Consider the following 54443-nt stretch of genomic DNA (forward strand, 5'->3'; position numbering starts at 1 on the left):
CTCAACTACCTGAGGGTGCCGGCGCTGGGTTCGGCGTTGACGCTGCTGCTGTTCCTGCCCGGCATCATCGAGCAGGGGGCGCCGACCGTGCTGGCGGCAACCGGCCAGACGCAGGACCCGTTCCTGGGGCGGTGGCTGCTGCTGACGGCGGCGATGTTCGGCGTCAGCGCCGTGGTCTACGCGGTGAGGCTGGCGACCACCCGGTCGCCGAACGGGTAGACGCGGGTCAGGCTCAGCCCGGCGTCGGCGGCAATCTCGGCCGCGCAGTCGATTCCGACCGACGCCCACGGAAACCACGGGCCGACCGTGCGCCGCGATTCGAGCCGCACCCAGCGCGTGCGGATGCCGTGTCCCAGCGATTCGAACTCCGCGATGCAGCGGCCGCCGCGGCGCAGCAGTTCGGCGGCCCGGCGCAGCACCCGCACCGGATCGCCGCCGAGCCCCACGTTGCCGTCGGCGAGCAGCACGGTCTGCCAGCGGCCGGTCGCGGGCAGCTCCCCGAAGACGTCGCGGTGCAGCACCGGCGCACCGTTGCGGCGCGCCAGCGCAATCGCGGTGGCGGACTGGTCCACACCGAGCGCGGGCACGCCGCGCCGGATCAGTGCACTCACCAATCGTCCTGGGCCGCAACCGAGGTCGATGGTCGGCCCGTCGCAGAGTTCGACGACCGCACGGTCGAAGCGGCCGTCGGCGTGTTCACCGCCGAGCCACCGGTGCACCGGAAGGTGATGCACGGCGCCGTCGTCCTGGCGGATCCAGCAGCGTTCCCCGTCGAGGGCACGGTCGTAGAGGTGGCCGAGCATCAGGTGTGCACCGCCTTCGTCGCGCGGGTGAACCGGCTGTGCGGCGCGCACAGCCGACGGACGGCGTCGATGTCGTCGACGGTGTCGACATCGGCGAGCACGGGCAGCATGGTGACGTCGATACCGTTGCCTCGCAGAGCTTCTCGTGTCAGGTCGCCGGTGTCGGCGCGCGACATCGGCACGTGCCGCAGGCAGTCCGCCAGCGCCGGCCGCGCGACACCGAGCACCCACCAGCCGCCGTCGGCGGCGAGGCCGAGCACGGCGTCGGCGTCCAGCAGCGCGCGGGCGCAGTCGGCGAGCAGGTCGGCGCGCACCTGCGGGGTGTCCATCCCGATCTGCAGCACCGGGGTGCCGGTGAAGCTGTCGGCGTGGGCGTTGGCCAGGCGGGCGGCGAAATCCTCACCGCGCTGGTCGACGACGGTGAACGCGGTGAGCCGCTCGCGCAGCTCGTCGCCTCGGCAGGCGCGGCTCAGGTCGCCGGTCAGGGCGACGACGCGGCGTTGCACCGGCGCGGCCGCCACCGCGTCGAGGGTGTCCAGTAGCGCGGCCGCGGCGATGTCGGCGGCGGCGGCGTCACCGACCGTCGCCGCCAGACGGGTCTTGGCCAGCCCGGGCACCGGGGCCTTGGCCACCACCAGTGCCGTCACCGCCAGCGTCATGAGATCACCCGCCAGAAGTCCAGCGCGGCGGTCAGGCTGCCCCGCACCGATCCGCTGACCTTGGACTTGCCGCCGGTGCGTGGCCCGTAGTCCACGTCGCACTCGACGACGCGCCACCCGGCGGCGGCGGCGCGGACCAGCAGTTCGAGCGGATAGCCGGAGCGGCGGTCGGTGACCGCGAGCGCAAGCAGGGCGTCGCGGCGGGCGACGCGCATCGGTGCGATGTCGTGCACCGGCAGGCCATGGCGCCGGCGCAGCCGCCAGCACACCGCCGCGGTGCCGAGCCGGGCGTGCCACGGCCACCGCACCCCGCGCGCCGGGCGGCGGCGCCCGATCGCCATGTCGGCGCCGCGGTCGAGTTCGGCGACGAGTCCGGGTAGGTCGGCGGGAGCGAGTGAACCGTCGGCGTCGAGCACCGCGACGACGTCCGTCGTCGTCGCCACCACCCCGGCATGGACGGCCGCGCCGTAACCCGGGCGCGTCTCGGTGACCACCTCGGCGCCGTGCCGCCGTGCCACTTCGGCCGTGCCGTCGGTGCTGTTGTTGTCGACCACCAGGGCCCGGTATCCCGGTGGCATGCCCGCGAGCACACCGGGCAGCGACTCGGCCTCGTTCAGGCACGGCAGCACCACGGTGACCGGACAGTCGGGCATGGTTCGAAGGCTAATCACCGCGGAGCCGGGACGGCCAGGTCAACGATGACGAATCCGTGACATCGGTGCAGGTGGCGGCCACTCCCAGCTAACGTGGAGGAGTGACGCGGGTTCTGATCGCCGACGACGACGCCGTCGTGCGCGATGTCGTGCGCCGCTACCTGGAGCGCGACGGGCTCGACGTCTCGATCGCCAACGACGGGACCGAGGCGCTGCGACTGCTCGGCTCGCAACGCATCGACGTCGCGGTGCTCGACGTGATGATGCCCGGCCCGGACGGGTTGACGTTGTGCCGCAGCCTGCGCCGGCGCGGCGGTTACGCGATCCCGGTGATCCTGTTGACGGCGCTCGGCGAGGAGGACGACCGCATCGCCGGGCTGGAGGCCGGCGCCGACGACTACCTGACCAAACCGTTCAGCCCGCGCGAACTCGCGCTGCGGGTGCGCTCGGTGCTGCGGCGGGCGCCGGCGCCGACCGGCAAGCGTGGGCTCGAGATCACCGTCGGTGACCTGACCTTGTCGGCGGCGGCGCGCACGGTGACGGTCAAGGGTGCGCCGGTGTCGCTGACCAACCGCGAGTTCGACCTGCTGCTGTTCTTCCTCACCCACACCGACACCGTGTTCACCCGCGAGGAACTGTTGAAGCAGGTGTGGCAGTGGGACTTCGGCGATCTGTCCACGGTCACGGTGCACGTCAAGCGGCTGCGCTCGAAACTCGGTGCGCACCATCGGGTGCAGACGGTGTGGGGGCGGGGCTATCTGTGGGCCGGGGAGGAACGCTCGCCGGAAGGGCAGAGCGCGTAGTGCCGACCGGCGTGTGGGAGATCGTCGGGCTGGCGCTGGCGTGCTCGGTTCCGGTGGTGCTCGCGGGGGCGCTGGTGATCCGGCTGGCGCGGTCCTGGTCGCTGGCGGTCAGCATGGTGGCGCTGGTGCTGATCCCGGTGCTGGCGACGTTCACCGGCGTGCTGGGCGCCAGCCGGTTCATGATCACCGAGACCTTCGAGCAGACCGCGATCGTGTTGGTGATCGTCTCGGTCGTGACCATTCCCGCCGCGGTGATGCTGGCCCGCTACCAGGCCCGGCGCACGGTGTGGGAGCAGGAGATCCGCGAATCGGAGCGCTCGGCCGAGCACTCCCGGCGCCAGCTGGTCGCGTTCGTCAGCCACGACCTGCGCACGCCGCTGGCCGGGATCCGGGCGGTGTCCGAGGCGATCGCCGACGGCGTGGTCCCGGACGCCGAAGTCCGGGTGCACGCGAAAACCATTGAGCAGGAATCGGTTCGACTCTCGGAGATGGTCGACGACCTGTTCGAGATGTCGAAGATCAACGCCGGCGCGGTGCAGCCGGTGTTCGACTCGGTGGCGCTCGACGAGGTGATCGACGACGTGCTGACGGCGCACCGGATCGCCGCCGAGCGCGCCGGGGTGACGCTGACCGCCGAGCTGCCCGCCGCGCCGGTGCGGGTGCTGGGCAGTGACCGTGCGCTGGTGCGGGTGCTGTCGAATCTGGTGGCCAACGCGATCGCCCACACGCCGGAGGGCGGCCGGGTGTCGCTGTCGCTGGGGTCCGACGAGAACGGTGCGTGGGCGCGGGTCGACGACACCGGGGTGGGCATCGACGAGGTGGATCTGCCGCGGGTGTTCGACGTGGCCTACCGCGGCTCCAACGACCGGGTGCCGCGCGCGGACTCGTCGCTGCCCAGTGGATCGGGGCTGGGGCTGGCGATCGCGGCCGGTCTGGTGCAGGCGCATCGCGGCACGCTGTCGGCGCGCAACCTGGGCACCGGCGCGCGGTTCGAGGTGCGGCTGCCGCTGGCGGCGGACTGACCGTCGTTAGGCACCCGCGCCCGCGCCGAAATAGCATTTCTGGCTGCTGACCAGCGCTTTTAACACCACCACTTCTCTCTCGACGGTTAGGCTCTTGTTTTTGAGTGATCACTCAATTAACGTCGTTAACCTCAATGGTCAAAGGAGGTTGTGATGGCAACGAGGAGTGCGGACAAAGCGGTGCGCAAGTTCCGGTTGGAGCGACAACTGGGCCGCGTCGTGATGAACCCGGCCGTCGCGGCGCTGGACCGCATCGGTGTGCGGTCGGCGTTGGTGGTCGACCTGGAAACCGTCGGCCGCAAGAGCGGCGAGCCACGACGGGTGCCGCTGATCGGCAGCGCCGACGAGTCGGGCGTGTGGGTGATCTGCCAGCACGGCCGGCGCGCGGGGTGGGCGCACAACATCGCCGCGAACCCTCACGTGCGGGTGCGGGTCGGTGACGAATGGCGCACCGGCACCGCGACGTTCGAGCCCGACGACGACGTGCGGGCGCGGGCGCGCAGCTTCGGTGGGCGCGGCAGGGTCGGTCAGACCGCAACCGCACTGACGATGCGCGCGATGGAGAGCGACCCGATCTCGGTGCGGATCACCTTCACCGACCGGTGATTTCGCTCAGTCGGGGAGGGTGTTGCTCAGGCGTTCGGTGGCCGCGACGTAGTCCTCGATGAACTCGCGCACCACCTCGCGGGCGGGTTTGACCTTGTTCATCAGCCCGACGCCCTGGCCGACGAAATAGGTCGCCAGCGCCTGCGCTCCCTCGTGCCCCTGCGCGGCGAGCACATCGATGCGCCGCACGATCGGCTCGGCCAGCATCGACTGCAGCGGCAACGGCAGCGGCTTGTGCCCGCCGGGGTTCGGCGCCCACGCGTTGGTCCAGTCCGAAACCAGCTGTCGCGCAGGCTTTCCGGTACGGCCCGCCGAGCGCACCGTGTCGCGTGACGACGCGGCCAGGAACTTCTGCTTGGTGTGCGGCGCGGTCTCGGCCTCCTCGGTGGTCAGCCACACCGACCCGGTCCACGCGCCGGCGGCGCCCATCGCCACCGCGGCGGCCATCTGCCGGCCCGTCACGATCCCGCCCGCGGCCAGCACCGGGATCGTGCTGCCGATCGCCTCCAGCGCCTCCAGCACCTCGGGCACCAGCACCAGCGTCGTGACCTCACCGCAGTGGCCGCCGGCCTCGGTGCCCTGCGCCACGATCAGATCGACGCCCGCCAGCACCTGTTTGACCGCATGCTCCTTGGCGCCGACCAGCGCGGCGACCGGCACACCGTTCTTCTTGCCCGCCTCGATCATGTAATCCGGCGGCACGCCAAGCGCATTCGCGATCAGCCGGATCGGATGGCTCATCGCCACCTCGAGCAACTCCTGACCGGTGTTGCCCGACAGCGCGGCGTTACCCAGCCGGGGTGAGTCGTCGAGCGTGATGTCGTGTGCAGCCAGCAGTTCGGTGACATAGTCGCGGTACTCGTCGGGGATGCGGCCCGCCAGATCCGCCGTCGAAAGCTTCTCGCCCTTGCCCTCGAACTTGGCGGGCACGATCAGGTCGACGCCGTACGGCTTGCCGCCCGCGTGCTCGTCGATCCACGACAGTTCCTGGTCGAGCTGTTCGGGCGTGTACGCCGTGCCGCCGAGCACCCCGAAACCCCCAGCGCTGGACACCGCGGCCACCACGTCGCGGCAGTGGCTGAACGCGAACAAGGGGAAGTCGATGCCGAACTGTTCACAAATCGCTGGTTTCACCGCACCAGTATCACCAAGTGAGACCGCTGGCCGACACGAACCCCCGGATCGCGTCGAGCACGTGCGCGCCGGCGAGCAACGCGAGGTCGTTGTGGCCCGCGCCGGACACCAGCACGTAGCGCTTGGGTTCGGCCGCCGCGTCGTACAGCCTGCGGCTCATCGGCTCGGGCACGATGTCGTCGCGGTCCCCCGCGATGACCAGAAGCGGCACCCGCAGCGAGCCGATCCGTTCGATCGAGGGATAGCGGTCGCGCAGCAACCACCGGACCGGCAGCCACGGGTAGTGCGTCGCGCCGACGTCGGGCAGCGACGTGAACGGCGACCGCAGCATCAGCGCCTGCGGCGCACGTTCGACGGCCAACCCGACAGCGACTGCCGCACCGAGGGATTCGCCGTAGTAGCCGATGCGCTCGACGCCCGGTTGCTCGGCCAGCCACGTCGCCGCGGCCCGCGCGTCGGCGGCCAGCCCGTCCTCCGACGGCGTGCCCGGGTTTCCGCCGTATCCGCGGTAGTCGAACAGCAACACCGACAGCCCCATCCGGTTCAGCGCCGCCGCGATCGGCACCCGCATCGACCGGTCACCGCCGTTGCCGGGGAACACCAGCACCGCCGCGTCGGCCCCCTCCACCGGGAAATACCATCCGGCCAACCGGATTTGGTCGTCGGTGGTGAAGTTCACGTCCTGACCGCCGGGCAGCGCGGTGGCCGCGGGCGGCAGCGGTCCCGGCGACGGGAAGTAGATCAACCGTCGCTGCAGCGACCACACCAGCGCCAAGCCCACGAGCGCGACGATCACGAGCACGCCCACCGCGCGGCGCATCAGGTGCGCAGCGGAGCGAAGGCGAACTCGCGCAACCCGTCGCGCGGGTCGACTGCCGCCCGGAACCCCAGCACCGCGGCGGCGCGCGCCGGGTCCGCGACGATGTGGCGGACGTCGCCGCTGCGGTACTGCCCGGTGACCACCGGCGCCGAGTCGCCGCGCGTCTCGCACAGTTCGGTCGCGACCTCCATGATCGAGATCGGCCGGCCCGAGCAGACGTTGAACGCGGCGAACCCGTCGGGCCCCGACTGCACCGCCGCGACGTTGGCCGCGGCGACGTCGTCGACGTGGACGAAGTCACGCATCTGTCCGCCGTCCTCGAAAACCCTTGGCACGTCCCCGGACTCGAGCTCCGAACGGAAGATCGCGGCGACTCCGGAGTACGGCGTGTCGCGCGGCATGTACGGGCCGTAGACGTTGTGGTAGCGCAGCGCGGTGACCGCGCCGCCCGTCGCCTCCGCCCACGCCAACGCGTAGTGCTCCTGCGCGGTCTTGCTCGCCGCGTACAGGCTGCGCGGGCGCAGCGGCGCGTCCTCGGAGACCAGCCGCCACGCCACCAGCGACCCACACAGCGGGCAGCGGTGCTCGAAGACGCCGGCGTCGAGGTCGGCGCGGGTGCGAGGCTGCGGGTCGACGGGCCCGTGTTCCGGGCAGTCGTAGCGGCCCTGACCGTAGACCACCATCGACGAGGCCAGCACCAGCCGTGTGACGCCCGCGGCGAACATCTCGGCCAGCAGCACCGTCGTCCCGAAGTCGTTGTGCGCGCCGTAGGACGGGGCGTCGGCGGCGTTCACGCCGGCCCCGACCACCGCCGCCTGGTGGCACACCACGTCGACGCCTTCGAGCAGCGGTGCCAGCGCCGACGCGTCGCGGATGTCGAGCACCCGGCAGTCGGCGGGTGGCGTCGCGCCGGGGCCGTGCGCGGCGGGCAGCATCGCGTCGACGCCGAGCACGTCGTGACCCGCGTCGCGCAGCGCGGCACCGACCCGGGCCCCGATGAAGCCCGCGGCACCGGTCAGCAGAACTCTCACGGCAGGTCGAAGGGCAGGGCGACGCCGACGTGGGCCAGGCAGTGCGTACAGGTGCGCTCGACGTCGACCCGGTCGATCGCCTCGTGCACGAGCTTCTTGAACGGCACCAGGTTGCGTTCGAACTCGGCGAACACGTCGACGGCCCGCACCGCGGTTCCGCTGTCGATGCCCGCGTCCAGATCGGTCACCAAAGCGATTGCGGCGTAGCACATCTCGAGTTCGCGGGCCAGCACCGCCTCCGGGTAGCCGGTCATGTTGACCAACGTGAAGCCCTGGTCGGCGAACCAGCGGCTCTCGGCGCGGGTGGAGAACCGCGGGCCCTGGATCACCACCATCGTGCCGCCGTCGACGACGCCGGGCAGATCGGCGGCCGCCGCCCGCAGCGTCGGGCAGTAGGGGTCGGCGAATCCGACGTGGATGCCGCCGGAGTCGAAGTAGGTGTCGGCGCGTGCGCGGGTGCGGTCGACGAGCTGATCGGGCACCACGATCGAGCCGGGTCCGAGTTCGGGGGTCAGGCTGCCGACCGCGCAGGGGCCGAAGATCCGGCGCACGCCCAGCGCGCGCAGCGCCCACATGTTGGCCCGGTACGGCACGGTGTGCGGCGAGAACTCGTGGTTGACGCCGTGCCGCGGCAGAAACGCGACCTCGTGCTCACCGACCGTGCCGACGGTGATCGGGGCGCTCGGCGGCCCATAGGGAGTCTCGGAGGTGACGCTGCGGGCGTCGGCACCGAAGAAGCTGTAGAACCCGCTGCCCCCGATGACGCCGATCAACTGCCGGACGGTCCGTCGTCGCCGCCGTCGAGGCGCTGAGATGCCCGGCGCACCCCGTCGCGGATCTCGAACGCGTCGGTGGCGAACCCGCCGATCGCGTAGGCGACGTCCTTGACCGCGGTGGTGATGATCGACGCCACTTCCCCGACGGTCGTCACGCCGGACTCGAAAATCTCCTGCACGGCGTCCTTGCGGATCTCCGCCTTGCTGAGTCGGTCCTCCATGCGATCAGTCTGCCACGGTCGGCTGCGGGCGCCCTGGGGAATTTTCGGCCGCATGCGAGACTGACGCTCGTGGCGACATTCGCGCAGTGGGTCGAGGGCGCGCGGCCCCGCACGCTACCCAACGCGATCGCACCGGTGATCGCCGGCACGGGCGCGGCGGCGTGGCTGCACGCGGCCAGCTGGTGGAAGGCGTTGCTGGCGTTGCTGGTCGCGATGGCGATGATCGTCGGGGTCAACTACGCCAACGACTACTCCGACGGCATCCGCGGCACCGACGACGTGCGCGCCGGGCCGCTGCGGCTGGTCGGCGCGAAGGTCGCCTCGCCGCGGGCGGTGCTGACCGCGGCGGTGGTGAGCCTGGCGGTCGCGGCGGTGGCGGGCCTGGTGCTGGCGGCGCTGAGCGCACCGTGGTTGATCGCGGTCGGCGCGGTGTGCATCGCCGGGGCGTGGCTCTACACCGGCGGCAAGAAGCCGTACGGCTACCTCGGGCTCGGCGAGATCGCGGTGTTCGTGTTCTTCGGGTTGGTCGCGGTGCTGGGCACGCAGTACACGCAGGCGCTGCGGATCGACTGGGTGGGCGCCGCGGTCGCGGTGGCGATGGGCTGCATGTCGTCGGCGGTGTTGGTCGCCAACAATTTGCGCGACATCCCGGCCGACAAGGAGTCGGGCAAGATCACGCTCGCCGTGCGCCTCGGCGATGCCCGGACCCGCGTGCTGTTCCAGGCGCTGCTGGCGGTGGCGTTCGCGCTGACTCTGGTGTTGATGCTCGCGACGCCGTGGGCGGCGGTCGGTCTGGTGGCGCTGCCGCTGGCGGTGCGGGCCGCGGCGCCGGTGCGCAAGCGGCTCGGCGGGCCCGCGCTCATCCCGGTGCTGCGCGACACGGGGTTGACGATGCTGGTGTGGGCGGTCGCCGTGGCGCTGTCCCTCGCGATTTGTGCGTGAAAACGATCGCTGAGCGAACGAAATCACTCACAAATCGCTGACTAGGTGAGGTCCGTCGGGGCGTCGGCGGCCTTCACCAGACGCACCTCGGGCCGCGCGGGCACCGCGTCGGCGAGGAACCACCGGAACGCCAGGTTGCCGCGCGGATAGTCCACCGTGGTGATCGAATTCGGGTGCGCGGTCAGCCCGCGCGAGATCACCGCCGTCACCGAACCGTCGGAGTTGGGCACCGCGCTGTAGCCGTTGATCGAGGTCCTGGCGTCGGTCACGCCGGCCATGAACTGGTTCCACACGACGAGGTTCCAGAACCGGCAGGCCGGGGGCCGATGCGTCACGATGAGCGCCTCGTCGTCCTCGAGCACGAAGCTGCCGTAGGAGTAGCACGCGTCGCGGGCCGACCAGCCGAAGTTCGCGTCCGGCACCTGGTACGGATCGGCGAATTGGTTTGCCACCTGCGAGATTTCGTGGCCCAGCGTGTGCGCGTCGTCGACACGGACCCCGACCGCCAGCGGCACGATCGCGAACATCGTGCGCAGCCACGCCGCACTGGCCCGCAACGCCGCGGCCGTCTCGGCGTCACCGTGGCGGATCGGGTCGGGTTCGTCGAGCGCCTCGATGTGCCAGGACACCGGGCGCCCGGTGTGCGGGTCGGCCTGGTAGTCGCGGGTCACCAGCACGACGCCGCCGTCGGTCGGCCCGTACTCGAACGAGAAGTTTCCCGCTGAGTCGATGTCGAGGTCGTCGTCGCGGATGATCGCCACGATGCGGTCCGACCACGCGCCGGGCGACGGCTCGTTGTAGGCGGTCACCGAGAAGTAGACGCTGTCGCCCTTGTTGCCGCTGATGCGGTAGCGCCGCTTCGGGTCGACCGGGCACATGAAGTAGTAGGCGTCGGTGTTGTCGCCGCCCCAGCGCCGGTCGCGGCGGACCGGGGTGTTGAGCTCGATCCACACCGGCCTGCTCGGTTCGGCGAACAGGTAGGTGTCGAACGCGACGCCGAGCGTGGTGGCGAGCATGCGGTAGCCGTCGGCGATGTGCCGGTCGTCGGTGACCGCACGGTCGCCCTCGAGGAACGTGCGGTCCAGACCGCCCAGGGTGTCGAGCAGCTCGCGCCACGCTTGCGTCGATTCCGTCATGCGCAGATTCCTCTCGTGATGAACTCGGCGGTGCGGTCGACCCAGTCGTCGCCGAGGCCGTCCGCCCGGGTGATGAGCGCCAGGAACGTCATACCGGCCACCGCCTCCACGACCTCGGCCGCGGTGACGCCGTCGCGCACCTCGCCGCGTGCGGTGGCCGCGGCCAGCCGCTCGGTCAGGCCTCGCGACAGCACGTCGGCGAACCGTTCGAGCAGCACGGCGTGCAGCGCCGGGTGGGCGGCCATCTCGGCCACCAGGCCGGGCAGCGCGGCGCGGGCGGCCGGCGTGGTGAGCACGCCCACGGTGCGGCGCACCATCTCGCCGATGTCGCCGGCCAGCGTCCCGGTGTCGGGCAGCGTGGTGGCGGCGCTGACCGGGAACGCGGCCTCGTGCACGACGTGCGCCTTGCTCGGCCAGCGCCGGTAGATCGCGGGTTTGCTCGTGCCCGCGCGCCGGGCGATCGCCTCGACGGTCAGGTCCGCGTAGCCGGTCTCGGCCAGCAGCTCGACCGTCGCGCGCAGCACCGCGGCATCGATGCGCCGGTCGCGGGGTCGCCCGATCTCTGTACTCATTACGAAACTGACAGTAACATAACTGCTGTGACACAAACCACACCCGTCGTTCTCGACGACCTCGCCGAACCGCGCTTCCCCGCCGCGATGGAACCGATCCGCGAGATGATGGCCGCGATGGCGCCGGACTGTCCGCTCGACGCCGCCGTCCTGCACGCCAAGGCCGCCGCCGAAACCGGGCTCGACGACTTCGGCGACGACGACTACCGCGAGCGTCTCGACGTGTATCTGGCTGCGCTGCAGGAGATTCCGATGCTGCACGCCGCGGGCGTCGTCAACTTCCACGCGCAGATCCTGCAGTGGCTGAAGAACCGGCTGCTACTGACCGACCTGCTGACCCGCCATCCCGAGATCCACGACATCGAACTGGCGCCGCCGGTGGTGATCGCCGGCCTGCCCCGCACCGGCACCACCCACCTGCACAATCTGCTGGCCGCGGGGCCGACCTTCCGCACCATCCCCTACTGGGAGAGCAACGAGCCGTTTCCGCTGCCGTCGGAGGCCGGCGTCGAACCCGACCCGCGCCGCACCCGGATGGACGCCGCGGTGGAGTTCATGAACGCGGTGATGCCGCACTTCGCGCTGATGCACGAGATGACGACCGACCACGTGCACGAGGAGATCCAGCTGCTGGCCAACGACTTCTCGTCGATGCTGTTCGAGACGATGGCCCACGTGCCGCGGTGGCGCGACTACTACCTGTCGCACGACCAGACCTCGCACTACCGGCATCTGGCCACCCAACTCAAGGCGCTGCAGTTCCTGCGCGGCGGCCGGCGCTGGCTGCTCAAGTCACCGCAGCACCTCGAGCAGCTGCCGGTGCTCGACAACGTTTTTCCCGGCGTCGTCGTGATCGCCACCCACCGCGATCCGGTGCCGGTGGTGCTGTCGATGCTGGCGATGCTCACCTACAGCGCCCGGATGCACTGCTCGCCGGTGCCCGTCGAGCAGATCGCGGCATGCTGGGTCGACCGGCTGGAGCTGATGCTCGCCGCGTTGATCCGCGACCGTGAGGTCATCCCGCCACAGCGGTCGCTCGACGTCCGGTTCGACGATTTCATGGCCGACGAAATCGGCACCGCCGCAGCTATTTACGAGCTGGCCGGCGAGACGCTGGAAAGCCAGGCCCGCGACGCGATCGCCGAGTACCTGGCCGGCCACCAGCGCGGCCGACTGGGCCGGGTGGCGACGTCGGCGGAGATGTTCGGCCTCGACCCGCACGACCTGCAGGCCCGCTTCGCGCCGTACGCCGAACGGTTCCTTGCCTGACGGGTCAGGCCGCCGCGTCGAGCGAGCCGATGATCTCGGTGCGCAGACGTCCCGTGTCGACGTGTTCGGTGATCAGTCCGACGGCGACGGGGTCGCCGCCGCGCAGGATGCCGAGCACGAGGTGTTCGCAGAGGATCGTGGAATCCTTGTGCGCCACCGCTTCTCGCAGCGCGAGTTCGAGCGCCTTCTTCGACGCCTTGGTGAACGGGATGTGCCCGTACCGGCGCCTGCGCCGACCGGACTTGTTCAGCGCGTTGTCCCACGCGTCCCGACCGAAAGCCTCGGCCATCTTCGCGCGGATGGCGTACAGGTCGATTCCGATGCGGCGCAGGGCTTCTGCGTCGTCGTCGAACTGGGCGTCCTCGGAGTCGTCGGCCGATTCGAGGCGGCCGCGGACGGCGTCCACGGTCAAACCGTGTGCGCCGAGCAGGGCGGCAAGGCCGCGGCCGGCGCTCTGCAGGACGCCGACCAGGAGGTGCTCCGGCCGGATCTCTTCGGCCCCGAGTTCGCGGGCCTCCTCTTGGGCCAGCACGACGGTGACGCGGGCGCTGCGGCCGAACCGTTCGAACATCGTCACTTCCTCCGGTTGTACTTCTTGTGCACGGCCTGTCTGCTGACGCCCAGCGCGGCCGCGATGTCCTGCCAACTCCAGCCCTGTTCGCGTGCGTTGGTGACGTGGATCGCCTCCAGTCGCTCCTGCAACCGCTGCAGCGCCCGTATCGCACGCAACCCTTCCGCCGGATCCGTGCTGGTGGCGCCACCGAGCAGCGCGTCGAGGTCGTCACCCACGGCGTCAACTTTAGTTGACAGCAGCCGGAGGTGACAAGCGTGTGCGCATACCCTGTCCCGGGTATCCGCATCCGTCAGCCGCAGACGAGAGGCATTCATGACCGCAGCACGGACACTCGACCAGTGCGATCTCGCGGAGGCGCAGCGCGTCGTCGCCGCGATCTCCGACGCGTTCTCGGCCAAGGTCGTCGGGCAGGAGAACCTGCGCGAGTCGCTGCTGATCGGGCTGCTGGCCGGCGGCCACATCCTCATCGAGAGCGTGCCGGGGCTGGCCAAGACCACCGCGGCGCGGGTCGTCGCCGAGTCGATCGACGGCGGGTTCCGCCGCATCCAGTGCACGCCGGACCTGCTGCCCAGCGACATCATCGGCACCCAGGTCTACGAGGCCGCCACCAACTCGTTCGTCACCCAGCTGGGCCCCGTGCACACCAACATCGTGCTGCTCGACGAGATCAACCGCTCGAGCGCCAAGACCCAGAGCGCGATGCTCGAGGCGATGGAGGAGCGTCAGACCACGATCGCGGGCACCGAGTATCCGATCCCCGAGCCGTTCCTGGTCATCGCGACGCAGAACCCGGTCGACCAGGAGGGCACCTATCCGCTGTCGGAGGCCCAGACCGACCGCTTCATGCTCAAGGACGTCGTGCACTACCCCTCCGCCGAACAGGAGGTGGAGGTGATGGCGCGGATGGACGCCGGGCTCTACGACAAGGACCACCGCAGCCGGCCGGTCGCGGGCCTCGACGACGTGCGCCGGTTGCAGGCGGTCGTCCGTCACGTTCACATGGACCGCGCGCTGATGCACTACGCGAGCCAGCTGGTGAGCGTCACCCGCGAACCCGAGCAGTACCTGCCGCGGCATCTGGCCCGGCTGATCGAATACGGCGCCAGCCCGCGGGCCACCATCGCGTTCTGCAACGCGGCGCGCGCGCTGGCGCTGCTGTCCGGGCGCGGCCACGTCATCCCCGGTGACGTCGCGCGGCTCGCGCACCGGGTGCTGCGGCACCGCCTCATCCTCGGCTTCGAGGCGGCCAGCGCGAACATCACCCCGGAAGCCGTCATCGACGCCGTTCTGCAAGCGGTCCGAGTTCCGTAGCGCGACCATGGGTAAGCACCTCACCACGGCGCGAACGTATTTCGGCACCGACACCCGCGGCATGCTGGAAGGCGGCCGGTACGCGCTGCTGCACAGCCGCAGCCTGGAGTTCGACGATCTGCGGCCGTACGTGCCCGGCGACGACGTCCGCGACATCGACTGGAAGGCGTCGGCGCGCTCGGGCCACGTGCTGATCAAACGCTACGTCTCCGAGAAACACCACAAGGTGCTGCTGGTGGCCGACGCGGGCCGCAAGATGGCCGCGGCGACGCCGACCGGTGAGCGCAAAAGCGATGTCGCCGTGAACATCCTGGGGGCGGTCGGGCTGATCACTTTGGGCCGCGCCGATCAGATCGGCATGGTGTTCGGCGACACCCGTGGCTGCCTCAACATCCGCCAGCGCCGCGGCGAGACCCACATCGAGAGCATGCTGCACCGCTACTACGGGCACGCCGCCGCGCGGTCCGGGCCCAGTGACATCGTCTGCCAGTTGGATTACGTGGCAACGCATTACCGCCATCCGATGCTGATCGTCGTGGTCTCCGACGAGCCCGACGTCGACGATCGCCTGGCCGAGGCGGTCGCCCGGCTGACAGCCCGCCACGATGTGCTGTGGGCGATGGTCACCGACATGCCCGCCGTGGGCATGGGCGACGACCGCGCCGGCTTCGACGTCTCCACCGGCCGGTACGTCCTCGACGGCGCGACGCTGGGCGCGCGGGTGGTGGCCGCCTATCGGCGCGCCGAGCAGGACCGGATCCGGCGGCTCGCCGACTTCATGACCGCCAACGCGGTGCCGCACACCAGGATCGACGGCAGCAGCGAGATCCGGGCCCGCCTCGTCGAACTCACCGGGGTGTTCGCCCGTGCCGGATGACCTGCTGCGGTTCGTCGGCGGCCCTTCGCCGTACTGGACCGGATGGCTGTGGTTGGGGCTGGCGCTGCTGCTGATGGTGATCGTTTGGTACGCAGTCGTTCTGGTGTGGACACTACCGGCGGACCGGCTGCGGCGCCTGCCCGCGGTGCGGGTGCTGCACGCACGCCTGCTGCGGCGCCGCTTCGCGTCGGCGGTGCGGAGCATCGTCGCCCGGCACCGCGACGGCGACCTCAGCACCGCGCAGGCAGGTGCGGCGATGAGCCGGACCCTGCGCAGCTTCCTGCACCAGGCGACCGGCGCGCGCACGCAGTACATGCATCTCGACGCGATCGGCGCCGGCGCCCTGGCGCCCGCCGCGCCGGTGCTGGCGGCGCTCGACGACGCCCAGTTCAACCAGGCGTCGCCGGTGCGCGTCGGTGAGGTCGGGGCCGACACCGAGGAGCTGATCCGGACATGGCCCTGACGTGGTGGCCGGTTGCGGTCGTCGGGTTCGTCTGTCTCGCAACAGCTGTGGCGATGGCGCTGCTGTTGCCGACCGAACAGACCGAACGCCGGCTGCGGCCGCTGGCCAACTCCGCCCGGCTGACGCGACTGCCGGAGTACGCGCGGATCGCCCGGGCCAGGACCGTGTCGATGCTCGTGACGATCGCGCTGCTGGTGCTGTTGTTCGCGGCAGCGACGGTCGCCAGCGCCCGTCCCAGCGGGGTGTGGTGGTCGATGCAGCCGCCCGACGTCGGCGATGACATCATGCTGTGCGTCGGCGCCCCGGTCACCGACCCGGCCACCGGCGAGTTCCTCACCTACTTCGCCGCCCAGGCGAGAACGTATGGCACGCAACGGATCGGGTTGACCTCCACCAACCGCCGGGTAATCCCGCTGACGCGGGACTACCAGTACGCCGTCGAACGGCTCGGCGACGCCGCACGCGTCGCGACCCTCCCCGACGACGAGACGTTGTCGCCGGCGCAGCGCTCGGCCAAGCGCGCGACCGTCGCGGCGTTCACGGCGCCGGTGACCTACGCGGACTACGCGCCGACCGCGGCCGACGCACTCGCGTTGTGCCTGACCGGGTTTCCGGCCGACGACGCGCCGGGCGACCGTCGCCGGTCCCTGATCTACCTGGGCCCCGGCGACCTTCGCGCACCGGATGACCCGCGACCGTCGCTGTTCACCGACGACCAGGTCACCGAGCTGGCCCGCGAGCGCGGCGTCCAGGTCAACGCGCTGGTGTCGTCGCCCGGCGCGATCAGGACCGTCGTCGAGGAGACCTACGGGCGGTATGCCCCGATCGGTGCCGACCTCGCCACGCAGTTGGACGGGATCCGCGCCCACCCGCCGGAGGCCGACCGGACGGCCACGGTGGCCGGGTACCGCGGCGACGTCCCGACCATCCCGCTGGCCGTGGGTGTCGCGGTGGCCGCGCTGCTGTGTCTGTCGTTGGTGGTGTTACGGCGATGACGTTCTCCCCCGTGATACCGCCCGCCGTGCTGATCGCGGTCGCCGTCCTCGCGGTCGTGCTGCGGCTCATCACCATGCGCCAGCTCGCCGGCCGCGCCGGTCAGCGCTGGACGACCGTGTGGCGGTGGTCCGGGCTGACGCTGGCAGTGGTGCTGATGCTGATCGCCGCCGCCCGTCCCGCGATCGGCGGCGACGGCCCCGACGCCACCGCCGCGGGCACCACCGGTGCCCCCGACGACGTGCCCAACGTCTTCCTGATCGTCGACCGGTCGGCGGACACCGCGGTTCCCGACTACGACGGCCGACCCCGCATCGCCGGGATCCGCGACGACGTCACCGCTCTCGTCGACCACTACCCCGGCGCCCGGTTCGCGTTGATCACGTTCGCCTCGCGGCCATCCCTGGAATGGCCACTGTCCGAGGACGCCTGGAGCCTGGGGTCGACCGTCGCCGGGGTGACGGCCCTCGCCGGCGAGGACGCCGTCGGCGTGAACGCGGCGGCCGCGTCGAACGTGCTGCGCTACCAACTCATCGCGGCCGGCCAGCGGACGCCGGGGGCACCGAACCTGGTGTTCTACTTCGGCCCCGGCGCGCCCGGATCGCAGGCGCCGCAGGGCGAGTTCGAGCCGACGGCCGGTTCGGTCGACGGCGGCGCGGTGTTCGGCTACGGCGCCGCACGCGACGACGCGGGGCTGCAACGCATCGCCGACCAGCTCGGTGTGCCGTACGTGCCCCGCGACCCTGCGCAGCCCGTCGCCGACGCCGCGCCGGAGGTCGCGGGGGTGGCCGCGGGCCCCGCGCCACTCGAGCGCCCCGACCACACAGACCTGTACTGGGTGTTCACGCTGGCGGCCGCGGTGCTGCTGCTCTTCGAGATCTTCCTCAACCTGCGCGAGTACCGGGCCGCCAGGACCGCCCGACGGGAGGTGACACTGTGAGGGCGCGGCCTCGCCGGCTGCGGCTGCGGCGACGTCTCATCCTCGCGTCGGCGTTGCCGGCCGTCGTCGCCGTCGTCCTCGCCGTCAAGCTGATATCCGTTGTGGTAGCGGGCAATTCAGCCGTCTCGAACTTCGCCGCCGGTGACACGGACGGGCTGAGCGGTGACGTGTCGACGCTGAGCCTGCTCAACATCGTCGAACCGGCGAAGGCCCCGTTCGCCGCGGGCACCCTGGCGGTGCTGCAGAACCGGCTCGCCGACGCCGACCGCCACTTCGCCGAGGCGCTGGATCGCACGCCGCCCGACCAGTCTTGCCCGCTGCTGGTCAACCTCGAGCTGGTGCGCGAGCGGCAGGGCGACGTCGACGCCTGGGAGAACCGGCCCGACGCCGCCCGCGAGACCTACCTGCGGGCGCTGGACCTGGTGGCGTCCGCACCGACCGGCTGCTTCGAGGGCAACGCCGACCCAGATGCCGAGCGCCGCGCGGTCCGCGCCGACGCGGCGCCCCGGCTGTCGGCGAAACTGGCCGGGCTCACTGCGCTGCCACCTCCGCCACCGCCGCCCGCTGCCGCGCCCGTACCGCCGCCTGCTGCCGCACCGCCTCCCCCGCCGGAACCGGACTCACCGCAGGACGCGCTGCTGCTCGACCCGGGCGCCGGCGACCCGCTCGACAAGTTGCAGCAGATGCTGCGCGACGCGGCCGCCGGTTAACCCGCCGCGGTACTGGTCCAGTACTCGGCGATGCGGCCGTCGGCGATCCGCAGGATGTCGTTGCCGGTGAACCTCTTCGGGCCGTCCTTGGCCGCCCCGGTGCCGATCCACCGCGCCGCGAGGAGGTCGCCGTCGACGAACGGTTCCACCTCGATGACGAACTTCAGGTCGGCCAGCATGCGTTGCGTCTCCCCCACGACCGCCTCCAGCTCCGACGGCCCGCGCACCTCCCGTCCCGGCCAGTGCCCCACGAAGTCGTCGGTCACCAATTCGGCGGCGACGGGCTCGCCCGCCCACAACTCGTTCAACCACCGGCCATAGAGGTTTTTCGGAGAGGTCATGACCGTTACTTACCCGGCGAAATGCACAGATGCAATCCGCTGTGCGAACGGGACGACGCCAAAAGGACACGTTGCGGTTGCTGATTTTGCGGACGCTCCCGGGGACCGTGCCACCACGCGCTCGTCAAGATCGGTTCACCGAAATTGCGCGGATGGCATCCGGATTAGCTGACTTTTTGGTGCACTATCCGCACAACGATGTGCGGTACGCACAGCATTTCGCGGTGCGGCCGGTGAACAATTACCGAAGGGCGGCCAGCAGTAAATCGAGGTCGTCCTCGTTGTTGTAGAGGTGAAATCCGACCCGAACGGCACCCGCCCGCACCGCGGCCCGGATGCCCGCCCGCGCCAGTCGGTCGGCGGCGCCGTCGACCGGCAGCGACACGATCGCCGATTCCTGCGCCGGCAGCTCCAGCGCGGCGCGCAACCGGTCGGCCAGGCCGACGGTGTGCCGCTCGACGGCCGCCCGGTCCAGCGATGCGAGCCACGGCAGCGTCAATCCCGCGCCCAGCACGCTGAACCAGCTTGGCGAGAGGTCGAACCGCCGCGCGTCGTCGGCCAACCGCAACGGCAACCCGTAGATCGACTGCCAGGGTTCGGTGCCCGCGTACCAGTTGGCGGCATGCGGCGTCATCAAGTCACTGATCCTCGGGCGCAACGACATCCACGCGGTGCCGCGCGGCGCCAGCAGCCACTTGTAGACGGCCGCCACGGTGACGTCGGCCCAACTCAGGTCGAGGTTCTTCCAGCCCAGCGCCTGCGTGACGTCGACGATCGTGAGGGTGTCGGCGCCGTCGAGGGATCGGCGCAGCGCCTCGACGTCGAGCACCGCGCCGGTGGCGGACTGGACGAGGCTCACCGCGACGACGTCGAAATCGGCCGCGGCGTCGATCAGTTCGTCGGCGGGCAGTTCGGTGACCGTGACACCGCGGCCGGCCTGCGCCGCGAAGGGGAAGGTGGTGCTGGTGAACTCACCGGGCAGCACGACGACGCGGCTGCCGTCGGGGATGGCGGCCGCGACCAGACCCAGCAGCCCCGACACCGTCGCTCCCATCGTCACCGAATCGGCGGGCACCCCGGCGAGCGCGGCGTAGCCGGTGCGGGCCGCGCGCGTCGACTCGTCGAACGACGGGACGTCCATGGTGCCGGCCTGCCACCGGGCGATGCAGTCGTGCAGTGCCTCGACGACGAACCGCGGAGGCAATCCGTACGTGGGGCTGTTGAGGAAGCCGGCCGCTCCGGCGAAGTGGGCGCCGAACGCTTCCCGCGCGGCGGCGTCCGTCACGGCGTCGGGGGTTCCTCGCCGCGCAGCCGCGCCTGCAGTTGTTCGCGGTCGCGGCGCCGACGTTCGTCGACCGCAGCAATGCTGGCCGTCGCCCGGCGGCGCAGCGGTGCGAGCAGCCAGATGCCCAACGGCAGCGCGAGCACGAACGCGAAGAGCAGCGCGACGATGAGCGGAAACTCGCGCAGTCCGATCAGATGTCCGACGCCGAGGATGACGCCCGTCAGCACCGCGACCAGCAGCAGCCGGGCTGCCACGTAGAGCGCCACATCGAGTACGAGCCGAGTTCCTGGCCGAGCATCAGACACGAACCGAGCGTACCGACGGCGCGTATATTCGAGGCAAGGAGGTTTTTTCGGTGGCGTATCTGCTCCTGATTCTCGTGCTGGCTGCGTTGATCTATCTCGGCTGGCGAATGACACGAGATTCTTCGAGCCGTCAGCGGACCCGCGTGATCGGGCCCGACGACGACCCTGAATTCCTGCGCCGGCTCGGCCAGGAAGACAATCCGCGGCCCTAGGCAGGGCGGCGCGCGCCGACGAACCCCGCGGCGACCACGGCGGAGAGCTCGAGCAGCGCGCTGCGGGTCTCCGGTTTGAGACTGTCGAGGCTGATCTCGGCGCCCTCTTCGAGGTGCGGATCGAACGGCACCTGCAGCACCGCTCTGCAACGCCGGTTGAAATGGTCGACGACCTTCTTCATGTCGACCTTGCCCGACCGCGGCCGCACCGCGTTGATCACCGCCACCGAGTTGCGCACCATCTCCTGGTGGCCGTGGGCGTCGAGCCAGTCCAGCGTCGCCGACGCGCTGCGGGCCCCGTCGACCGACCCGGAACTGACGACCACCAGCGCGTCGGCCTTGGACAGCACGGCCGCCATCGCCGAATGCATCAGGCCGGTGCCGCAATCGGTGAGCACCAGGCTGTAGAACCGTTCGAGGACGTCCAGGGTGCGGATGTAGTCGTCGGAGCTGAACGCCTCCGACACCGCGGGGTCGCTCTCGGAGGCCAGCACCTCGAGGCGGCTCGGCCCCTGTGAGGTGTAGGCGCGCACATCGCTGTAGGCCTGGATACCTTCGGCGTCGCGCAGCAGGTGGCGCACGGTCGCCGGGGTTTCCAGCGGCACCTTCTGGCTGAGCGTCCCGCGGTCGGGGTTGGCGTCGACGGCGATCACCCGGTCACCCCGGACCGAGGCGAGGGTGGCACCCAGCGTCGCGGTGATCGTGGTCTTGCCGACGCCGCCCTTCAGCGACAGCACCGCGATCCGGTAGCAACCCCGCAGCGGCCGTTGCACCTGCGCGGTGAGGGTGCGACGGCGAACGGTCTTCGGGCCCTCCCCGAGGTTGATCAGCTTGGCCGACCCGTAGTACAGCCAGCGGCGCCAGCCCTCCGACGGCGCGCGTTTGCGCTCGCCGAGCAACGCGACCGTGGACAGGTCCAGATACGGCGGCGGGTCCTCGTAGCCCGGGTCGCCGTAGACCTGCGGCCCGTAGACGGGCGGCGCGTAGACCGGCGGTTCGTACACGGGCGGTTCGACGGGTGCGACGTCGACCGGTGGCACCGGTATCCCGTTGGGCGGTGTCGGCGCCGTCCATTCTGGCGGCGGCTCGGCGGACGGATCGCTGAAACGACTCTGCGCGCGGAATCCACCTGGCGCATAAGCGTTTTCAGGAATCACCGACGGAGAAGCCACATCTTTCGAGAGGCGGTGCGCCGGTTGGTCGGACACGCTGGAGTTCTCCCGTGGCTTCGCTTGGCTGTCGGATAGAGCTTAGCGAAGCCGACCGGTGAAGGCCGGATGCGCGCCGACCGGTGAGTTGCCTCGACGGGGTCTACGTGCCTCCGCCACCGCCGCCGGAGTCGTTGCCGCCGGTATCCCCGCCGCCGTCACCACCGGTGTCCGCGCCACCGGGACCGCTGCCCGCGCCGGGGCCGTCACCTTCGCCGCCGGTGCTGCCGCCGGTCGCCCCACCGGTCGGGCTGAAGTTGTTCGGCGAACCCGATTGTGCGGTCTGCGTGCTGGGCGTGTCGTAGGTGCTCGGATCCATGATGTCGCCGCCGCCCTCACCGCCGTCGCCACCGACACCACCGTCACCGCCGGTGCCGCCGGTGCCGGGGGTCACGCCCGTGCCGCCGGGGCCACCGCCGCCTCCGACGCCACCTTCACCGCCGAGACCGCCGTCGCCGCCGTCGTCGGGGATCGCCCCGCCCGGGCCGCCCTGACCGCCGTCACCGCCGTCGCCCGCGGGGCCGCCGGTTCCACCGTTGCCGCCGGTGCCGGTCGGGACGTCCGCGCCCGCACCGCCCGGGCCGCCGTTACCGCCCGCACCGCCGTTGCCGCCGTTGCCGCCGACGCCCAGCCAGATGCCGGCACGCCCGCCGATGCCGCCGTTTCCGCCGTCGCCGCCGGGCCCGCCGGTGCCACCTTGGCCGTTCGGTTGCCCCGCGCCAGGGGTGCCCGGTGCGCCCGCGCCGCCTGCGCCGCCGTTGCCGCCGACACCGCCGTTGCCCGCGAACCAGCCTGCGTTGCCGCCGTTTCCGCCGTTGCCGCCATCGGCGCCGGTAGCACCGGCCCCGCCGGCGCCGCCCGCGCCGCCCGAGCCGAGGATCCAGCCACCATGACCGCCGTTGCCGCCGGCCTGGCCGGGCGCACCCGCGCCGCCCTTACCGCCGAAGCCGAACAGCAGACCGCCGCTCTGGCCGTCCTCACCGATGCCGCCGTCGCGGCCGTTGCAGACCAGTCCGCAGCGGTTCTGCACCTGAAGCCCGCTGAGGATGATGTCGAGCGTGACCGCGGTCTCGCCCTCGAAGAAGCCGTCCGAGCCGCCGAGGAACGGCGCCGTCGTCGCGTACACCGTCGGCGTCGCCATGAACGAGTTCCGCACCAGTCCCTGATCGGCGCCGCGCGCGGCATTCGGATCGGGTGTGCCGTCCTCACCGACGACGCCGAGCACCGTCCATGGGGCGAGCGCGCCGTCACCGGCGGCCGTGGGTGTTGCGGTCGGGACGACGGTCTGCGGGCTCAGCGCGGCGGCCTTCGTTCCGGCGATCGACATGCCGGTCGTCACGTACGGCCGCGACGACACCGGCCTGACCGGGGACCATGAATCGTCGTCGACGCGTTGTTCCCCGGGTCCGATCGCCGTGAACAGGGCGGGGGCACCCACCCCCATCGCGATCGCCAACGCGCCGATGCGTCCGACGTACCTACCGTGCACCCTCAGCTACCCCTCTTGTCCATCGGGCGTACCCCTCGCAAGCGACCCCAGGCACCGCAGCGCTTTGCCACCAGCACGGTGGCGCGTCCGCTGCGAGCGCTGTGCCTCCCCTGTCGACAGTTGCCGGAGCCGCTTTTCACGCCCTGTTTCGGCAGTATCACAGCTAATCTTCTTGAAAGCTAGAGTATTCGCCGAACTGGTTGCGGTGTTTCCTCGCGAGCTAATGCTCCAGCGTCGATCAAAACGCGACACACCTGCACTTCGCCGTCAAAATTAACGCGGCCGTGTGAATCAGCAATCGCTACGGGCGGGAGTCCATGTGCCGTGCAAGCGACGGATTTATCGCCGCAATCTTGTCCTAGCAACTACTGCTGGACTGATTGCGCAGGCAACAACTTTCCGCGGGTCAGCGTCGTTACGGCCGCCGGATGCCGACCGAGGGGCCGATGGTATTCGTCTTTGCCGGACGGGCGGTCAGCCGACCCCGGCGTAGGAGTGCAGGCCCACGGTGACCAGGTTGATGAAGAACAGGTTGAACACCATCGCGGCGAACCCGACGACGTTGATCCAGGCCGCCTTCTTGTCGCGCCAGCCCGCGGTCGACCGCGCGTGCAGGTAGGCCGCGTACACCACCCACGCGATGAACGACACGGTCTCCTTGGGGTCCCAGCCCCAGTAGCGGCCCCAGGCCTCCTCGGCCCAGATCGCGCCGAAGATGACGCCGAACCCGAACACCGGGAACGCGAAGATCGTGGTGCGGTAGGCGATGCGATCGAGCGTCTGCGCGCCGGGCAGCCGGGCGATGACACGGCTCAGCGGGCTGTCCGCGCTGCGCTGCGGATCGCCGAAGCGCGACATCTTCAGCAGGAACAGGATGCTGGCCACGCCGGCGACCAGGAACACCCCGGAGCCGAGGCTGACCACCGACACGTGAATCGGCAGCCAGTAGGACTGCAGCGCGGGCATGACCGGCGCGGCGTGGCTGTAGAGCCAGCGCCCGGACACGGTCAGCAGGATGAGCACCGGAACCAGGACGAAGACCCACAGCGCCCGGTACTGAGGCCGACGCAGCACCACCGCGGCCGCGAGCAGACCGCAGAGGCTGGTCAGGTTGATGAACTCGTACATGTTGCCCCACGGCACCCGTGAGGTGGACAGCCCGCGCAGCACGATGCAGGCCAGCAGCAGCAGGATGCCGAGGTAGGTCAGCGCCAGTCCGGCGCCGCCGATCCGTTCGTCGACCGGCCGCTTGGGTGCGTCGACGACGCGACCGGGTCCGGCGGCGTCCATGCGTTGCGATCCGGCGGCGACCAGTTCGCGGTGCTCGGCCTTGCGGCCGCGGTTGTAGGCCAGCTCGATCGCGAGCAGCAGCAGCGCGCCGACGAGCACCAGCACCGACGAGGTGAACGCCCAGTCGGAGTAGCGGGCCAGCCCGATGTCGATCGCCTGCGTGTTCATCTAACCTTCTCTCCTGCGGACTGCGCCGACGTCGCATCGGGCAGGAGGCGCTGCGTCAGCCGCTCGAACTCGTCGCCCCAGCCGGAGTTGTCGGTGCGGGCCAGCCCGCCCAGCTCGACGGTTACGGTACCGGGACCTGCGGGCGAGATCCGAATCCAGACCCGGCGCCGGCGCACCACCAGCGACACCAGCAGACCGGCCATCATCGTCAGCGCGAACACCAGCACCCAGATCTGCGCGGGATCGTGCGAGACCTGCACGTTGATGAACGGCACCGCCCCGTCGAACCGCACCACCGTGCCGTCGTCGAGGCGCGTCGACTCACCCTGGCCGAGGTTCACCCGCGCCTTCTTGGCCAGCCGGCCCTGCTCGATCAGCCGCGGGTCGAGGGTGAACAGGGACTGCGGGCGGCCGGTGTCCAGCCCGGTGTCGCCCTTGTAGATGTCGACGGCGACGCCGGGGTCGTTGAGCGCGGGGAAGCTCGACGACAGCAGGGTGCCGTGCAGGAGCTGGGTCGGGGCGAACAGTCCCTGGATCGCGAGCTGGTTCTCGCGGCGGTCGTCGGGATCGGGATAAGTGCCGCCGGGCGGGTCGAAGCGCATGACGCCCGACGACAGGAACGTGACCTGGTCCTCGGGCCGCCACTGCACGGTCTGGGTGCGGGTCTGCCCGTCGGGATAGATCACGGTGAACGTGGGCGCGTAGCCGTGGCCCTGCAGGTAGATCCGGTCGCCGCCGACCCGCAGCGGGTGGTTGACCTTGAGGTGGTACGGGCGCCAGGTGCCCGTGTCGAGGTCGTCGCCGGCCTGGTATTCGATGTCGGCGGCGAACGAGGTGGCCTGACCGTTCGGCAGATAGTCGGCTTGGAAGTCGTTGACGCGCAGGCACATCGGGTGCAGGGAGGTGCCGTCGACGGTGTTGCCGGCGCGGAACGAGTCGAACGCGGCCGGTGATGCCGAGCAGAAGCCGGGTCCGCCGTCGGCGATCACGATGACCTGGCCTTCGTAGCCGAACAGTTTGCCCGCCGCGACCGCGACCAGCAGACCGAGCAGCGAGAAGTGGAACACGATGTTGCCGAACTCGCGCAGATAGCCCTTCTCCGCCGAGATCTCGGTGGTCTCACCCTCCCGGCGGGTGACGGTGCGCCAGCCGCGCAGCCGCTCGGTCATCGTGGTGGCCAGGGCCTGCGGTTCGGCGTCGAGTTCGGTGATGTGGTGCTTGGGCAGCCGGCTCAGGTTGCGCGGCGCGGCGACGGGAGTGGCCCGCATGCTGCGGAAGTGCTCGATCAGCCGCGGGGTCAGGCAGCCGACCAGCGAGACGAACAGCAGCGCATAGATCGCGGTGAACCAGAAGCTGGAGAACACGTCGAACGCCTGCAGCCGGTCCAGCCACGGCCCGATGGTCGGGTGCGCGGCGATGTACTCGCTGACCTTGGATTCGTTGAGGCTGCGCTGCGGCAACAGCGCGCCGGGGATCGCGCCGAGCGCCAGCAGGAACAGCAGCACCAGCGCAGTGCCCATCGACGTCAGCGTCCGCCAGGTGTTGCGGATCAGCGCGACCACCTTGCTCATATCGGCAGGGTCACATCGCTGACGAACGCGTCGCGCACCCAGGAGACGAAGTCGCTCCACAACCCGGTCACCAGCGCGGCGCCGACGAGGATCAGCAGGACGCCGCCGACGATCTGGATGGTCCGGGTGTGCCTGCGCAGCCAGGCCAGCCCCTGCACCGCGCGCGCCGAGCCGAACGCCAACAACACGAACGGGATTCCCAGGCCCAGGCAGTAGGCGATCACCAGCGCGACCCCACGCGCGACGTTGGAGCCGTCGGTCGCCGACGCGACCGCGATCACGCCGGTCAGGGTGGGCCCCAGACACGGTGTCCAGCCGAGCGCGAACACCGCACCCAAAAGCGGCGCCCCGCCGAGCGTCGAGACCTGCCGCGGGGTGAACCGTGCCTCGCGCTGCAGCGCCGGGATGAAGCCGACGAACACCAGGCCCATGACGATCGTCACCACACCGCCGATGCGTTGCAGCAGAAGCTGATTGGTGATCAGCGAGGTGGTCATGCCGAGTACCGCCACGGTGCCCAGCACGAACACCACGGTGAACCCGGCGACGAACAGCGCCGCGGCCCCGGCGACTCGGAGCCGGGTGGTTCTCGCCGAGACCGACGTTTTGGCGGATTCTGGCCGCGATTTTCCGCCAATACGTCGGTCTCGGCTCACCAAAGCGGGGTTGTCGTCCACCCCGACGACCGCGGCGAGGTAGCTCAGATAGCCCGGCACCAGCGGCACCACGCACGGCGACGCGAATGAGACGAGCCCGGCGAGCGCGGCGACCAGGAACGCCAGCAGCACCGGGCCGCCGGCCATCAACTGGTCGATCTGGTCGAGGTTCACGTCGCGGGCTCCGGTTCGGCCGCGAGGCGTTCCACCACGGGCTGCAGATCCTCGGCGAGCAGTTCGCGCAGGAACACCGCGGCGACGCGGTGCTCCCGATCGAGCACGATCGTCGACGGGATGACCGTCGTCGGGTAGCGGCCGCCGAACGCGATCATCGTGCGCATCGGCGGGTCGTAGATCGAGGGGAACGTGATCCTGCGGTCGACGAGGAAATCCCGCGGGGCGTCGATGTTGTTGTCGCGCACATCGATTCCGAGGAAGGCGACGCCGCGGGACTTGGTGGCGTCGTACACCTGCTGCAGCTGGGTGATCTCGGTGCGGCACGGTCCGCACCACTGCCCCCACACGTTGACGACGACCACCTTGCCTGCAAAGTCATCGAGCGAGAGGGTCTTGTCCTCGTTCATCAGGTCAGGCCCGCGCAGCGGCCCCGGCTTGCCCCGGTCCTGCGGCGGGTCGTAGAAGATGTCGGTCTGCCCGCCGGGGGCCACGAATTCGAAGGTGCCGCCCTGAGCGACGGCGTCGTCGCCGGTGGAACATCCGGCCAGCGCAGGCCCGCTCCACGCGACGACCGTCGCGCAGGCCAGCACGAGCCACCGCCTCACTGCCCGGCCAGCTCCGCGTAGCCCCAGCCGACGTAGGTGTCCCCATGGAAGTAGAACGACGTCACCGACGCCAGATTGCACAGCCGCCGCGTCGGGAAGTGGTGCAGCGGCTGGCCGGTCATGGCGCGGCGCAGGGTCTCCACCGGCAGCTGGTGGCTGACGCACACCGCTTCGTGTCCGGCGGCTTTGGCCCTGGCGCGGTGCACCGCACCGGTCATCCGCTCGGCGATCTCGGAGTACGGCTCACCCCACGACGGCGTGCGCGGATTGCGCAGATGCCACCAGTTGCGGGGGTCGCGCAGCGCACCGTCGCCCGGCGAAACCCGCTGTCCCTGAAAGATGTTCAGTGATTCGATGAGCTCGTCGTCGGTGTCGACCGACAGGCCGAGGCCGGCGGCGATCGGCGCCGCGGTCTCCTGCGCCCGCTCCAGCGGCGAGGCGACGACGTAGACGATGTCGCGCGAGATCAGCCAGTCGGCAACCGCCTGCGCCTGCGCGCGGCCACGCTCGGACAGGTGATAGTCCGGCAGCCGGCCGTAGAGGATCTTGTCGGGGTTGTGCACCTCGCCGTGCCGCATCACGTGCACGATGGTGTGATCCGTCATGCCGGTGCGACCGCCTCCGCGGCGGCGCGCGCCGCACCGGGCAACGCGTCGGCGATCCGCTCGAACGCCGCATCGTCGAGAGCCGTTGAGACGAACCAGGTCTCGAACGCGCTGGGCGGCGGGTACACGCCCGCGGCGAGCAGCGCGTGGAAGAACGGCGGGAACCGCCACGTCTCGGTGGCCCGCGCCGCGGCGAAGTCGTGCACGGGCTCGTCGGTGAAGAACACGCTGAGCATGTTGCCTGCGCGTTGCACCTGGTGCGCCACACCGGCGTCGGTCAGCGCCGAGCCGAACAGGCCGGCCAGCCGGTCGGCGTTGGCGTCGAGCGTGGCGTATGCGGCGTCGTCGGCCGCGCGCAGCGTCGCCAGCCCCGCCGCCATCGCGACCGGGTTCCCCGACAGCGTGCCCGCCTGATACACCGGCCCGAGCGGGGCCAGCCGCTCCATCACCTCGGCCCGGCCGCCGAACGCGGCGGCGGGCAGGCCTCCGCTCATCACCTTGCCGAACGTGAACAGGTCGGCCTCGACAGGATCGACGCCGTACCAGCCGGACCTGCTCACCCGGAAGCCGGTCATCACCTCGTCGACGATCAGCAGCGCGCCGTGGTCGGCGGTGATGCGGCGCAGGTCGGCGTTGAATCCGGGCAGCGGCGGGACGGTGCCCATGTTGCCCGGCGACGCCTCGGTGATCACGCAGGCGATCTCGTCGCCGAAGCGGGCGAAGATCTCCTCGACCGCGGCGACGTTGTTGTACGGCAGCACGATGGTGTCCGCGGCGGCGGCGCCGGTCACTCCGGGCGAGGACGGCAACCCGAGCGTGGCGACCCCCGACCCGGCGTCGGCCAGCAGCGCGTCGCTGTGGCCGTGGTAGCAGCCGGAGAACTTGACGATCTTGGCGCGGCCGGTGAAGCCGCGGGCCAGCCGGATCGCGCTCATGGTGGCCTCGGTACCGGAGTTCACCAGGCGCAACCGCTCGACGGGGCGCACCCGGTCGATGATCTCGGCGGCCAGTTCGGTCTCCGACGGGGTGGGCGCGCCGAAGGACAGGCCGTCGGCCGCGGTCTTCTGCACGGCCGCGACCACGTCGGGGTGCGCGTGGCCGAGGATCATCGGCCCCCAGGAGCACACCAGGTCGACGTAGCGGTTGCCGTCGGCGTCGGTCAGCCAGTAGCCGCTGGCCGACGTGATGAACCGCGGGGTACCGCCGACCGAGGTGAACGCCCGCACCGGCGAGTTCACCCCACCGGGGATGACGGCCGACGCGTCGGCGAACAGCCGCGCCGAGACCTCGGTCGGAATGTCGTCGGAACGCATGGCCACCAGTGTCCCAGCTGGGCCGAAGCCGTCAACTACAGGGTGTAGTGGTAGGGGGATCGGCGATGATGTCGGGCATGCAGCTTCCGCAGTGGCTGGCCCGGTTCAACCGCCACGTCACCAACCCGATACAGCGGATGTGGGCGGGCTGGGCGCCGACGATGGGCGTCCTCGAGCACACCGGCCGCAGATCGGGCAGGCGCTACCGCACCCCGCTGACGGTCTTCCCCACCCGCGACGGGTTCGCCGTGTTGCTGACCTACGGGCCCGACCGCGACTGGCTCAAGAACATCAGCGCCGACGGCGGCGGCCGCATCACGCGGTACGGCAGGACCTTCTCGGTGCGCGATCCGCGGGTGGTACCCAAAGCGCAGGCTGCGTCGCTGCTCACCGGTTGGATGCGGCCGCTGTTCGCGCTGCTGCCGTTCGACCAGGCCGTGCTCCTCACGCGGATGGACTGAGGTCTGCCGGGAGGCGCCGGCGAACGCCGCCGAAGTGAGGTAGCCAAATACCCCACGCAGCCCGCCGGCGACGCGGCAACGTTGTGTCATGGCCAGCGAGACGCGCCGATCGGAAATCCTGCAGCGACTGCCGGTTCCGTACGCGACCGCGTTGCGGTTGCGTGACGCGGGGACGGCCGACGAGATCATCGCCGAGCGGGTGGGCATCGAGCTGGACGCACTGCCGACGTTCATGAAAGTGGCCGAGGCCAAGCTCGCCGCGGCCGTCGCCCAGATGACGTGACGTCTTCTGGGCGACGGCGGATGCGTGAGAGGACCGGTCAGCACGGTCCCGGGATGAACAGATACCAGCACTGACCCGGCGGAAGCGGCGGCGTGATACCCGGCGGCGGTGGCGGAGCGGGCGGATTCGGCCCGTCCCAGATGTTTTGGGCGACGTTGCCCTGCCCGTGATACACGTAGTAGTACGAGTGGCAGATGTTGTTGTCCCACACCACCGGGTTCACCCGGATGTTGCCGGTGGCCACCGGCGGGTCGCCGGGACACCAGGTGTACGGACCGCCCGGCGGGGTCTGGGCGCCGGCCGAACCGGCACCAACCACCAGACCCACACCGAATACGGCCGAAATCAGCACTGCCGAACAGACTTTCATCGCGCTATCCCGCACACGAGACTTTGATCTCGAACGGTTTGCTGACCGGCTGCATCGGGTTGGCCATGTCCACACCGCTCGCCGTTCCGGAGATCGTGTAGGTGTCGCCGTCCTTGTGGACCTTCGCTTCACCCTGACCGGCACCCTGCTGGTATCCGAGCGTGACGCCGTTGACGTTGCCCAGCGCGACCGACTGCACGGTGGGCGAGTCACCCGTGCCGAGCACCGCGGCGATCCCCGTTGCCGCTTCGCCGATCACGATGTTCATGTTGCCGCCCATGGCAGTGCAGACCACCGTCCCGGACACGCTCTGGTCCTGGCCGTCGATGGTGACCTTGGTGGCGGCATCGCTGGCTGCCGGTGTGGCGACCGCTGTTTCGGACCGAGCGGTGTCGTCGGCGCCGGCGGTCGGGCTGGTGGATTTGTCGTCCGACGAGCAGCCCGCCAGTCCGGCGATGACGAGCGCCGCGGCGCCCACTGCGGTCGAAAGTGTCCGAATCATCATTGTTTCCCTTCTCGAGTGGTCGATCACGCTCAGCACGGCAGCGGTGTGCCGGTGAACAAGTCAGTGCCGCAACGGGGGTCCCGGATGCCCGAGCCGATCGGCGGAGGCGGCGGAAGTGCCGCAGCCGGTGCGGCTCCAGGAGGCGGCGGCGGTGCGGGTGCGGGCTCGACGTAACCGGGCGAGCCGCCCGCGACCGCTGTTGTGCCCGCGTCGAGACCCGGGACCAGGAAAGGCGTCATGCTGAGGGCCGCGACCGCGCAGGCGGAAACGGACCGTCGGACGAACTGTGCGTTGATCATGCCCGGAAACGTAACCAGCTGCGGTGACGGCGGCTGGGGTAAGGCGCTACCCCACTTTCGGGACCTACGGGTACCTCAGCGGTCCTGAAGTTGTGTTCGGTAGACCGCGAGCGGCACCGTCGGCGGATACCATTCGACGATGATCCGCCAGTGGCCTCTGGTCGGGCGTTCCGAGGAACTTCAGGTGATCGCCGAAGCGACGCGGGCGCAGGGAGACCATGCCCGCGGGATCGTCCTGTCCGGGTCGGCGGGCGTGGGCAAGACCCGGCTCGCGCGGGAGGCCGTCGAGGCGTGTGCGGCGCGAATGTCGCGGCGGCACTGGATCATCGGTACGGCGTCGGCACGCAGCGTCCCGCTGGGCGCGTTCGCCGGCGTTGCCAGCGACTTCGGTCCGGACCCGCTGCGCCGGGTCCGTGAGGTCATCGACGGGTTGATCGGTGGCGCCCGCCGCGGCGAGGTCGTCGTCGGGATCGACGATGCGCACCTGCTCGACGACCTCTCGGCGTTCACCGTCCACCAGTTGGTGACTCGACGCCTGGCGACGGTAATCCTGACGATCCGCTCGGGCGAGACCCCGCCGGACGCGATCACCGCCATCTGGAAGGACCTGCGCCTGCAACGGCTTGAGCTGCAACCACTTTCGCTGACGGAGACCGCCCGGCTGCTCGAGCACGTACTCGACGGTCCGGTGCACTCGTTCAGCGCCCAGCGGCTCTGGCAGTACACCCAGGGCAACGCGCTGTATCTGCGTCATCTGCTCGACAGCGAGCTCGACACCGGACGCCTGGCGCGGCGGTCGGGAATGTGGTTGTGGGAGGGCCGCGGTGAGCTGTCGCCCACGCTCGCGGAGTTGGTCGAGGCGCGCATCGCGCAGGCCGCGCCCGCGGTGCGCGACGTGCTCGACGCACTCGCCGTGGCCGAACCGTTGGACAGTGATGTGCTTGCGGCGGTGTCGGATCCCGACGCGCTGGCCGAAGCCGAAGCACTGGGCCTGGTCACCGTCGACGGCACCGTGCGGCCGCCGTCGGTGCGGGTGGCGCACCCGATGCTCGGCGAGGTCCGCCGCACCGGTTCGCTGCGGATGCGCAGGCTGCGCGGCCGCATCGCCGGTGAACTGGCCAAGAAGAGCGAAACCGATCCGCGGCATCTGGTGCGCCGGGCGGTGCTGACCGTCGACTCCGACCTGCCGCCGGACCCCGCGCTGCTCAACGCCGCCACGTGGGCCGCGATGCAGCTGCTCGATCTGCGGTTGGCCGAGACCCTCGCCGAGCGGGCGGTGCGGGTCGGCAGCGGCATCGAGGCCAAGATGACCCACGTCATGGCGTTGAGCTGGCAGGAACGCGGTCACGAGGCCGAGCGTGTCCTCGCCGAACTCGCCGATCAGACGGTTGGGCCGCTGCGCGCCCAGATCGCCCTGCTACGCGCGCTGAACTTCGCGGTGATCCTCAACCAGACCACCAGGGCGCAGGCCGAACTCGACGCGCACGTGCCCGCCGACGACGAGGCGGCGCGGCCGGTCACGTCCGCGCTGCGCGCGTTGATCGACGTCGTGCGCGGGCACGCGCAGGCCGCCGTCGACCGCGCCACCGCCAACCTCGCCGCCGATTCCGACAACGCGCTGGCCCAGATGCTGTCGATCTTCGCTCTGGTCAACGGGCTGGGCGAGCTGGGCCGCGTCGGTGAGGTCGGGGCGGCGGCCGAACGCGGCTACCGGCTGGCGGACCGCTCGGCCGAGGTCTCGCATCTGCGGGTGCCGCTGGCATTCCTGCACGCCTACGCCTATCGCCCGGCCGGCGCCCTGGCCGAATCGGATGCCGCGATCGCTCGCATCCGGCTCGACACCGTCGACGTGCCGTTCGAAGGCTCGTGGCACGTCGCCGAATCGTGGCACGCGTTCGTGGCCGGGCTGGCGATGGTCAACCATGGCGGACTGGCAGAGGCGCAGCGGCTGTGCCGGGAGTCGCTCGCCGACGCAGGCAGCGACCACAGCGGCCGGATGCGCAAGAGATTCGCCCGGTTGTGGCTGGCCACCGTCGACGCGATGGCCGGTGAAGCCGCCGATGCGCGCCGCGAGTTCACCCCGATCGAGCAGTCCGATTCCGATCCCGATGCGCGGGGATGGCACTCCGAGCGAGCCGTCGCCGAGGCGTGGGTGTGCGCGGCCGAGGGCGCGTTGACTCAGGCGATCGCGCTGGTCCGCGGAGCCGCGGCCGGTGACCGTGTGCTGGGCCGGCCGGCGTGGGAGGTGCTGCTGCTGCAGACGGCGACGCAGTTCGGCGACCACACCGCCGCCGACCGGCTGGCCGAACTGGCGACCGAGGTCGAGGGCCCGCGGGCGCCGGTCGCGGCCGCCCACGCCGCGGCGCTCGCCGCCGAGGACGGTGACGCGCTGCTCGACGCGTCCCGTCGGTACGAGGCGTTCGGCGACCGGATCGCGGCCGCTGACGCCGCCGCCCAGGCCGTCACGGTGTACCGGGACGCCGGGCTGCGCGGGGCCGCGATGACCGCGTCGGCCGTCGCCGAGCGGCTGGCGGCCGAGTGCGGCGGCGCGCTGACCCCGGCGTTGTCGGTGGTGTCGCGGCCGCAGCCGTTCACCGCGCGTCAGCGTGAGATCATCTCGCTTGCCGCACAGGGGCTTTCGAACAAGGAGATCGCCGAACGGCTCACCATGTCGATCCGCTCGATCGAGGGCCACCTCTTTCGCGCGTCGCAACGCGTCGGCGCCAACAGCCGTGAGCAACTGATCGCGATCCTGCAGGGCGGCTGACTTTTTGCCGAGGAAAACGCCCCGCAGGTTTAAAATTTGACGGTGATCCGCCAGTGGCCGCTGGTCGGACGGTCCGAAGAGTTAGCGGTGATCGCCGAGGCGACCCGCTCCGTCGGAGACCGCGCCCGCGGGGTCGTGCTGTCGGGCGCGGCCGGGGTCGGCAAGACCCGGGTCGCTTTCGAGGCCCTGTCCCGGTGCGGGCCGCGTGCGGCGCGCAGGCACTGGATCGTCGGCACGGCGTCGTCGCGCAGTGTTCCGCTCGGCGCCTTCGTCGAGATCGCCAGCGAGTTCGGGCCCGACCCGCTGCGCCGGGTCCGCGAGGTGATCGACGGCCTCATCGGCGACGCGCCGTTCGGTGAGGTGGTCGTCGGAGTCGACGACGCCCATCTGCTCGACGACGTGTCCGCGTTCACCGTGCACCAACTCGTCACCCGGCGACTGGCCACGGTCATCCTCACCATCCGCTCCGGTGAGACGCCACCGGATGCCATCACCGCCATCTGGAAGGACCAGCACCTCGATCGCCTTGAGCTGCAACCGCTTTCACCCTCGGAGTTGGGCCGTTTGGTGGAGCAGGCGCTCGACGGCCCGGTGGACTCGTTCTCCGCGGACCGGTTCTGGCAGTACACCCAGGGCAACACGCTGTATCTGCGTCACCTGCTCGACCACGAGGTCGACGCGGGGCGGGTGACCCGCCATTCCGGGGTGTGGCGGTGGGACGGTCAACCCAGCCTGTCCCCCACGTTGACCGAACTGCTCGAGTCACGCATCGCGCAAGCGCCCGCCACGGTGCGTGATGTCCTCGACGCGCTGGCCGTGGCCGAACCGCTGGAATCCGACGTGCTGGAAGCCATCGCCGACGCGGACGCCCTGGCCGAAGCGGAGTCGCTCGGTCTGATCAGCGTTGACTGCACGGCGCGCCCGGCCTCGGTGCGGCTGGCCCATCCGCTCCTCGGCGAGATCCGGCACACCGGTTCGCTGCGGCTGCGCCGGGTCAGCGGCCGGATCGCGGCCGAGCTGGCCCGGAAGGGGTCCACCGATCCCCGGGCGCTGATCCGCCGGGCGGTGCTCACCCTCGAGTCCGACCTCACCCCGGATTCGGAGTTCCTGCTCGCTGCGGCGTCCGCGGCGATGCAGTTGCTGGATCACCGGCTGGCCGAGCACCTCGCCGAGCGTGCCGTCGCTGTCGGCGGCGGGCCGTGGGCCAAGATCGCCCGCGCGATGGCGATCACCTGGCAGGAGCGCGGCGTCGAGGCCGAGGCCGTGCTCGCCGAGCAGGCCGACCAGGCGTCCGGGCTGGAGCGCACGCAGATCGCCATCCTGCGCGCGATGAACTTCACGCTGATCCTCGGGGAGGTGGCGCGCGCCGAGGCCGAACTCGAGCTGCTGCCGGCCGACGACGTCTCCGCCCAGGCCATCGCCACCGCGCTGCGGCCGTTGATCCAGTTGGTGCGCGGGCACTCCCGCGAAGCCGTGGCGATGGCCGATGTCGCCGCGGCCCAGTCGCCGGGTAGCGACGTCGCGACGATCTTCCTGGCGTGGGTGTACGTCACGGGCCTGGGTGACCTCGGTCGGATCGACGAGATCGAGGCCGCCGCCAAGGAGGGCTACGCGGTGGCCGACCGGTCGCCGGAGTCGGGGCATCTGCTGCGCCGGTTGGCCCTGCAGGAGACGCACGGCTACCGCCTGGGCGGCATGCTCGCCGAGTCCGACGCCGTCATCGACCGGATCCGGCGCGACACGCTCGACGTTCCGTTCGAGGAGTCGTGGCACCGCGTGATGGTGGGCCTGTCGGCGATGAGCCGCGGCGCCCTCGACGACGCGCGACGGTCGTTGCGCGATGCGCTCGCCTACCTGGGCACCGGCGACAACGGCCGCATGGTGAAGACGTTCGGGCGGACGTGGTTGGCGACAGTGACCGCGATGCTCGGCCGGGCCCAGGACGCGCGTCGCGAACTCGAGGCCCTCGAGTGGTGGGCGCGTGACCCGCAGGCCTGCATGTTCGACCCCTACCGATCACTGGCCGAGGCTTGGGTGTGCGCTGCGGAAGGTGCCTGCTCTGAGGCGGTTTCGCTGATGCGCCGCGCCGCGCAACGCGAGGTCGAACTGGACCGACCGGCGTGGCAGGTGGTGCTGTTGCAGACGGCGACGCAGTTCGGCGACCACACCACCGCCGACAGGCTCGCCGAGCTGGCGGCGACGGTCCAGGGCCCGCGGGCACCCGCGGCCGCCGCGCACGCCGCCGCGCTGGCCGCCAGGGACGGTGACGCACTGCTCGAGGCGTCGCACCGCTACGAGTCTTTCGAGGACCGCGTGGCCGCCGCCGATGCTGCCGCCCAGGCGGTTCTGGCGTATCAGGGCGCCGGCCTGCGTGGCGCCGCGATGACTGCGTCAGCCGTCGCCGAGCGACTGGCCGACGAGTGCGGCGGCGCGCTGACCCCCGCATTGTCCTCGGTCACCACCCCGCAGCCGTTCACCGCCCGGCAGCGCGAGATCATCTCGCTGGCCGCGCAGGGGCTGTCCAACAAGGAGATCGCCGAGCGACTGACGATGTCGGTGCGCTCGGTCGAAGGTCACCTGTTCCGCGCTTCGCAGCGGGTCGGAGCCAACAGTCGCGACCAGCTGATCGCGATCCTCACCGGGACCTAGGCGGGCCCGTCAGGTCACGTTTTTGCCCGATGCCGACAACGGTGTGGGCACCGATTGTCCCCGCGCGACAGCGACATTGACGCGTTCCCGAGGTCCGTCATGCGAATTGGCCGGAAACTGGCTTTTTATTTTTTCTGGGGTATGGTCGCGCATTGATGGAGAAATGCTAGCGGGAGGTAGAAAAATAGCTAGTAAGTCCCAGGGCAGTACGCTGAAGAAACCCGCGATGACGCTCAAGGAGCGGCGGGCGGCCAAGCGGGAAAAGATGGCCCAGGAGACCGTGGTTCGGCGCAAGAAGCCCAACCGTTAGGCGGACCGGACCACCACCGCTGAATTAGTGGATTAAACACAGCGGCACAATTTCGGCCGGCCATTGTTGCGCACCTTTTTCCGAGCGGAATTTCGCGCAATCAATGGTCGGCCGGATTGTGCCGTCTGACGAACTTTTCACAATAGGAGGGACAGTGCATCGTGGGGACAGCGGATGCCGCCGTGGCAGGTGATGCCCGGGTCGTGCTGCGGCGCATGCTCGACGAGTTGACCGACGTGTCAGCGCCGGCGGACCGAAGCCCCGCCTACCGCAGGGGGTTCGATGCGGGCACCCGATACGCCCGCATCTGTGTGCTCGACGAGATCGCCGCGGTGTCCGGCGGTTTGGATGAAGCCGCGATGATCGACGGGATGCGCCGCGACCGAGAGCTGATGCGCGTCCGGGCGGCGTTGCGGACCATCGAACGCCGACTCGCCGACGCGGCCGCACCGGGTGCCGGCGACAGCGCCACCGGCTTCCGGGACGCCGTCGACATTGCGCTGCAGTCGATTTCCGGCCTGCAGCCGGCAGGCCTTTCCAGAGAGTGAGGTTTTTTGTGACTGGTCATGACATCACGAGTTCATCGGTGCTGCTGTTCGGTCCGGACGGTGACCTGTCCCGGACGATCGCGGCAACGTGTCGGGCGCACGGCATCGAGGCCGCATCTGGGCCGGAGCCGTGCGGGGGTCCGTCGCGGGCCTCGCCCGAGGCGACACCACCGACCAAGTCCGCGGTGTTCATCCTGGCCGCCGAGACAACCGAATCGCTGTTCGGCCAGACGCTTTCGGTGGCCGCGCGCCGACGGCTGCGTTCCTGTGAGAACAGCATCTGCGACTCTGCCCTCGCGGCGGCAGGGGCCGACGGTGCGCGCCGGGTCCTGGTGGCGTGCGACGCACGCACGCTGTCCTTCGGCAAGAGGCTGCGCGCCGAGCGGTGGGCGCGCGATCTGGCGCACCGCATCGGTTACGAGGGCCGCATCAACGGATATTCCGACCTCACCACGTCCTATGCCGTCGTCGAGACCGAGGACGAGGTGCAGCTGCTGGCCGACGCGATCGTCGAGTGGCATCAAGGCGGAGCGCCGGCCGGCGAACCCCGGCGAGCGCTCGCGGTCCTCCGCTGATCTCAGTTCCGCGGGCGTAGGTGCGCCCGGATCGGCCCCTTGGCGACGGTCGTCAACGGCACCTCGCACTCGAAAAAGTCGTCAGTGGACCGGATTTCCATGGCGCGCACGATGGTCGCCAGCGCCAGCGTGGTCTCCAGGCGGGCGAAATGCTCACCGATGCACGGCCGTCCGCCACCCAGGAACGGCAGGAACTGCCACCGGTTACGGGCCTTGACGTTCTCGGGGCTGAACCGTTCGGGGTCGAACTCCATCGGGTTCGGCCATAGCTGCGGATCGTGGTGCAGCCCATACAGTCCCACCGCCACCAGGGTGCCCGCCTCGACGCGGTAACCGTCGACGGCGATGTCACGGGTCGCCATCCGGGCGACGCCTGCGGCGGGCGGGCACAGCCGCAGCGCCTCGTGCAGGACCTGCACGGTGTACCCCAGCTGCGGCACATCCTCCGGAGTGAGCTCGCGGTCACCGATCGCGGCGGCTTCGGCGGCCACCCGCGCCTGCGCGTCGGGATGATGTCCGAGCACCCACAGCGCGTACGTCAGCGCGGTCGACGTCGTGTCGTGCCCGGCGAGCATGAAGATCAACAGGTCGTTGGAGATGTCGTCGTCGTCGATCGGCAGCCCGGTCTCCGGATCGCGCGCGTCCATCAGGGCGCGCACCAGCGGCGCGTCGCGCGTCGGGTCGGTGCGACAGGCGCGCACCATCTCGTCGGTGATCACCTTCATCTCGGCGACCGCCTTGCGGGTTTTCCGGCGGGCCGGCGTGGGCAGCCAGCGCGGTGCGCGCGCCGGCCGCAGGGCGCGGTCGGTGGTGTAGGACGATGCGACGTGCATGCAGCGGGCGATGGTGTCGCCGCGCTCGTTGAGGTCCACACCGAGCACCGACCGCCCCAGCGACTGCATCGCCACCCGGCGGCACTCGACGTCCAGGTCGACGTCACCGCCGTCGGGCCAGCGATCGACGAATGCCTGCGCTGCACCGGACATGTGGCCGCCGAAGTTGCGGACGTTGTGCTTGGTGAACACCGGTTGCAGCGCGCGCTTACGGGGTCGCCACAGGTCGTTGGGCAGCACCCACAGGCTGTCCCCGGCCATGTTGCGGACTTCGTCGTGATAGATGCACCGCTCCGACGACGCGTCGGAGCGGCCGAGCACGTCGCGCATGCCGTTGGGAGACATCACCGCGACGATCGGTGGATACACCCATTTGGGCCCGAACTGGATCCGGGTGATCGGCCCGCCGGCGTCGCGGATCACCTCCTGCCCGGTGTCGAGTCGGCGCACGAGAGATACCAGCTGCCGGATCGGCAGCGGGTTCTTGGGCACCAACGGCAGCGACCGCACATCGAGCGTCGTGCTCATGTCATCGATCTTCACTCAAACGGCGCCGGCCCGCGGCCGGGTACCGGATTTTCGTGGGACCAGGTGAGCGGGGCGCCTTCGCCTTTCATCATCACCGCGCCCGGCATGACCCGGATGCGGTACGGGGCCAACCGCAGCGCCGCGAACCGGTCGGAGGTCGGGCCGTCGCGCCAGTCCGGGATGATCCGCGGGTCGTAGCCGACCGGGGCGGGCCCGTTGGCGAACTTGTCCCACACGGCGGTCCTGGTCTCGTCGTCGAGGTACCACTCGACCAGACATTCGGCGCTGCACGTGTCCTGACTGGGCGCCCAGTAGCTGACCGCCATCTCGGGATGGGCGGCCAGGTGCCTCTTCTTCACCGGGCTCGGCACGGTCGCGATCCAGCCGAACAGGTCGGTGCCGTCCCACTCCCAGATCGGGTGCAGGATTCGGGTGCGGGGACGGCTGTTGACGTCGACGGTGGCCACCGACGCCCACACGATCGAGTGGGCCATCTCGACGAAAGCCGGTGCGATCTCGTCCAGGGGTGTCACGCCCCCCAGCCTAGGCAGCCGGCGTCACGACTGTTCGGCCTGCCCGCTCCCCGTCGTGTTTTCCGAGTTCTCCGAGGCGCCCTCGCTGTACTTGGGGTTGCCGTCGTCGTCGAGCCAGTCGTTGACCGCGGTGCCGGCGACCGCTCCGCCGGTGCCCGGCATCTTGGTCGTCGGCCGCTCCTCCTCGTAGGCCTTGTGCATCTCCTTGGCCTTCTCGCGGTGCTCGTCGGTCACTTCCGGCTTCTCGGTCCCCGGCCGCTCCTCAGGCTCGTCGAGGACGTTGTGGTGTTCGTCGGTGCGGGGCTCCGCGCCCTCTGCTTCGCTGCTCATGGAACACGACTGCCCGATGGGCCAATTTGCGAAACGCAGAATGGCTAACGGGCCGGGACAGTTCGCAGCGCGGCGGGCAGACTCGGCAGAAAATGCTGATGGGCAAACGCCCGGATGTCGTCGGCGGTGTCCAGCGGCTGCGCGCTCGGCAGCAGCAGCACCATCGCCGCGTACCGCAGGATGGTGTCGGCGAGCTCGTCGACAGCCTGTGCGCCGATGCGCTCGGCGAATCCCGCGGGGAAGATGACCCGCAGCGCCTCGGCCATCCGGGTGATCGCGGCGTCGTAGTGACGGTGCGCCAGCTCGAGCACCAGCGCGGGCTCGTCTTGCATCATCCGGTGCAGCACCCGGTGCCTGCGAAACTTCAAGATCGACAGCGTGAACGCCTCGACGTAGTAATTGGACTGCGGCGCAGCGCGTTTGACCTCGGCGGCGATGTCGGCGAACAGCGCGATGTTCTCGCGTTCGATGACCGCGGCCACCAGCTCGTCGCGGTTGGCGAACCGCCGGTAGATCGTGGTGCGGCTGACCCCGGCGCGGCGGGCCACGTCGTCGAGCGCGACCCGCCGGAAACCGTGCCGCTCGAACTCGATGACCGCGGCGTCCAGGATCGCTTCCGTCGCACCGGTCGCGGGGTCAGGCGCGGGCATAGCCCCGGCACGCATAGCCGTTGTAGCGCAACCGCATCGGCAGCCGGTCCCACAACCAGTTGACCGGCCGCGACCGCCAGAGCGCCGCGAACCGCTGATACCGCCGCTCCTGGCGCTCGTTCCAGGGCAGGCCGAGCAGTTCGCGTGTCCGTGGCGGCATGCCGCCGGTGGTCAGGAACGCGGCCGCCGGATTGAACACCGGCGCGATCAGCCGCCACGCCCACGGCGGCACACCCTTCGGGCAGGGGAAGCCCTTGGTGACGTAGCCGACGCCGTACTTGGCGGTCGGGTGGGCGACGACGATCTCGTCGATCATCTTGTCCCAGTAGCGTTCGAAGTCGTCATAGGTGGCCGGCATCGGCCGGTCGCTGACGCCGTAGCGGCGGTACCAGGTCTTCGACTCGAGGTAGATCTGCTCCCTCTCCGCGCGGCTGAGCCGTTTGACGAAGGTATCCGCGAAATAGAGCACCTGGTCGACGAACGTCGCATGCGCCCAGAAGTAGGTGTCCGGATCGAGCGCGTGGTAGCGGCCGCCGCCGTACTCCGGGGCCATCTCGCCCTTGATGTCGGTGTGGAAGTCGCGCACCTGCGTGCCCGGGTGGTCGTCGTCGGCGCCGTACACGGTGTTGAAGATCGGCGGCAGCGACCGCTTGACCCGCGCCGCGGTGTCGTCGAAGAACACCGAGTGGTCCAACACGCCCTGGCCCAGTTGCGCGAGCATGTTCTGCAGCACCGCGGGCCGCGGGCCGATCAGATACATGCGGTTGTCGCCGAAGTACCGCCAGACCAGCGACTGCGGCCCGAGCGGCAGCGAGTCGGGAACTCGGGGGTCGGTTTCGGGCTTGTCCACCAACTCGGTCATGCGGAACAGTGTTACAAATTCTGCACTTTGTTCCAATCGGCTGTGAGCAGCCTCACGGCACGCCGAGTGAGAAGTGGCGGTCGTGAATCGGGTCGCGACGCGACCAGGAATGCTGATATGGGGAGCGGTTTGTCAAGTGGGCAGGGTGAAGCGGCGGTCGCAACCGTCGTTGTGGCCGCCGCTTCCTCGGCCAGTGCGGTGATGTCGATGCGGGGACTGGCGCGCGTGTCGTGGCGACGGCTTGTCAGTCTGAAATGCGCGGGTTGGTTACCGCAGGACGGTGTTTCGAGTGACGGTGGACCGCTGTCTATTTTCGAGCGTGATCCGTTGTGGCGCTTGGGGATTACTCATAGCATTCTCGCGGGTCACCGTCAGCTTGCCCGCCTGTACCCGGCATCGACACGGCACTGGACGTTCTGTGGGGTCGGCCTACTCCTCGAGGACGGCCAACGACCAGCACCAGCCGGCCAGCTCGCGTGCGATCGCGGTATTGGCTACCGCGGGGCGTTTGGCGCGGGCATCAAACCCACGCCAGCGGGTATGTAGACGCTGGTTTGCCTGCTGACCGCGTCGGCGTGCAGCCTTGCTGGCTACCTGCCAGCGGCGCCGCAGCTCTACCCCGGGGCGGTAGGGGCGGCGATGGTGCCAGGCCGCCTCGACTAACAAGCGGCGCGCGTGGGAGTTACCGGTGCGGGTGATCGCTCCCTGCACCCGGGAGGCGCCCGAGGAGTACTCGGTAGGCACCAATCCCAGATAGGCCCCGATGGTGCGGCCGTTTAACCGTGACCAGTCCCCGATCTCGACCGCCAAACCGAACGCCGTCAACGTCGATACCCCGCGCAGACAGCCCAGCCGGCGCACTACCGCGCTGAATTCGCTGTCTGCAGCCATCTCGGCGATCATGGCATCGAGACCGTCACGGCGATCCACGCACGCCAACATGGTCTGCACCGCGGTGTCGAACGCGGTCTGCGCTGGTAGCGCGTCGAAGCGTTGCCGCTGCAACCACGCCTCATGAGCGAGGGTCCACGCCGATCCGCCGGTGTAGAGCAGGTTGTGACGCAACAGCAGCGCGCTCACCCGGTGTCGGGCCCGCATCAGGTCAGCCCGGCAATCCTCGCGGGCGCGCACCAGATCCCGGGCCGCTTCACGCTCGACGCTGGGAATCTCGACCGCGGTGATCTCGCCCAGGTGCAGCAGGCGAGCCAGATGGGCGGCATCGCGGGCATCGGTCTTGACCCGATCACTGGACGGACGCACCAATTTCGACGGTGCAGCCACCAGACACTCAACCCCCGCCTCAAGCAGACACCGGGCTAACCCGAAGCCGGTCGGGCCGGCCTCATAAGTCACCGCGACCGGGCCGGGCAGCCCGCTCACCCAGTTCTGGATCTCCCGGTGATCTGGACTCAACCGGCGCTGGAACACCTCACCGGTCTGACCATCAAGTGCACATCCGAACACCGAACGTGCATGCACATCTAAACCAACACTCGTACGCTGAATCTTCACTGGGGCCTCCCACAGTTGTGGCTCTACCGGCCAGGACCCAATTCCTGATCGGCAACCCACGCTCACATGTGGTGAGGCCCCAGCCTCCCCATACCGTCTATTTCGCGGCAGGATGACGCCGGATGCGCGCCACCGCGAGCACGATCAGCACCCCGGCGACCGCCGCCAGCAGCAGCGACAGCCCGATCAGCGGGGCGCTGTACTGCACCGACGTGGTCTGTGGCTCGCCTTCGAGCACCGGCGGCACCACGATCGTCGAGGGCGCGGACAGCCAGCACAGCACGCTGCCGACGAGCGCGGCCGCGGCGACCACGAGTTCGACCGTCGCCCGCACCGTCATACCGATTCCGGCGGGATGCGCTCTTCGACCACCTGCGTCAGCGTCTCGCGCAGCTTCTGGTGCTTGCGCGCCCAGGCCTGCGCGCTGCGGTCGTTGGTCATCTTCAGCCCGATCCCGGTGCGTCCACGCGGCACCCCGGTCAGCTCGCCGAGCGCGCGCGCGGACTGCCACTTCGGCGCTTCGCTGCCGCTGGCCTCCGGATAGATCCGCACGATCTCGGCGGTGCTGATGGTCTCGGCGCCCTGACGCAACCACTCCGGGGTCAACTCGACCGAGGTGTGGATCCGCGCCGCCTTGACCTGGATGGCCAGGAACCCCGTCACCAGGACGAAGAAGATGCCGGGCACCAGCCACTGGAAGCCGTAACCGGCCGACGCCTGGATCAGCCCCATCGCCACGCCGGACGCCGGTCCCGCGGCGATCCACCACCAGCTGGCGCCCTGTTCGTAGAAGAGCACCTGCGGCGAGGCGCTGTGCTCGGTCACGACGGTTCCTCCTGTGGAGTCGCGCTCGGCCTGGTGATCAGCACCGCGCCGGCGATCAGCGGGAAGACGGCCAGCAGCGTGACCAGATGCACGACCCCGATGAACGAGAGCACGGCGATCAGCGCGACGACCGTCAACGCCAGCGCGACCCCGGCCCGGCGGAACCGGGGGTCGCCGCCACGGATCCGGCCCGCCAGAAACGCCAGGGCACCGCCCGCCACGACCGTGAGGACCCCGGCGCCGCGGAACACCGGCGGCAGGTTCACCGAGGCGGCGAACATCCCGCCGACCATCAGCATCACCGCGGCGGCGACCCAGCACCAGAACGCGGCGGTGACGACGCCGGGTCGCGACACGGGAGCGGTCATGGTCGGTCAGCGTATCGGGTCACCGCGTGAAGTAAGCGGTGGCGTCCTTGCGGTGCAACAGGTACGCGCCGCCCGCGATCGACACCACGCCGATGATCGCGGTGACGGCGAACACGACCGCCGCGACCGTCGGCCGTTCGACGCCGAACAGGTTCGTCGCCGCGTAGACCACCGACGCCACACCGCCGCCGGTGAGCAGCGTGCGGGCCCACCGGTAGCCGTGCCGCATCAGCACCATGAACGTCAGCACGACGGCGGCGATGATCAGCACGAAGACGACCGAGAAGGCCAGCACCGGCCCGGGCAGGTCCCGGGATTCGTCGGTGACCACCAGGTCGACGAGTTGGCCGGTGATCATCATCGGCAGCGCCAGCACCCACAGCCAGAAGCCGGTGTCGACGTCCTCGGGGCGGCCCGGCGGCTGCTGCGGCGGCTCGGCGCCGGGACCGGCGACGGGATGGCCCCCGTGCTGTGGGTTCACCGCAGCCAGCCGGCGGCGTCGGCCGCCCAGTAGGTCAGCACGATGTCGGCGCCGGCGCGCCGGATGCTGAACAGCGTCTCCAGGGCGACGACCGACAGGTCGATCCATCCGTTGGCGGCGGCCGCGCTGATCATCGCGTACTCACCGGACACCTGGTAGGCGGCCACCGGGACGGGCGAGATGTCGGCGGCCGCCCGCACGACGTCGAGGTAGGCCATCGCGGGCTTGACCATCACCATGTCGGCGCCCTCGTCGATGTCGAGTTCCACCTCGTGCAGCGCCTCACGCGCGTTGCCCGGATTCTGTTGGTAGGTGCGACGATCGCCGCGCAGGCTGGACGCGACCGCCTCGCGGAACGGGCCGTAGAAGCCGGACGCGAACTTGGCCGCATACGCCAGGATCACGGTGTCGGTGTGCCCGGCGGCGTCGAGCCCGTCGCGGATGGCCGCTACCTGCCCGTCCATCATGCCGCTCGGGGCGACCACGTGCGCACCCGAATCTGCCTGCGCGACAGCCAGTTCCACGTAGCGCTTGTTGGTGAGGTCATTGTCGACGCGGCCCGCGGCGTCGAGCACCCCGCAGTGCCCGTGGTCGGTGAACTCGTCGAGGCAGGTGTCGGCCATCAGCACCGTGTCGTCACCGAGGTCGGCCGACAGGTCGCGCAGCGCTACGTTGAGGATGCCGTCCTCGGCCACCCCGACAGCACCGGTGGCGTCCTTGTCGTCGTCGCGCGGCACCCCGAACAGCATCAGCCCGCCCACCCCGGCGGCCACCGCGTCGGCGGCCGCGCGGCGCAGCGAGTCGCGGGTGTGCTGCAGGACGCCGGGCATCGAGGAGATCTCGCGCGGCTCGTCGATCCCGTCGGCGACGAACATCGGCAGCACCAGATGCCTTCGCTCCAGCGTCGTTTCGGCGACAAGCCGACGCAGGGCCGGTGTCGCGCGCAACCGGCGAGGACGGTGCCTAGGAAACGCCATCTGCGGCTCCTCGCGGTTAGCGGCGGCGGCTCTTCTTACGCGGCGGCGGCAGCGCACCCTCGGCGCGCAGCCGGGCGGCGTGCTCGGCCAGCGCCTCGACGAGCGGACCGACCGCGGCGACCTCGGGCTGCACATCGACGCGCAACCCGAATTCCGCTGCGGTTTCGGCGGTCTTGGGTCCGATGCACGCGACGATGGTGCGGGCGTGCGGCTTGCCCGCGATGCCCACCAGGTTGCGCACCGTCGAACTCGACGTGAAGCACACCGCGTCGAAGCCGCCCGTCTTGATCATCTCGCGGGTCTGCGCAGGCGGCGGCGCCGCGCGCACCGTGCGGTACGCGGTGACGTCCTCGATCTCCCAGCCGCGCTCGCGCAGCCCCTCGGCCAGCGTCTCGGTGGCGATGTCGGCGCGCGGCAACAGCACGCGGTTCACCGGATCGAAAACGTCGTCGTAGGGCGGGAATTCGTCGAGCAGCCCCAGCGAGGACTGCTCACCGGTCGGCACCAGCTCGGGGTTGATCCCGAAGGCCCGCACCCGGTCGGCGGTGGCCTGCCCGACGCAGGCGATCTTCACGCCGGAGAACGCGCGGGCATCGAGGCCGAACTCGTTGAACTTCTCCCACACCGCACGCACCGCGTTGGTGGAGGTGAACACGACCCACTGGAACCGGCCGTCGACCAGACCCTTGACCGCACGCTCCATCTGCGCGGGGCTGCGCGGCGGCTCGACCGCGATGGTCGGCACCTCGATGGGCAGCGCGCCGTGGCCGACCAGCTTCTCGCTCATCTCGCCGGCCTGGTCCTTGGTGCGCGGCACCAGCACGGTCCAGCCGTACAGCGCGCGGCTCTCCCACCAGTTCAGCTTGGCGCGGTTGGCCACGGTCTTGCCGATCGTGACGACCAGCGGACCGGCCAGGGGGCCCGCCGGCTCGGTTCCGGCCGGCTTGTCCAGCACCGCCTTGTCGAGCAGACCGGCCAGCGTCGTCTCGACCGAACGCTGTTGGCACGTCGTGCCGTTCGCGGTGACGACCACCGGGGTGGTGTCGGTCAGGCCGTATTCGATCAGCGTGCGCGCGGCGTCGGGCAGGTGGCTCGCGGTCGCGTGCAGGATCAGCGGGCCCGGTGCGGCGGCCAGCGCCGCCCAGTCGACGTCCGGGGAGCGGACGTCGGCGACGGTGTGCGCGGAACCCAGCGGCAGGCCCGCGTACGTCGGCACCGCGGTGGTGTCCGGCAGGCCGGGCACGATCTCGAAGTTCAGGTGCGATTTCGCCAGCGCGGACACCTCGGTGATCACCGCGTCCAGCGACAGCGGGTCGCCGGCGACCAGCCGCACCACGTCGACGCCGGTGCGCGCCTCGGTGGTCAGCGTCTTGGCCACCTCGACCGGATCGCCGACCGCGGACCGGATGTCGGGTCCGCCGGGGATCGTCGGGGCGTCACCGTCGGCCGCGCCGTCAGCCGCCTCGGCGGGTTCCGGGCCCGACGGCGGGGGCAGCTCACAGCCCACCAGGGCGAGCACGGCCTCCGGCACATCGGGGTCGGTGAACACCAGCGCTGCGTTCGCGAGCACCGCGCGGGCCCGCGTCGTCAGCAATCCGGGGTCGCCAGGCCCCGAGCCGACGAACGTGATGCGGCCCGGCTTCGGCTTGCGGCCTCGCCCGCTACTCTGGGCAGTCATCTCAGTCACTCCGCTCTGCAGCTTCAGTTGGTATCCGCCATGAGCTCGCGCGCCCCGAGGTCGAACAACTCCTCGGCCACCGAGAGCCCCAGCTCCCGGGCCCGGTCGGGAGTTCCGACACCGGACGCGCGGATCACGTCGGATCCGTCCAGCGTCGCCACGCAGCCGCGCAGCGACACTTCTTCGAAGACGTTGCCGTCCTCATCGATGGACTCGACCACCTCGGCGATCGCGCCCACCGGTGCGGAGCAGCCCGCCTCCAGTCGGGCGAGCAGGGCACGCTCGGCGGTGACCGCGGTGCGCGAGTCGGCGTCGTCCAGCTCCGCCAGCAGCGCGGCAAGCTCGGTGTCGTCCCCGCGGCACTCGACCGCGAGCGCACCTTGAGCCGGCGCTGGCAACATCTGCACCGGCTCGAGAGTCTCGGTGACATCGGCCAGTCGTCCGATGCGGGCCAGTCCCGCCCGTGCGACCACGATGCCGTCGAGATCACCGTTGCTAACCCTGCTCAACCTGGTATCTAGGTTGCCTCTTAGGGGGCGGATTTCCAAACCGAGACCCAGTGCTCTAAGCTGTGCGGCCCGCCGCGGGCTCGACGTGCCGATCAGCGAGCCCGCCGGCAACTCCCCGAGCACCAGGCCGTCGCGCGCCACCAGGGCGTCGCGCGGGTCCTCACGCGGGGGTGTCGCGGCGATCGTGAAGCGCGGATCGTCGGCGGTGGGCAAATCCTTGTGCGAGTGCACCGCGGCGTCGACGCGGCCGTCGAGGATGGCCTCGCGCAGGGCAGCGGTGAAAACGCCCACACCGATGTCGGCGATCGGGCCCTGATTGCGGTCGCCCTCGGTGGAGATGATGACGAGTTCGGCGTCGTGGCCCCTGGCAATGAGCGCGTCGCGGACAGTGCCGGCCTGCGTGGTCGCCAGGAGGCTGCCCCGAGTGCCTATCCGGATAGGCCCCGAGCGTTGTGACCGGGGGGATGGGCTAGTCAAGCGCTACTCGGCCGCCTTATCCAGATCGGGTGCGGCGGAACGGGTTTCGTCTCCGGCGATCAGCGGCAGCTCGGGACCGGCGACCGCGTCGACGGCCTGCTGGTCGAGTTCGAACAGTTCGCGCAGCGCCTCGGCGTAGCTGTCGCCGCCGGGCGCACTGGCCAGCTGCTTGACCCGCACCGTCGGCGCGTGCAGCAGCTTGTCGACCACCCGCCGCACGGTCTTGGCCACCTCGTCGCGGTGCGCCGCGTCCAGGCCCGGCAGCCGGTTGTCCAGCCGCAGCAACTCCGCCTCGACGACGTCGGCGGCGCGCTGCCGCAACGCCGTGACGGTCGGCGTGACCTCGGCCATCCGCTGACCGGCCAGGTAGTTGGCGACCTCGGCGGCGACGATGGTGCGCGCCGCGTCGGCGTCGGCGGCGGCCGCCCGCGCCGACGGCTCGCGCTGGATGCGCTCCATGTCGACGACGTAGACGCCCGGCAGCCCGGCCACCGCGGAGTCGACGTCGCGGGGCATTCCGAGATCGCAGATCACCAGCTGTTTGGGCTCTTGACGGTGGGCCAGGCCGCGGTGCACGTCGGCCAGCGAGACCACCGGCCGCACCGCGCCGGTGCAGCTGACCACCACGTCGGCGTCGGTCAGCAGCGGCGGTAGGTGATCGAACGGGAACGCGTGCGCCTCGGCGCCCAGGTCCCGGATGTTGTCGGCGAGCCGCTTGGCGCGGGGCAGTGTCCGGTTGACCACGTGGACACGTTCGACGCCGGCGCGGATCAGGTGTTTGGCGGCCAGGGAGCCCATCGAACCGGCGCCAACCACCACCGCGGTGCGCCCGGCCAGCGAGCCGAGTTTGCCCTCGGCGATGTCGAGGGCCACCGACACCACCGACGCGCCCGCGGCGTCGATACCGGTCTCGGTGTGCACCCGCTTGCCGACCGACAGCGCGCGCTGCGACAGTTCGTGCAGGGTGCGGCCGACGGTGTGGTTGGCCTCGGCGGCGGCGTAGGCGCGGCGGACCTGCCCGAGCACCTGCTGTTCGCCGATGACCGCGGAGTCCAGGCCGGACGTGACCGCGAACAGGTGCTCGACGGCGGCCTCGGCGTAGCGCACGTAGGCATATTTGGTCAGGTCGTGCAGGCTCATCCCGGAGTGCTCGGAGAGCACCTGGCCGATCACCGACAACCCGCCGTGGAACGCCTCGACAACGGCGTACACCTCGACGCGGTTGCAGGTGGACAGCACCATGGCCTCGGTGACGAGCGACGACTGCAGCACCTGCTCGACGATCTTGGCCTGATCGGACTCGTCGGTACTCAACTGTTCGAGCACGGACACCGGCGCGCTGCGGTGCGAAACCCCGAAAAGCAGCACGCTCACGGCTTCATCACCACGTCATCCACGGTAGTCGCTGAACAGTTAGCTCACCAAATTCCCGGTGAATGTCACGTAACTTCGGTTATGAGCGATCAGGCGAGGTCCGCGCGCAGCCGGGGCTCGTCGACCTCCCAGTAGCTGTGCTCGCGGCCGTCGAGCAGGACCACCGGCAGCCGGTCGCCGAACTCGGCCCGCAGCGCCGCATCCCCGGCGGCCGCGGCGGCGTCGACGTCGGTCACGGCCAGCGTGAACCCCAGCTCGTCGGCGAGCCCCCGCAGCTGGGCGGCCGCCGAGGTGCAGATCGAACATCCGTCGCGCGTCAGCAGCTCCACCCGGTGCACACGGCCAGTATCACGGGGCAACCCGGCTCGGCCATAACTTAGGGTTGATCTGTGTCTCGCTCCGGTGACCTCGAAGCCGCGCACCAGCGCCTCGCCGGCGAGGCGAGCGCCGAGGCCGCCGTCACCGAACTGGCCGCCGAGGTTCCGGAGCCGGCCGCCCCGCCGCCGGACCTGACCGCCGCGGCGTTCTTCGACGTCGACAACACCCTGGTGCACGGGTCCTCGCTGCTGCACTTCGCCCGCGGGCTGGCCGCCCGCAAGTACTTCACCTACGGCGACGTCGCCAAATTCGTCTACGCGCAGGCCAAGTTTCAGCTCACCGGGCGGGAGAACAGCGACGACGTGGCCGAGGGCCGGCGCAAGGCGCTGGCGTTCATCGAGGGCCGGTCGACGGCCGAGCTGATGGCGGTCGGCGAGGAGATCTACGACGAGATCATCGCCGCCAAGATCTGGCCGGGCACCCGCGCGCTGGCCCAGATGCACCTCGACGCCGGCCAGCAGGTGTGGTTGGTCACAGCGACGCCCTACGAGTTGGCGGCGACGATCGCCAAGCGGCTGGGCCTGACCGGCGCGCTGGGCACGGTCGCCGAGTCGGTCGACGGGATCTTCACCGGCCGGCTGGTCGGCGACATCCTGCACGGCACCGGCAAGGCGCACGCGGTGCGGTCGCTGGCCATCCGCGAGGGCCTCAACCTGCGCCGCTGCACCGCCTACTCGGACAGCTTCAACGACGTGCCGATGCTCTCGCTGGTGGGCACCGCGGTCGCGATCAACCCCGACGCCGACCTTCGTGACCTGGCCCGCGAGCGCGGGTGGGAGATCCGCGACTTCCGCACCGCCCGCAAGGCCGCGCGCATCGGGGTGCCGTCGGCGCTGGCACTGGGCGCCGCGGGCGGGGCGTTGGCGGCCATCGTCTCGCACCGGCAGGAAAGCCGCCGCTGATAGGCTCGCGCGGCGAACTCCGAGCACACCGCCCAGGAAGACACGAAGCATGGCCATCGCCGAGAACATCATCGGAACTCACTACCGCTACCCCGACTACTTCGAGGTGGACCGGGAGAAGATCCGCGAGTTCGCGAGCGCGGTGCAAAACGATCATCCGGCGCATTTCAGCGAGGCGGCCGCCCAGGAGTGCGGGTTCGACACGCTGATCGCCCCGCTGACGTTCCTGGCGGTGGCCGGCCGGCGGGTCCAGCTCGAGATCTTCAACCAGTTCGACGTGCCGATCAACATGGAGCGCGTGCTGCACCGCGACCAGAAGATCACGTTCCACCGCCCGATCGTCGCCGGTGACCGGCTGTACTTCGACTCCTACCTCGACTCGGTGACCGAGTCACACGGCGCGATCGTCACCGAGGTGCGCGGCGAGGTGACCGACGCCGACGGCAAGCCGGTGCTGACGAGCGTCGTCACGGTCATGGGCGAGGCGCAGTCCGACAGCGAGGCCGACGAGATCAGCGACCGCATCGCCGCCAGGCGCGACGAGGCGATCGCGAAAATGATTGCCAAGCAAACCAGTTCGTAGGACTAGCCGAGGAACGTGTTCCGGCGGTTGGCCAGCAGCTGATAGAGCGTCTGCTGGATGGTTTCGCGGACCTGGTCGGTCAGCTCGAACGTGATCATCGGGTCGTCGGCGGCGGACTCGTCGTAGTCGGCGGTCTCGATCGGCTCGCCGAACTGGATGTGCCACTTCGACGGCAGCGGGATCATCCCGGCCGGGCCCGCCAGCGGGAACAGCGGCGTGATCGGGAAGTACGGCAGCCCGAGCAGCCGGGCCAGCAGCTTGACGTCGGCGATCATCGGATAGATCTCCTCGGACCCGACGATCGAGCACGGCACGATCGGCGCCTTGCTGCGCAGCGCGGCCGACACGAACCCGCCGCGACCGAACCGCTGCAGCTTGTAGCGGTCCTTGAAGTGCTTGCCCAGACCCTTGTAGCCCTCCGGGAACACCGCGGTGAGCTCGCCGGCGGCCAGCAGCCGGTGCGCGTCGGCGGTGCAGGCCATGGTGTGGCCGGCCTTGCGCGCGGCCTGCCCGACCATCGGCATGTCGAAGACCATGTCCGCGGCCAGCAGGCGCAGGTCGCGGTGCGCCGGGTGGTGGTCGTGCACGGCCACCGAGGTCATCAGCCCGTCGAACGGCAGCACGCCGGCGTGGTTGGCGACGATGAGCGCCGCACCGGTCTCGGGCAGGTTCTCGATACCGCTCACCTCGACGCGGAACCACGAGTTGAAAAGCACTCGTAGCAAAGGCAAAAAGATTGCGCTGTTGAGGTGCTGGTCGAAACCGAACTCGTCGACGGTGTAGTCGCCGGTCATCCGCTTGCGCACGAACTCGGCGACGGCGGCGATGCGTTTGGCGAGTTCGGTGGGCGTCTCCTCGGCCGACGGTGCTCCGCCGAGGCCTGCGCGGTGCTCGTCGATCTCACGGACGACGGCCGCGATCTCCTCGGCGGACGCCCGGGCGCCTTGCTCCGACATCATGGACGGATGTCGACGCGAACTCTGCGCACGGGCAGCGTTACGCCGCTGAGCCGCTGCTCGACTCGAATTCCCGTGCAGCGGAATCACTTTCGCTTTGGACTCGCCCGCCACGTCGTTACCTTCTCCCCCACCCGATCAGCTGATTGCGTCTACCGTCCCCACCGTTGCGCCACCGAGACGGCCCGACTCTCCATTGAGCGTACCCACCGCGGGTCGACGATCGAAGTCAATCCGCGACCCCGGACGTAATCGTCAAAGGCCTCCACAGTGGTCCACTTTGGGCTATAACCGAGGTCATTTCGCATCCGCGCGGTGTCCATGACCCGGCCGTAACTCATGTAGTCCAACTGCTCGCGATCGAGTTCAGTGTAGCGAGTCGCGCGCCGCAGCGAATCCACTGCCCACAGCGCCGAACGGGGCACCGGCAGCGGGATCCGGCCGGCCCGCCGGATGGCCTGACTCATCATGATGACGCCGGCCGCACCGATGTTGTACGTGCCCGCCTTGCCGGCCATCGTCGCGCGCTCCAGCGCGCCGAGCGCGTCCTGCTCGTGCAGCAGTTGCAACCGCGGATCGTGGCCGATGACGGTCGGCACCACCGGGCCGGCCAGGTACCGCGACAGCGCGGTGTCCATCGCCGGACCGATCATGTTCGCCAACCGCAGGATGGTGACCGCGATGTCGGGGCGCCGGCGGCCCAGGCCGCGGGCATAGCCCTCGATGTCGATGCTGTCGCGGGCGAAGCCCTCACCGGGCGGCCGCCGCGCGCTGCTGTCCTCGGTGAACAGCACCGGGTCGCGCGAACTGGAGCCGTAGACCTCCGAGGTCGACTTGAGCACGACGCGGCGCACCGACGGGGCCTTCTGACAGGCGGCGAACAGCTGGATCGCACCCATCACGTTGAGCTCTTTGAGCGTGGCCCGGCCGCCGGAGCGCGGCGCATACGAGGCCGCTGCCGCGTGCACCACGGTGTCCACGTCGCCGTTGCGAATCACCTTGGCGATGAACGGGTTACGGATGTCGGCGCGGACGAACTCCGCGCGGCCCATCCGTCGCAGCAGATCCTTGCTCGGAGTGATCGCATCCACCGCGATGACATGGCTGATCAGCGGGTTCTGCGCCAACCTGGCGGTCAGATATCCGCCGAGGAACCGGCACGCCCCGGTGACGAGCACGACCTTCGGGTACTGCACGGCGTCGCGCGGATCAGACCCGTTGGACTGACCTTCGGAATCCATAGCCGGTCAGCCTAGCGACCGCGCGCCGGACTTACTTGCCGAGTTTTCTGCGCTGGACCCGGGTGCGACGAAGCAGCTTGCGGTGCTTCTTCTTCGACATGCGCTTGCGCCGCTTCTTGATGACTGAACCCATGAACTC

Annotated in this window: 65 protein-coding genes (1 of these 65 only partly in view); 21 read left to right on the top strand and 44 right to left on the bottom strand. The window is 70.3% G+C overall.

Going from position 1 to position 54443, the window contains the following annotated elements:
- Positions 1-219, top strand: the 3' portion of a protein-coding gene (locus BLW81_RS02170) for a hypothetical protein (protein ID WP_083405774.1). 261 nt of this gene lie to the left of the window's left edge; 219 of the gene's 480 nt are visible here — the last part of the coding sequence; the start codon falls outside the window, past its left edge; it ends in the stop codon at positions 217-219.
- Here BLW81_RS02170 and BLW81_RS02175 read toward each other — a convergent pair.
- From BLW81_RS02175 to BLW81_RS02185, 3 genes are read right to left on the bottom strand one after another with little or no spacing between them, the layout of a single operon-like run.
- On the bottom strand, positions 177-803 hold the full coding sequence (locus BLW81_RS02175; RefSeq protein ID WP_083410268.1) for a methyltransferase domain-containing protein: 627 nt from the start codon (positions 801-803) through the stop codon (positions 177-179). The two genes, BLW81_RS02170 and BLW81_RS02175, sit on opposite strands and share 43 nt — an antisense overlap.
- Positions 803-1462 carry a TIGR04282 family arsenosugar biosynthesis glycosyltransferase gene (locus BLW81_RS02180; protein ID WP_083405775.1) on the bottom strand — a complete coding sequence of 220 codons (660 nt, stop codon included), beginning with the start codon at positions 1460-1462 and terminating at the stop codon, positions 803-805. The genes BLW81_RS02175 and BLW81_RS02180 overlap by 1 nt, the downstream gene beginning before the upstream one ends.
- Complete coding sequence (locus tag BLW81_RS02185; RefSeq protein ID WP_083405776.1) at positions 1459-2115, bottom strand: glycosyltransferase family 2 protein; 657 nt, start codon at positions 2113-2115, stop codon at positions 1459-1461. The genes BLW81_RS02180 and BLW81_RS02185 overlap by 4 nt, the downstream gene beginning before the upstream one ends.
- A 101-nt stretch (positions 2116-2216) precedes the next feature.
- Here BLW81_RS02185 and BLW81_RS02190 point away from each other — a divergent pair, with 101 nt between their 5' ends.
- The 3 genes from BLW81_RS02190 to BLW81_RS02200 all read left to right on the top strand — a co-directional run bounded on the left by BLW81_RS02190 (position 2217) and on the right by BLW81_RS02200 (position 4546).
- On the top strand, positions 2217-2918 hold the full coding sequence (locus BLW81_RS02190; protein WP_083405777.1) for a response regulator transcription factor: 702 nt from the start codon (positions 2217-2219) through the stop codon (positions 2916-2918).
- A complete protein-coding gene (locus BLW81_RS02195) occupies positions 2918-3940 on the top strand; it encodes a sensor histidine kinase (protein WP_083405778.1) in 1023 nt (340 codons plus the stop codon). The genes BLW81_RS02190 and BLW81_RS02195 overlap by 1 nt, the downstream gene beginning before the upstream one ends.
- Positions 3941-4093: 153 nt before the next feature.
- Positions 4094-4546 carry a nitroreductase/quinone reductase family protein gene (locus BLW81_RS02200; protein WP_083405779.1) on the top strand — a complete coding sequence of 151 codons (453 nt, stop codon included), beginning with the start codon at positions 4094-4096 and terminating at the stop codon, positions 4544-4546.
- A gap of 6 nt (positions 4547-4552) precedes the next feature.
- Here BLW81_RS02200 and BLW81_RS02205 read toward each other — a convergent pair whose 3' ends face one another.
- From BLW81_RS02205 to BLW81_RS02225, 5 genes are read right to left on the bottom strand one after another with little or no spacing between them, the layout of a single operon-like run.
- Entirely contained in the window at positions 4553-5680 is a 1128-nt protein-coding gene (locus BLW81_RS02205) for an NAD(P)H-dependent flavin oxidoreductase (protein WP_083405780.1), read from the bottom strand.
- Positions 5681-5690: 10 nt separating this feature from the next.
- Positions 5691-6500 (bottom strand): alpha/beta hydrolase, encoded by an 810-nt coding sequence (locus tag BLW81_RS02210; protein WP_083405781.1) that lies wholly within the window; start codon positions 6498-6500, stop codon positions 5691-5693.
- Positions 6500-7531, bottom strand: a complete 1032-nt coding sequence (locus tag BLW81_RS02215; protein ID WP_083405782.1) for an NAD-dependent epimerase/dehydratase family protein — start codon at positions 7529-7531, stop codon at positions 6500-6502. Before BLW81_RS02215 ends, BLW81_RS02210 begins: the two co-directional genes overlap by 1 nt.
- On the bottom strand, positions 7528-8304 hold the full coding sequence (locus BLW81_RS02220) for an S-methyl-5'-thioadenosine phosphorylase (protein ID WP_083405783.1): 777 nt from the start codon (positions 8302-8304) through the stop codon (positions 7528-7530). The genes BLW81_RS02215 and BLW81_RS02220 overlap by 4 nt, the downstream gene beginning before the upstream one ends.
- Positions 8301-8528: a hypothetical protein gene (locus BLW81_RS02225; protein ID WP_083405784.1), complete on the bottom strand. Its 228-nt coding sequence runs from the start codon at positions 8526-8528 to the stop codon at positions 8301-8303. Before BLW81_RS02225 ends, BLW81_RS02220 begins: the two co-directional genes overlap by 4 nt.
- Before the next feature lie 69 nt (positions 8529-8597).
- Here BLW81_RS02225 and BLW81_RS02230 point away from each other — a divergent pair, with 69 nt between their 5' ends.
- Positions 8598-9470, top strand: coding sequence for a 1,4-dihydroxy-2-naphthoate polyprenyltransferase (locus BLW81_RS02230; RefSeq protein WP_083405785.1), 873 nt, complete (start codon positions 8598-8600; stop codon positions 9468-9470).
- A gap of 41 nt (positions 9471-9511) precedes the next feature.
- Here BLW81_RS02230 and BLW81_RS02235 read toward each other — a convergent pair whose 3' ends face one another.
- Complete coding sequence (locus BLW81_RS02235) at positions 9512-10606, bottom strand: DUF1214 domain-containing protein (protein WP_083405786.1); 1095 nt, start codon at positions 10604-10606, stop codon at positions 9512-9514.
- A complete protein-coding gene (locus BLW81_RS02240) occupies positions 10603-11178 on the bottom strand; it encodes a TetR/AcrR family transcriptional regulator (protein WP_083405787.1) in 576 nt (191 codons plus the stop codon). Before BLW81_RS02240 ends, BLW81_RS02235 begins: the two co-directional genes overlap by 4 nt.
- A gap of 87 nt (positions 11179-11265) precedes the next feature.
- Between BLW81_RS02240 and BLW81_RS02245 the strand changes: the two genes are divergently transcribed.
- Positions 11266-12447, top strand: a complete 1182-nt coding sequence (locus tag BLW81_RS02245; protein ID WP_083410269.1) for a sulfotransferase family protein — start codon at positions 11266-11268, stop codon at positions 12445-12447.
- Positions 12448-12451: 4 nt separating this feature from the next.
- On the opposite strand, the gene BLW81_RS02250 is transcribed toward BLW81_RS02245, so the two are convergent.
- Positions 12452-13018: a Clp protease N-terminal domain-containing protein gene (locus tag BLW81_RS02250; RefSeq protein ID WP_083405788.1), complete on the bottom strand. Its 567-nt coding sequence runs from the start codon at positions 13016-13018 to the stop codon at positions 12452-12454.
- A 2-nt stretch (positions 13019-13020) separates the two neighbouring features.
- Positions 13021-13236: a helix-turn-helix domain-containing protein gene (locus BLW81_RS02255; RefSeq protein WP_083405789.1), complete on the bottom strand. Its 216-nt coding sequence runs from the start codon at positions 13234-13236 to the stop codon at positions 13021-13023.
- A 97-nt stretch (positions 13237-13333) separates the two neighbouring features.
- Between BLW81_RS02255 and BLW81_RS02260 the strand changes: the two genes are divergently transcribed.
- The 6 genes from BLW81_RS02260 to BLW81_RS02285 are packed head-to-tail and all read left to right on the top strand — an operon-like array spanning position 13334 to position 18315.
- Positions 13334-14332 (top strand): AAA family ATPase, encoded by a 999-nt coding sequence (locus BLW81_RS02260; RefSeq protein ID WP_083405790.1) that lies wholly within the window; start codon positions 13334-13336, stop codon positions 14330-14332.
- 7 nt (positions 14333-14339) lie between these two features.
- A complete protein-coding gene (locus BLW81_RS02265; protein ID WP_083405791.1) occupies positions 14340-15209 on the top strand; it encodes a DUF58 domain-containing protein in 870 nt (289 codons plus the stop codon).
- A complete protein-coding gene (locus BLW81_RS02270; protein ID WP_083405792.1) occupies positions 15199-15672 on the top strand; it encodes a hypothetical protein in 474 nt (157 codons plus the stop codon). Before BLW81_RS02265 ends, BLW81_RS02270 begins: the two co-directional genes overlap by 11 nt.
- Positions 15663-16667, top strand: a complete 1005-nt coding sequence (locus tag BLW81_RS02275; protein WP_083405793.1) for a hypothetical protein — start codon at positions 15663-15665, stop codon at positions 16665-16667. The genes BLW81_RS02270 and BLW81_RS02275 overlap by 10 nt, the downstream gene beginning before the upstream one ends.
- Positions 16664-17605 carry a vWA domain-containing protein gene (locus BLW81_RS02280; RefSeq protein WP_083405794.1) on the top strand — a complete coding sequence of 314 codons (942 nt, stop codon included), beginning with the start codon at positions 16664-16666 and terminating at the stop codon, positions 17603-17605. Before BLW81_RS02275 ends, BLW81_RS02280 begins: the two co-directional genes overlap by 4 nt.
- Positions 17602-18315, top strand: coding sequence for a hypothetical protein (locus BLW81_RS02285; protein ID WP_157897546.1), 714 nt, complete (start codon positions 17602-17604; stop codon positions 18313-18315). The genes BLW81_RS02280 and BLW81_RS02285 overlap by 4 nt, the downstream gene beginning before the upstream one ends.
- On the opposite strand, the gene BLW81_RS02290 is transcribed toward BLW81_RS02285, so the two are convergent.
- The 3 genes from BLW81_RS02290 to BLW81_RS02300 all read right to left on the bottom strand — a co-directional run bounded on the left by BLW81_RS02290 (position 18312) and on the right by BLW81_RS02300 (position 20246).
- Positions 18312-18656, bottom strand: coding sequence for an ester cyclase (locus tag BLW81_RS02290; RefSeq protein ID WP_083405795.1), 345 nt, complete (start codon positions 18654-18656; stop codon positions 18312-18314). The genes BLW81_RS02285 and BLW81_RS02290 overlap by 4 nt on opposite strands.
- A 241-nt stretch (positions 18657-18897) precedes the next feature.
- Positions 18898-19941, bottom strand: a complete 1044-nt coding sequence (locus BLW81_RS02295) for an aminotransferase class V-fold PLP-dependent enzyme (RefSeq protein ID WP_083405796.1) — start codon at positions 19939-19941, stop codon at positions 18898-18900.
- A complete protein-coding gene (locus tag BLW81_RS02300; RefSeq protein WP_083405797.1) occupies positions 19938-20246 on the bottom strand; it encodes a DUF4229 domain-containing protein in 309 nt (102 codons plus the stop codon). The genes BLW81_RS02295 and BLW81_RS02300 overlap by 4 nt, the downstream gene beginning before the upstream one ends.
- A 50-nt stretch (positions 20247-20296) precedes the next feature.
- On the opposite strand from BLW81_RS02300, the gene BLW81_RS29575 reads away from it, so the two are divergent.
- The gene (locus BLW81_RS29575) at positions 20297-20458 is read left to right on the top strand and encodes a hypothetical protein (RefSeq protein ID WP_173839567.1); all 162 of its coding nucleotides are present in this window, start codon (positions 20297-20299) and stop codon (positions 20456-20458) included.
- Here the strand turns inward: BLW81_RS29575 and BLW81_RS02305 are convergent.
- The 8 genes from BLW81_RS02305 to hemL all read right to left on the bottom strand — a co-directional run bounded on the left by BLW81_RS02305 (position 20455) and on the right by hemL (position 29540).
- A complete protein-coding gene (locus tag BLW81_RS02305; RefSeq protein ID WP_407662371.1) occupies positions 20455-21612 on the bottom strand; it encodes a MinD/ParA family ATP-binding protein in 1158 nt (385 codons plus the stop codon). The genes BLW81_RS29575 and BLW81_RS02305 overlap by 4 nt on opposite strands.
- Before the next feature lie 157 nt (positions 21613-21769).
- Positions 21770-23155 carry a hypothetical protein gene (locus tag BLW81_RS29185; RefSeq protein WP_157897547.1) on the bottom strand — a complete coding sequence of 462 codons (1386 nt, stop codon included), beginning with the start codon at positions 23153-23155 and terminating at the stop codon, positions 21770-21772.
- A gap of 474 nt (positions 23156-23629) precedes the next feature.
- The gene (gene ccsB, locus BLW81_RS02320; RefSeq protein WP_083405800.1) at positions 23630-24613 is read right to left on the bottom strand and encodes a c-type cytochrome biogenesis protein CcsB; all 984 of its coding nucleotides are present in this window, start codon (positions 24611-24613) and stop codon (positions 23630-23632) included.
- Positions 24610-26184: a cytochrome c biogenesis protein ResB gene (resB, locus tag BLW81_RS02325; protein WP_083405801.1), complete on the bottom strand. Its 1575-nt coding sequence runs from the start codon at positions 26182-26184 to the stop codon at positions 24610-24612. Before resB ends, ccsB begins: the two co-directional genes overlap by 4 nt.
- Complete coding sequence (locus tag BLW81_RS02330; RefSeq protein ID WP_173839568.1) at positions 26181-27014, bottom strand: cytochrome c biogenesis CcdA family protein; 834 nt, start codon at positions 27012-27014, stop codon at positions 26181-26183. The genes resB and BLW81_RS02330 overlap by 4 nt, the downstream gene beginning before the upstream one ends.
- On the bottom strand, positions 27011-27622 hold the full coding sequence (locus BLW81_RS02335) for a TlpA disulfide reductase family protein (protein WP_083405802.1): 612 nt from the start codon (positions 27620-27622) through the stop codon (positions 27011-27013). The genes BLW81_RS02330 and BLW81_RS02335 overlap by 4 nt, the downstream gene beginning before the upstream one ends.
- On the bottom strand, positions 27619-28227 hold the full coding sequence (locus BLW81_RS02340; protein ID WP_083405803.1) for a histidine phosphatase family protein: 609 nt from the start codon (positions 28225-28227) through the stop codon (positions 27619-27621). Before BLW81_RS02340 ends, BLW81_RS02335 begins: the two co-directional genes overlap by 4 nt.
- Positions 28224-29540 (bottom strand): glutamate-1-semialdehyde 2,1-aminomutase, encoded by a 1317-nt coding sequence (gene hemL, locus BLW81_RS02345; protein WP_083405804.1) that lies wholly within the window; start codon positions 29538-29540, stop codon positions 28224-28226. The genes BLW81_RS02340 and hemL overlap by 4 nt, the downstream gene beginning before the upstream one ends.
- A 77-nt stretch (positions 29541-29617) precedes the next feature.
- Between hemL and BLW81_RS02350 the strand changes: the two genes are divergently transcribed.
- Together BLW81_RS02350 and BLW81_RS02355 are read left to right on the top strand one after the other, a co-directional pair.
- On the top strand, positions 29618-30001 hold the full coding sequence (locus tag BLW81_RS02350; protein ID WP_083410272.1) for a nitroreductase family deazaflavin-dependent oxidoreductase: 384 nt from the start codon (positions 29618-29620) through the stop codon (positions 29999-30001).
- Between the two features lie 88 nt (positions 30002-30089).
- Positions 30090-30284 carry a hypothetical protein gene (locus BLW81_RS02355; protein ID WP_083405805.1) on the top strand — a complete coding sequence of 65 codons (195 nt, stop codon included), beginning with the start codon at positions 30090-30092 and terminating at the stop codon, positions 30282-30284.
- Between the two features lie 37 nt (positions 30285-30321).
- Here the strand turns inward: BLW81_RS02355 and BLW81_RS02360 are convergent, their stop codons facing one another.
- The 3 genes from BLW81_RS02360 to BLW81_RS29190 are packed head-to-tail and all read right to left on the bottom strand — an operon-like array spanning position 30322 to position 31458.
- The gene (locus BLW81_RS02360; RefSeq protein WP_083405806.1) at positions 30322-30636 is read right to left on the bottom strand and encodes a hypothetical protein; all 315 of its coding nucleotides are present in this window, start codon (positions 30634-30636) and stop codon (positions 30322-30324) included.
- A gap of 22 nt (positions 30637-30658) precedes the next feature.
- A complete protein-coding gene (locus BLW81_RS02365; RefSeq protein WP_083410273.1) occupies positions 30659-31156 on the bottom strand; it encodes a lipoprotein LpqH in 498 nt (165 codons plus the stop codon).
- A 32-nt stretch (positions 31157-31188) separates the two neighbouring features.
- On the bottom strand, positions 31189-31458 hold the full coding sequence (locus tag BLW81_RS29190; protein WP_157897548.1) for a hypothetical protein: 270 nt from the start codon (positions 31456-31458) through the stop codon (positions 31189-31191).
- A gap of 139 nt (positions 31459-31597) precedes the next feature.
- Here BLW81_RS29190 and BLW81_RS02370 point away from each other — a divergent pair, with 139 nt between their 5' ends.
- From BLW81_RS02370 to BLW81_RS02385, 4 genes are all read left to right on the top strand, one after another.
- Positions 31598-34225 (top strand): LuxR C-terminal-related transcriptional regulator, encoded by a 2628-nt coding sequence (locus tag BLW81_RS02370; protein ID WP_083405807.1) that lies wholly within the window; start codon positions 31598-31600, stop codon positions 34223-34225.
- A 42-nt stretch (positions 34226-34267) separates the two neighbouring features.
- Positions 34268-36874 (top strand): helix-turn-helix transcriptional regulator, encoded by a 2607-nt coding sequence (locus BLW81_RS02375; protein ID WP_083405808.1) that lies wholly within the window; start codon positions 34268-34270, stop codon positions 36872-36874.
- Between the two features lie 492 nt (positions 36875-37366).
- Positions 37367-37732 (top strand): hypothetical protein, encoded by a 366-nt coding sequence (locus BLW81_RS02380; RefSeq protein WP_157897549.1) that lies wholly within the window; start codon positions 37367-37369, stop codon positions 37730-37732.
- A gap of 8 nt (positions 37733-37740) precedes the next feature.
- Positions 37741-38307: a hypothetical protein gene (locus BLW81_RS02385; RefSeq protein WP_157897550.1), complete on the top strand. Its 567-nt coding sequence runs from the start codon at positions 37741-37743 to the stop codon at positions 38305-38307.
- Positions 38308-38309: 2 nt separating this feature from the next.
- Here the strand turns inward: BLW81_RS02385 and BLW81_RS02390 are convergent, their stop codons facing one another.
- From BLW81_RS02390 to BLW81_RS02460, 15 genes are all read right to left on the bottom strand, one after another.
- On the bottom strand, positions 38310-39668 hold the full coding sequence (locus BLW81_RS02390) for a cytochrome P450 (RefSeq protein WP_083410274.1): 1359 nt from the start codon (positions 39666-39668) through the stop codon (positions 38310-38312).
- A gap of 11 nt (positions 39669-39679) precedes the next feature.
- Positions 39680-40201, bottom strand: a complete 522-nt coding sequence (locus BLW81_RS02395) for a pyridoxamine 5'-phosphate oxidase family protein (RefSeq protein ID WP_083405811.1) — start codon at positions 40199-40201, stop codon at positions 39680-39682.
- Positions 40202-40225: 24 nt separating this feature from the next.
- Positions 40226-40531, bottom strand: coding sequence for a hypothetical protein (locus tag BLW81_RS02400; RefSeq protein ID WP_083405812.1), 306 nt, complete (start codon positions 40529-40531; stop codon positions 40226-40228).
- A 44-nt stretch (positions 40532-40575) separates the two neighbouring features.
- Positions 40576-41181 (bottom strand): TetR/AcrR family transcriptional regulator, encoded by a 606-nt coding sequence (locus BLW81_RS02405; RefSeq protein ID WP_083405813.1) that lies wholly within the window; start codon positions 41179-41181, stop codon positions 40576-40578.
- Positions 41168-42043, bottom strand: coding sequence for an oxygenase MpaB family protein (locus BLW81_RS02410; RefSeq protein WP_083405814.1), 876 nt, complete (start codon positions 42041-42043; stop codon positions 41168-41170). The genes BLW81_RS02405 and BLW81_RS02410 overlap by 14 nt, the downstream gene beginning before the upstream one ends.
- 429 nt (positions 42044-42472) lie before the next feature.
- Entirely contained in the window at positions 42473-43555 is a 1083-nt protein-coding gene (locus tag BLW81_RS02415) for an IS110 family RNA-guided transposase (protein ID WP_173839569.1), read from the bottom strand.
- A gap of 97 nt (positions 43556-43652) precedes the next feature.
- Complete coding sequence (locus tag BLW81_RS02420) at positions 43653-43895, bottom strand: hypothetical protein (RefSeq protein WP_083405815.1); 243 nt, start codon at positions 43893-43895, stop codon at positions 43653-43655.
- The gene (locus BLW81_RS02425; RefSeq protein WP_083405816.1) at positions 43892-44380 is read right to left on the bottom strand and encodes a transport-regulating membrane protein Mce1N; all 489 of its coding nucleotides are present in this window, start codon (positions 44378-44380) and stop codon (positions 43892-43894) included. The genes BLW81_RS02420 and BLW81_RS02425 overlap by 4 nt, the downstream gene beginning before the upstream one ends.
- Complete coding sequence (locus tag BLW81_RS02430) at positions 44377-44748, bottom strand: hypothetical protein (protein WP_083405817.1); 372 nt, start codon at positions 44746-44748, stop codon at positions 44377-44379. The genes BLW81_RS02425 and BLW81_RS02430 overlap by 4 nt, the downstream gene beginning before the upstream one ends.
- A gap of 19 nt (positions 44749-44767) precedes the next feature.
- Positions 44768-45229, bottom strand: a complete 462-nt coding sequence (locus BLW81_RS02435; RefSeq protein WP_083405818.1) for a hypothetical protein — start codon at positions 45227-45229, stop codon at positions 44768-44770.
- Complete coding sequence (gene hemB, locus BLW81_RS02440) at positions 45226-46206, bottom strand: porphobilinogen synthase (RefSeq protein WP_083405819.1); 981 nt, start codon at positions 46204-46206, stop codon at positions 45226-45228. Before hemB ends, BLW81_RS02435 begins: the two co-directional genes overlap by 4 nt.
- A 16-nt stretch (positions 46207-46222) precedes the next feature.
- A complete protein-coding gene (locus tag BLW81_RS02445; RefSeq protein ID WP_083405820.1) occupies positions 46223-47884 on the bottom strand; it encodes a bifunctional uroporphyrinogen-III C-methyltransferase/uroporphyrinogen-III synthase in 1662 nt (553 codons plus the stop codon).
- Between the two features lie 23 nt (positions 47885-47907).
- A complete protein-coding gene (hemC, locus tag BLW81_RS02450; RefSeq protein WP_083405821.1) occupies positions 47908-48870 on the bottom strand; it encodes a hydroxymethylbilane synthase in 963 nt (320 codons plus the stop codon).
- A 3-nt stretch (positions 48871-48873) separates the two neighbouring features.
- Entirely contained in the window at positions 48874-50244 is a 1371-nt protein-coding gene (locus tag BLW81_RS02455) for a glutamyl-tRNA reductase (protein ID WP_083405822.1), read from the bottom strand.
- 89 nt (positions 50245-50333) lie between these two features.
- Positions 50334-50582 (bottom strand): glutaredoxin family protein, encoded by a 249-nt coding sequence (locus tag BLW81_RS02460; protein WP_083405823.1) that lies wholly within the window; start codon positions 50580-50582, stop codon positions 50334-50336.
- 51 nt (positions 50583-50633) lie between these two features.
- Here BLW81_RS02460 and BLW81_RS02465 point away from each other — a divergent pair, with 51 nt between their 5' ends.
- Complete coding sequence (locus BLW81_RS02465; protein ID WP_083405824.1) at positions 50634-51524, top strand: HAD family hydrolase; 891 nt, start codon at positions 50634-50636, stop codon at positions 51522-51524.
- A 49-nt stretch (positions 51525-51573) separates the two neighbouring features.
- Complete coding sequence (locus BLW81_RS02470; RefSeq protein ID WP_083405825.1) at positions 51574-52107, top strand: FAS1-like dehydratase domain-containing protein; 534 nt, start codon at positions 51574-51576, stop codon at positions 52105-52107.
- A gap of 2 nt (positions 52108-52109) precedes the next feature.
- Here BLW81_RS02470 and BLW81_RS02475 read toward each other — a convergent pair whose 3' ends face one another.
- Genes BLW81_RS02475 through BLW81_RS02485 form a run of 3 tightly spaced genes read right to left on the bottom strand, consistent with a single transcriptional unit; the run spans position 52110 to position 54437 of the window.
- Entirely contained in the window at positions 52110-53177 is a 1068-nt protein-coding gene (locus BLW81_RS02475; protein ID WP_083405826.1) for a lysophospholipid acyltransferase family protein, read from the bottom strand.
- A gap of 38 nt (positions 53178-53215) precedes the next feature.
- Positions 53216-54304 carry an SDR family oxidoreductase gene (locus BLW81_RS02480; protein ID WP_083405827.1) on the bottom strand — a complete coding sequence of 363 codons (1089 nt, stop codon included), beginning with the start codon at positions 54302-54304 and terminating at the stop codon, positions 53216-53218.
- 31 nt (positions 54305-54335) lie between these two features.
- Positions 54336-54437, bottom strand: a complete 102-nt coding sequence (locus tag BLW81_RS02485) for a 30S ribosomal protein bS22 (protein ID WP_003402602.1) — start codon at positions 54435-54437, stop codon at positions 54336-54338.
- Positions 54438-54443: the final 6 nt, after the last annotated feature.

This window comes from Mycolicibacterium rutilum (genome assembly GCF_900108565.1).
GTDB lineage: Bacteria > Actinomycetota > Actinomycetes > Mycobacteriales > Mycobacteriaceae > Mycobacterium > Mycobacterium rutilum.

What these genes read in the sequence shown, in the direction of transcription:
- BLW81_RS02225 (WP_083405784.1), bottom strand. Translation starts at nt 8,528, where the DNA reads ATGGAGGACCGACTCAGCAAGGCGGAGATCCGCAAGGACGCCGTGCAG.
- BLW81_RS02245 (WP_083410269.1), top strand. Translation starts at nt 11,266, where the DNA reads ATGGAACCGATCCGCGAGATGATGGCCGCGATGGCGCCGGACTGTCCG.
- BLW81_RS02200 (WP_083405779.1), top strand. Translation starts at nt 4,094, where the DNA reads ATGGCAACGAGGAGTGCGGACAAAGCGGTGCGCAAGTTCCGGTTGGAG.
- BLW81_RS02280 (WP_083405794.1), top strand. Translation starts at nt 16,664, where the DNA reads ATGACGTTCTCCCCCGTGATACCGCCCGCCGTGCTGATCGCGGTCGCC.
- BLW81_RS02235 (WP_083405786.1), bottom strand. Translation starts at nt 10,606, where the DNA reads ATGACGGAATCGACGCAAGCGTGGCGCGAGCTGCTCGACACCCTGGGC.
- BLW81_RS02275 (WP_083405793.1), top strand. Translation starts at nt 15,663, where the DNA reads ATGGCCCTGACGTGGTGGCCGGTTGCGGTCGTCGGGTTCGTCTGTCTC.
- BLW81_RS02445 (WP_083405820.1), bottom strand. Translation starts at nt 47,884, where the DNA reads ATGACTGCCCAGAGTAGCGGGCGAGGCCGCAAGCCGAAGCCGGGCCGC.
- BLW81_RS02485 (WP_003402602.1), bottom strand. Translation starts at nt 54,437, where the DNA reads ATGGGTTCAGTCATCAAGAAGCGGCGCAAGCGCATGTCGAAGAAGAAG.
- resB (WP_083405801.1), bottom strand. Translation starts at nt 26,184, where the DNA reads ATGAGCAAGGTGGTCGCGCTGATCCGCAACACCTGGCGGACGCTGACG.
- ccsB (WP_083405800.1), bottom strand. Translation starts at nt 24,613, where the DNA reads ATGAACACGCAGGCGATCGACATCGGGCTGGCCCGCTACTCCGACTGG.
- BLW81_RS02350 (WP_083410272.1), top strand. Translation starts at nt 29,618, where the DNA reads ATGCAGCTTCCGCAGTGGCTGGCCCGGTTCAACCGCCACGTCACCAAC.
- BLW81_RS02240 (WP_083405787.1), bottom strand. Translation starts at nt 11,178, where the DNA reads ATGAGTACAGAGATCGGGCGACCCCGCGACCGGCGCATCGATGCCGCG.
- BLW81_RS02355 (WP_083405805.1), top strand. Translation starts at nt 30,090, where the DNA reads ATGGCCAGCGAGACGCGCCGATCGGAAATCCTGCAGCGACTGCCGGTT.
- BLW81_RS02250 (WP_083405788.1), bottom strand. Translation starts at nt 13,018, where the DNA reads ATGTTCGAACGGTTCGGCCGCAGCGCCCGCGTCACCGTCGTGCTGGCC.
- BLW81_RS02370 (WP_083405807.1), top strand. Translation starts at nt 31,598, where the DNA reads ATGATCCGCCAGTGGCCTCTGGTCGGGCGTTCCGAGGAACTTCAGGTG.
- BLW81_RS02430 (WP_083405817.1), bottom strand. Translation starts at nt 44,748, where the DNA reads ATGACCGCTCCCGTGTCGCGACCCGGCGTCGTCACCGCCGCGTTCTGG.
- BLW81_RS02405 (WP_083405813.1), bottom strand. Translation starts at nt 41,181, where the DNA reads ATGCCCGCGCCTGACCCCGCGACCGGTGCGACGGAAGCGATCCTGGAC.
- BLW81_RS29190 (WP_157897548.1), bottom strand. Translation starts at nt 31,458, where the DNA reads ATGATCAACGCACAGTTCGTCCGACGGTCCGTTTCCGCCTGCGCGGTC.
- BLW81_RS02420 (WP_083405815.1), bottom strand. Translation starts at nt 43,895, where the DNA reads ATGACGGTGCGGGCGACGGTCGAACTCGTGGTCGCCGCGGCCGCGCTC.
- BLW81_RS02470 (WP_083405825.1), top strand. Translation starts at nt 51,574, where the DNA reads ATGGCCATCGCCGAGAACATCATCGGAACTCACTACCGCTACCCCGAC.
- BLW81_RS02390 (WP_083410274.1), bottom strand. Translation starts at nt 39,668, where the DNA reads ATGAGCACGACGCTCGATGTGCGGTCGCTGCCGTTGGTGCCCAAGAAC.
- BLW81_RS02340 (WP_083405803.1), bottom strand. Translation starts at nt 28,227, where the DNA reads ATGACGGATCACACCATCGTGCACGTGATGCGGCACGGCGAGGTGCAC.
- BLW81_RS02185 (WP_083405776.1), bottom strand. Translation starts at nt 2,115, where the DNA reads ATGCCCGACTGTCCGGTCACCGTGGTGCTGCCGTGCCTGAACGAGGCC.
- BLW81_RS02260 (WP_083405790.1), top strand. Translation starts at nt 13,334, where the DNA reads ATGACCGCAGCACGGACACTCGACCAGTGCGATCTCGCGGAGGCGCAG.
- BLW81_RS02265 (WP_083405791.1), top strand. Translation starts at nt 14,340, where the DNA reads ATGGGTAAGCACCTCACCACGGCGCGAACGTATTTCGGCACCGACACC.
- hemL (WP_083405804.1), bottom strand. Translation starts at nt 29,540, where the DNA reads ATGCGTTCCGACGACATTCCGACCGAGGTCTCGGCGCGGCTGTTCGCC.
- hemB (WP_083405819.1), bottom strand. Translation starts at nt 46,206, where the DNA reads ATGGCGTTTCCTAGGCACCGTCCTCGCCGGTTGCGCGCGACACCGGCC.
- BLW81_RS02290 (WP_083405795.1), bottom strand. Translation starts at nt 18,656, where the DNA reads ATGACCTCTCCGAAAAACCTCTATGGCCGGTGGTTGAACGAGTTGTGG.
- BLW81_RS02480 (WP_083405827.1), bottom strand. Translation starts at nt 54,304, where the DNA reads ATGGATTCCGAAGGTCAGTCCAACGGGTCTGATCCGCGCGACGCCGTG.
- BLW81_RS02365 (WP_083410273.1), bottom strand. Translation starts at nt 31,156, where the DNA reads ATGATTCGGACACTTTCGACCGCAGTGGGCGCCGCGGCGCTCGTCATC.
- BLW81_RS02175 (WP_083410268.1), bottom strand. Translation starts at nt 803, where the DNA reads ATGCTCGGCCACCTCTACGACCGTGCCCTCGACGGGGAACGCTGCTGG.
- BLW81_RS02180 (WP_083405775.1), bottom strand. Translation starts at nt 1,462, where the DNA reads ATGACGCTGGCGGTGACGGCACTGGTGGTGGCCAAGGCCCCGGTGCCC.
- BLW81_RS02210 (WP_083405781.1), bottom strand. Translation starts at nt 6,500, where the DNA reads ATGCGCCGCGCGGTGGGCGTGCTCGTGATCGTCGCGCTCGTGGGCTTG.
- BLW81_RS02410 (WP_083405814.1), bottom strand. Translation starts at nt 42,043, where the DNA reads ATGACCGAGTTGGTGGACAAGCCCGAAACCGACCCCCGAGTTCCCGAC.
- BLW81_RS02400 (WP_083405812.1), bottom strand. Translation starts at nt 40,531, where the DNA reads ATGAGCAGCGAAGCAGAGGGCGCGGAGCCCCGCACCGACGAACACCAC.